Here is a 57,671-nt window from a genome sequence, read left to right as displayed (position 1 = left end):
ACCACCAGCCACCGATGGCCAGTCCCGCGAAAAATGAGCTGATGCCGGTGGTGATCGCGTAGACCTCGACGCCGACCACCAGCGACAGTTGCTTGATCCACAGCACTTGATACACCAGCGCGGCGGCGCCGGAGACGCACAGCAGCAGAGCAGGAATCAACAGCGTGGGCGAAGCGGTATGCGAAGCGGGTATGGCCGACGGCTTGCTGGCGATACGTGCAGACATGCGGATTGCCTTATTTCAATTCGATAAAGACGGCGACCCTGGCAGCCTCTTCGTGGACAAGCCCGCTCCCACAGTGGCTCTCGAGTGTTGCAAGAGTCCCTGTGGGAGCGGGCTTGCTCGCGAAAGGGCCAACCCGGTCGCAAGCCGAAAACAGGGCCGCTCGCCGGCAAGGCGAGCGGCGGTCAAGCGGTCTTACTTAGCGGTTTTCATTTTTTCTGCAATTTTCTTGTCAACTTCCTCACGTACCTGGTCGATGCTGAAGCTAGCAGGACGCTGACTAGGCGGATAATCGACGAAGGTTTGCAGGAATTTGGCGGATTTACTTATACCCATGAATAACAGGTAGTCGTTTTTCGCCAACCAGTCGAAGTATTGGTCGGAGACCACGTCGGCGCGTTCATACGGGTCCATGCGCAGGTTGAAAATCTTCGGTACACGCAGGCAGGTGAACGGTTCGCTCCAGACCTTGAAGCCGCCCGGTGCACGCTGCTCGCAGTAGACGAACTTCCAGTCCTTGTAACGCATGCTCACCAGTTCACCGTCATCGTTGAAATAGTAGAACTCGTCACGCGCGCTCTTGTCGGTCTTGCCGGTCAGGTAGTCCAGCTGGTTGAAACCGTCCAGGTGCACCTTGAAGTTCTTCCCACCGACGTCAGCGCCTTTGAGCAGGCGATCCTTGATGTCGAGATCGCCTACGGCCGCAAGCAAGGTCGGGAACCAGTCCAGACCGGAGAACATTTGCGTCGACACTTCACCGGGCTTGATATGCCCTGGCCAACGAACCATGGCCGGAACCCGATAAGCACCTTCCCAGTTCGAGTTCTTCTCATTACGGAACGGGGTAGTTGCTGCGTCAGGCCATGACCATTGGTTCGGGCCGTTGTCGGTGGTGTAGACGACAATGGTGTTGTCGGTAATTTTCAGGTCATCGAGGGTTTTCAGCAATTTGCCGACGTCGCCGTCATGTTCGAGCATGCCGTCTGCATACTCGTTGCCGGGCATGCCGCTCTGGCCCTGCATGGATTCACGCACATGCGTGAAGGCATGCATGCGGGTGGTGTTCATCCAGACGAAGAACGGTTTGTCCGCCTTGGCCTGTTTCTCGATGAACGCCTGTGCAGCAGCGGTAGTTTCGTCATCGATGGTTTCCATGCGTTTTTTGTTCAACGCACCGGTGTCTTCGATCTTGCCATCGGCAAAGCTGTGGATCACGCCACGGGGAGAGGCTGCTTTGACGAACTCGGCATCATCCTTGGGCCAGTAAGGGCGTTCCGGCTCTTCTTCGGCATTCAGGTGATAAAGGTTGCCGAAAAACTCATCGAAACCATGGTTGGTGGGAAGGTATTCGTCTTTGTCGCCGAGGTGGTTCTTGCCGAACTGGCCCGTTGCATAGCCATGGGCCTTCAGCGCCTGGGCAATGGTGACGTCACGCGCCTGCAACCCGACAGGTACGCCTGGCATCCCGACCTTGGACAGGCCGGTGCGCAGCGCGGTCTGGCCGGTAATGAAGGTGGATCGTCCTGCGGTGCAGCTGTTCTCCGCATAGTAATCGGTGAATATCATGCCTTCCTTGGCAATCCGGTCGATGTTCGGCGTTTTATAGCCGACTACGCCCATTGAATAAGCACTGATGTTGGTCTGGCCGATATCGTCGCCGAAGATCACCAGAATGTTGGGTTTATCAGCCGCTGTGGCAGTTGCCGACAGCGCCATCACCGAGGTTGCCACCAGGGCGAGTTTCGGTAGCCACTTGCGTATGCGAGTCATCTGACTTGCTCCTTTTGCGCGGGGGTCGTGTGGTGCGACAAACGTTTGTTGCGGTCCTGCATAACGCTTTTCTACTTATTGCACTTGCTCGGGGAGCGGTGGATCGAACGGGTAGATCCGGCGCCATTCGGCCGCCATGTCCACCACGGTCCAGCCGCGGGTTTTCGCTTCATCGAGGGCCTTGTCGAGACGGCCGATGTCAGATTTCCGGTCGTAGGCCCACTCACGTTTCGCGTCGGTGTGATGCACCAGGCCCATAAAGCGTTTGCCGGAGCCTGCGGCGGTCCACTGCAGCATCTGCAGGTCTCCGTCGGAATTGCCGAACGCCAGAATCGGCCGCTTGCCGATCACCGCGTCGATGCTTTCGGGTTTGCCCGGGCCGTCGTCGTTGTGCGCCAGTTTCGGCGTGCGCACGATCGAGGCTTTGCCGTCCTTGAACTGGAACGCGGTCACGAACGTGGTGCCGATCACCTGTTCAGGCGGGATGCCATAGACCTTCTCGGCAAAGGCACGCATGAACCCGGTGTCGCCACCGGAGACGATGTAGGTCTTGAAGTTCTGGCTGCGTAGGTAGTCGAGCATTTCCAGCATCGGCTGGAAGATCATCTCGGTGTAAGGCTTACCGGTTTTCGGATGACGGGCCTGGCTCAGCCAGGTCTTGGCGTAATCGTCGAAGGCTTCGGTGGTCATGCCGGTGTGGGTGGCGCCGACAATCTTCAGCAGGCCGTCCATGCCGCTGGCCGCCAGCGCCTTGTGGTCGTTTTCCAGCACCGCTTTGAACGGTTGCGTGGTTTTCCATTCCGGGTGCTGCGCCGCGTTGCGCTTGACTTCGTCGAGGGCGAACAGCAGCTCGAAATACATCGGCTGTTCGCTCCACAGCGTACCGTCGTTGTCGAACACGGCAATGCGTTCGGCGGGTTTGACGAAGTCCTTGCTGCTCTGATCGGTCACTGTCTGGACGAATTCGATAATGCTTTTTTTCGCCGGCCCGTCGTTCCATGACGGCAGCGGTTCGCTGGCCTGAGCCAGCAGTGGCACTGCCATAGCGAACAACAGGGCCAGACCGAAGCGTTGGCGATGCAGCAGCGGATGGGTCATGGGAAATCCTTCTCGTGAACAGGGTTGATCGGGCGTAGGGCCGGGGTCTCATCGAGCCGTTGTTGTCTGACCTGACTGTGTAGCGTAGACAATGATTCTCGCAGTTGGCCCAAAGATTGATCGGTGGTGGGTTGACGCCCGTAAAGGCCACGTAACAGTCCTTGCAGGCGCGGGCCGGCACCGGTCAGCTTCAAGCCCAGGCGACTGCGGCGCAGCCACAAATACAAGGCACTCAACTGCGCAGGTTTCTCTGTCAGTTGCGGGTCGATTTGCTGCCAGGCGAAGTCCGCCGATTGCAGCCACGCATCCCGTCGTGCCTGCTGGCGTGCCTGCCATTTCTGCCGGGCGCGGGTAAACGCGGGGCGCAGCAGATAACCGCCGCCGATGACTGCACCGAGCGCAGTCAGCCACAGCAGCCAGCGCGTGGAGAGATGCAGGTGACTGCCGCCCAGTTGCTTGAGGTCTTCACTGATCGAGAACACCGGTTTGTAGGCGCTGTTGGCGGCGGCGTCGAAGGTCACGGCCGGGACGTTCGCCGTGCGCAATTGCTGCGTGCTGGCGTCCCACCACTTCACGTCGATGGCCGGAAGGGTGTGCGAGCCGGCCTTGTCGATGCGGTAAGTGACACTGTCGATACGCTGGCCGCCGAGGATGTCGCCGCGCCCGTCATCCAGATTGGTGATCTGCGGCGTTTTCGCATAACGGCTCAGCCCCGCGACATCACCGATTGCCGGGATCGGCAGAGCCATGGCCAGCGCGCCGTCGGCTTGCAGGGTCAGTTGGCGGGTGATGCTGTCGCCGACTTTCAACGGTGTGGCCGAATTCACGACGCTCTGGCTGAAGCGCACGGCGTTGGCCACCAACGGCGTTTCGCCGGGCTGGAAGCCGGGCGGCTGGGCGGCGCTGAATTGCATGGGTTCGCTGTGTGCGCTGATTTCTGTGCTGGCCTGGCCGGGCGCAGCGCGCACGGTCAGCGCCGGGATGTCGTAGCGTTGCGCGACATTCGGGGTGATCAGGTAGCTGTAGCGCAGGCCGCTGAAGGATTGTCCGTTGATGGTCTGGTTGAGGTGTTGAGCCTGGCCATCCGGCGGCCTCACCAGCGCACCGTCGAGTTTCAGTTCGGGCAGGGTGGCGGCGCTGGTGAACCAGGTGTCGGTGAGGACATCGAGTTGCAGTTCGATCAGTCCGCCGACCATGGCGCCTTCGGCGGGTTGCAGATGGGCCTGGACTTTGAGCTGCGGTTCGGCGGCAAAGGCACTGAAGCTCAACAGGCTGCTGATGAGCAGGGTACAGAGTTTTCTCCTGACTGAGCGGACCCCTTCGGGAACAAGCCCCCTCCCACAGGGATTTCCTGGACTTGGACAAATGGTGTTCACAACCCAAAACCCTGTGGGAGGGAACTGGCTCCCGAAGGCCGTGACTCGGTTCATGGCCTGGCCCCCGCCTGATCCTGCAAGCTGAATTTCTGCTTGAGAAATTTCGCCGGCGACGTGCTGAGGTTCTGCAGCCACAACGCATCCGATGTCGCCTGCTCGGTCTTGACCGCTTTGCTCTGGCCCTTGCCCGGCGACTTATCGAATTTCACTTCGTCGGGTTTGGTTTCGGGGGCGTTTTTCTCGGCGCTTTCCGTGTCTTTGAGCAAGGCCTGCGCCAGCGCCAGATTGGCCGTGGCTTCGGGGAACTGCGCTTGCAGCTTCAGCGCCTGCGTGTAGGCAGCAATCGCCTGATCGAACTTGAAGCGCCGCACGTAAATATTGCCCAGATAGAAATACGCCTGTGGCGTGTCCAGCCGCGCGAACGTTGCGAGTGCGAGGTCATAATCCGCCGCCTGATACGCCGCGACGCCTTTCCAGTACGGATCGACAAATAGCGCGGCGGCCTGCGGCAAATGTCCGTGCTCGAACGCCCAGCGACCCTGCTGATCCCGGGTGAAAAACGCATCGGTCAGCCCATTGGCCTGCGCCGGTGCCGCCGGCCAGCCGATGCCCACGGCGAGCGCCAGCGCCGGCATCCAGTTGACGCTCCAGCCCTTGCGCACGCTGAACAACGCCAGCAACAACAGCGGCCAGCACAGCCAGTAACCGGCGTCTTTCCAGTGCAGTTCGCGCTGCTCGGCGCTGGCGCTCTGGAAGTGTTGTTGCGCGTGCAGGTCGATCCAGTCCAGATCGTCGTCGTTGAGGGTCAGGCTGCCCAGCGGCGCATCCAGAGCCGACGCCAGGTCTTTCAGCGCAGCGGGGTCGAAACTGCCCAGCGCCGGGCGTCCGTTGGCGTCGGTACGTGGCTGGCCATTGGCGTCGCGAAGGATGCCGCCATCCTCGCTGCCCACCGCGAGCACCAGAACCTGCAGGTCGCTGCCGTCGAGACGCTTGGCGAGGCCATCCAGTTGCGAGGTGTCGGCGCCGTCAGTGAGCAGCAGCAAACTGCCTGGAGTCTTCTCGGCGTCGAGCAGACGTCCGGCCTGATCGATCACCGCGCCGACGTCCTTGCCGGTTTTGCCGATCAGCCCGGTACCGAGGGCTTGAATGAAGGTGTCGAGCAGCGCCGGGTCGTCGGTCGGCGGCAATACCAGATGCGCGCTGCCGGCGTAGGCAATCAGCGCGGTGCGGGCGCCGGCGCGGCGCTGGATCAAGTCGTGGAGTTTGTGTTTGGCCGCTTCCAGCCGCGACGGTTGCACATCGCTGGCGTCCATCGACGGCGACAGATCAACGGCGACAATCAATGGCGCGCGGTTCTCGAGAAAGTCCGGGCGATCCTGCTCCCAGGTTGGCCCGGCGGCGGCAATCGCACCAAGGATCAACACCGCGCAGAGCAGGTGCACCGGGCGCAGACGCTGATGATCCTGCGGCGTAATCAACAGGTGCGGCAACAGATGCTCGGCAATATTGCCGCGCAAGCGCCGCTGCAAGTCTCGACTGCGCCGCCAGATCAATGGGAGCAATGCGCCAAACAATGCCAGCAGCAGCCACAGCGGGCGGAGGAAGTGGAAGTCGCCAAGATCGATCTCCATCTCAGGCCTCCTGCCGTTGGCGGCTCAACGCCAGACGTGGCCGCAACAGGGCGCCGAGGTGATACGCCGCGAGCAACAACAAGGCGGCGCCCAGCGGCCAATAAAACAACTCGCGTTGCGGCTGATGACTGAGGGTTTGCACCTGATGCGGGGTGAGGCGGTCGAGGGTGCTGTAGACCTGATCCAGTGCCGAGCGGTCTTCGGCGCGGAAGAACTGGCCGCCGGTGTTTTTGGCAATCTGTTCGAGCCCCGGCAGATTGACCTTGGCTTCTCCGGAGGCGGCAGGATCGCCGATGCCGATGGTGTGGATGATCACCCCTTTTGCGGCGGCCATTTCGGCGGCGTGATCCGGAGTGATCGCGCTGCTGGTGTCGTTGCCGTCGGTGAGCAAAATCAGCACTTTTTCCTGCTCGTGGGCCTTGTCGAGCAATTTGAGGCTGAGGCCGATGGCATCGCCAATCGCCGTGTTCGGCCCGGCCATGCCGATCCCTGTGTCGGCCAGCAACAGCGACAAGCTGGCGTGATCGAGGGTCAGCGGTGCCTGCGGATAGGCACCGCTGCCGAACACGATCAGGCCGAGACGGTCATCCTTACGTTTATCGATGAAGCCTTGCACGACCTCTTTGACGGCAGCCAGACGATTGATCTTCTCGCCGTTGGCGTTGGTGAAATCTTCGGTTTCCATCGATTGTGAAATGTCGATGGCGAGCATCAGGTCGCGTACCGGTTGCTGGCGTTCGATGGGTTTCTCGACAAACACCGGGCGGGCCGCCGCCAACACCATCAATGCCCAGATCAGCAGATTGAGCAGCAACTGCCAGACATTGCGACGAGTGCCGGCGTTGCTTGGCGCCTCGCCAACGGCGCGGCTCATGGCGCCAAAAAATGGTACGCGCACGGCACTGCGCGCCTCGTTGTAGACCGGCAAGTAGCGGTAAGTCAGCCAGGCGAGTGGCAGCACAAGCAACAGCCAGGGGTAATCAAGCTGCCACATGATGATGCTCCACCCAGTATTGGCAGGTGTCGAACAGCGCCTGGCGCTGGTCGCCGGGGAGGGCGCGCAAGGTGTCCTCGGGGGCGTAGGCGAGTTGGGCGAGTTGCTCGCTGAAGTCGGCGGGTAGCGTTTTTTTGCTGTGCCGCTGCAAGTAACGTTGCCAATCTTCCTTTCCCAACGCCGCTGGCCCCCGTGGGAGCGGGCTTGCTCGCGAAGAGGCCGTTACATTCAAAGTAGATGCTGACTGACCCGACGCATTCGCGGGCAAGCCCGCTCCCACAGGGAATGCATACCAGTGCCGGGATCGGGTGGGTATCGAGATTGCCACGCGTTTCAGCAACTCCGGCAGTTCGCGCAACGCATTGAGGTCATCACTGCGCTCGCGCAATTGCGCCAGCCGCACCAGCGCTTCGCGGCGATACTGATCGCGACGCCAGTGCAAATAACGCCGCACGCCCACGACAATCGCCAGCACGATCAAAAGCCCCAGCAACACCCACCAGCCCCACGTCTGCGGCGCGTAACTGACCGGCGCGGGCAGGCCCAACTCCTTGAGTTGTTCGATGCTCGGGACGTTCGGGTTCAACGTCGCGCTCCGCTTTTACCGAGTTCGGCACGCAATTGTGTGTGCGCTTCTTCGGCGGTGCTGAACATCATCAGCGGCACACGACTGCGGCGAAGCAGGGTGGCGACGTCCTTGAGGCGGCCGCTGAGAAAATCCCCCAGAGGCTGATGCACACTGCGCTTGTCGACCGCTAGTTCTACCTGCAACTGCCCCTGAGTGATCAACAAACGGCCATTGCTCGGCAGCTTCAGCGCCAGCGGGTCGTAGACTTGCAGGGCAATGACGTCGTTGTGCGCCGACAGTTGCCGCATCAGTTGCAAGGTGCGTTCGCCGGCCCCGGCGAAGTCGCTGACGATGCAGATCAGATGATCATGCCCGGCCAGCGCCAGGCAACGCTGCAAGACTTTGTCGAGTTGATCTTCCCCTTCGGCATCCGGGTTGGCGGCACTCAACGCCTGATTCTGTTCGGCGATGCGACTGAGCAACGCTTCCACGCGTTTGCGGCTGCGCAGGGGCGCGATGTTTTCGATTCTCGAGTCATTGAAAACCAGTCCGCCCACACGGTCGCCAGCGTTGAACACCATCCACGCCGCCAGCGCGGCGAGTTCGGCGGCCACGGCGGATTTGAAGCTGCGCTGCGAGCCGAAGAACATCGACATGCGCTGGTCAGCGACGATCAGCGCCGGACGGTCGCGCTCTTCGGTGAAGGTGCGCACCACCGGTTTACCGGTGCGCAGCGAGGCGCGCCAGTCGAGGTGGCGCAAGTCGTCGCCGGGCTGATAGCGGCGCAGTTCATCGAAGTTCAAACCCCGTCCACGCAGGCGCGAGGCATGGTTGCCAGCGAGGATACTGCCTTGCGGCTGACGAGCGAGAAAACTCAGGTCGCGGGCCTTGAACTCCAGCGCCATCAGATGCGCGAGAGAGACGTAAACCAGGCCGTCAGCGTTCACGCGGGGATCGCCACTTTGTCGAGAATCCGGTCGAGCACCTGATCGGCGCTGACGCCATCGGCCACCGCGTCGTAGCTCAGTTGCAGGCGATGGCGCAGCACCGGATGCACCACGGCGCGGACGTTGTCCGGCGACACAAAATCCTGGCCCTGCAACCACGCATCGGCACGCGCGCAGCGATCCAGGCCGATGCCGCCACGCGGGCTGGCGCCAATGCTGATCCAGCGCCCGAGGTCTTCGTCGTAGTCGGCGGGATGGCGCGTGGCGTTGATCAGGTCGATCAGATAACGGTCGATGGCGGGGGAGACGTGCACCGCGCTGACCTCTTTACGTGCGGCGAAAATCACTGCCTGCGACAGGTTGAAACCCTTGGTCGGCGCCGTGCTGGCGCCTTGGGCAAACTCTTCGGCGCGCAGCAGGCGCAAGACCTGACTTTCATTGTCGGCACTCGGGTAGTCGAGCAGGACTTTCATCAGAAAGCGGTCCATCTGCGCTTCGGGCAGGGGGTAGGTGCCTTCCTGTTCGATCGGGTTTTGCGTCGCCACCACGATGAACAGTTCCGGCAGCGCATGACTGTTGCCGGCCACAGTGATCTGGCGTTCTTCCATGGCTTCGAGAAGCGCTGCCTGGACTTTGGCGGGGGCGCGGTTGATCTCGTCGGCGAGGATCAGGTTGCCGAACAGCGGCCCGGGCTGAAAGCGGATCTCGTTCTTGCCCTCGACCTGATGCAGCACCTCGGCGCCGGTGATGTCCGAGGGCAGCAAGTCCGGGGTGAACTGAATCCGGCTCATCTTCGCGTCCAGGTGTCTGGCCAACGCCTTGACCGTGCGCGTCTTGGCCAGACCGGGCAGACTTTCCAGCAGCAAATGCCCGTTGGCGAGCAGGCCGAGGAGAATCTGCCGGATCACCTGATCCTGACCGAGCACCGATTCGGCAATGCTCGCTTGCAGGGCGTTGAGGTCGCTGAGTGTTGTCATGACGTGTGCTTCCTTCTCAAAACATGAACGTCGCAATGACCGGAATGAACGATAGACGGAAATTCCAGCGTCTACTAATCAGGTCGTCCCACTGAAAAACAGACCGCATCCCTGGCTCCTTCTAGAAAAACGCCAGGGTCATGTTGGCGCTGATGCCGTCGCCTTCGGGGCGATTCTTGGTGTCGAACTCCGGCACCCAGCGCGCGCTGAAACTGGCCTGCGTGTCGGCGAACTTACCGCTCCAGCCGACGGTAGGGCCGGCACCGACCGAGCGTCCGCGAAAGCCGTTGAGCGAGTCGGCGGTATCACCTTTGTCGTCGCTGATCTGCTGCACATAACCGGCGGCCAGGCCGGCGCTCCAGCCATTGCCCAAACCGTGGGTCCACAGTGCGTCGAGGGTAAAAATGTCGCCGTTGCGGTAATCGGTGGCGTCGTTTTCGGTGTAGAACTCGAGCCCGCTCGACAGCGTGAATTCGCCGCCCTTGCCGTCCAGATGAGTGAAGGCAACGGTGGGCATAAACGTGTAATTGTTCTGCCCGGGGTTGGCCAGACGGTTTTCGTTGTAAGCGCCGGTCGGCACGTAGATCGGCAGGGAAAACGCGATGTGATTGAGTTCGTCGAAGTGATAACCGGCGGCAATCGGCGTCACCAGCGCATCGGCGAACTGGGTGCCGGAATCACTGTCGCCGAGGGTGCGTCCACGCGAACCGGTGACACTGGCGTTGATGTCGGTGTACTGCACCGGCACGCCGATGGCCGAAGCGTAATTCCATTTGCCCGGGCCGGTGTCCCAGACGTGGGTGAAGTTGGCCATGGTGTAAGACACTTTCATGTCGATCCCGGCGCTGACTTCACCGGAAATCGGCGCACCGCCGCTGCCCTTGATCGAACCGTCGTACCAGATGCTGGTCAGCGACACGACCCAGCCCGGAGCCGGTGGCACCACCCCGGCATTGGAGAACACTTGCTGGCCAGTGATCGGCCGACCGACCCCGCCCTCTGCTGCGAACAACGCAGGGCTACCGAATATGCACAGCGCCAGTAACGGGCGCACAACGTAAGGCTTGACCATCACTGTCTCCGCTTATTGTTTTGAGTCGACCGGGGTCAACAACGGCATCTTCCACTCGCCGCTGGCAACCTGCGGCTGCGGCAGATACAGACGCAGCACCCCATAGAACGGCCCGTTCGGCGCCGGCAGCCAATTTGCCTGTTTATCCTTGCCGGGATTTTTCTGCTGCACGTAAAGCGTCAGTCCACCGTCGGCATCGAGTTTCAGATCCGCGAGCATTCGCGAGTTGATCAGGTAACGATTGAGCGGGTTGGCGACCAGCAATTTGTTCTTCGCGTCGTACATTGTCAGCGACCAGAACGCATCGGCCGGGGGCAGGGCGCCCTTGTCGAAATGCAGGGTGTAATCGTGTTTCGAGGCGTCGACTGGCTGGCCATCCTTGTCGACGAAATAGCCGATGTAATTCGCCTCTTCGGCGGAGTTGCCGAAAATCCCCATGTTGGCGCCGGCATAGCGGTATAGGTAATTGCCCTTGAGGTGATCGCGGGTGCCGAAAAAATCGCCGCTGGTAACCTGGTGGGTATCGACCTTGTCCTTCTTGAAAGCGGCGAACTCGGCCCTGGCGTCGCTGATACCGTCCTCCAGCGCCTGGCGCTGTTCGGCGCTGAGGGACTTCAGATCGAACGGCTCGCCGGCGCCAATGCCGATTTTCGCGAACCGCGCGAGCAGGTCTTTCTCGACGTCCTGCGGCGGGGTGAAGGCGAGCATGAAATTCAGGTAGCGGAACAGGTCCGGGGTTTCGCTCATGGTCGGCGTCGGTTTCGGCCAGCTGACCTTTGGCGCCGGCGCCGGGGCTTTCTCTTTGACGTAGTGACTCAGGGTTTCGACCTTGTAGCCTTTCTGGATCTGCTTGACCTTGGCCAGATCCTTTTCATCGAAAAGCTGCGTGCGGTACAGGGCGTAGGCGATGTTGCTTTCACTGCGCAGCAGCCGGTCAATGTTGAGCGGTTGCTGGCCCTCCCATTCGGGGCCGGCAATCATGAAATGGCCGCCGTTGTTGCCGGTGCTGCGCGTGCCCAGATAGGCGAAGTTCTGCGTGTAAGCGTCGATCAATTGCACCGAGTAATAACGATGCTCCTCAATGGGCGGCAGGGTGAGGATCAACGGTTCGGCGCGCAAATCCATCCAGACGAAGGAGTAGGGCGTGTCGGCGTTTGGCGTGACGAACGCGGTGTCCTTCGCAGTGAAAGCCTTGGCGGTATTGCCGATCTGGTTGAACGGCGCCTTGTAGTTCGGGCTTTTGCTGTCGACGGCCTGGGTGTAGAGGGTTTTGTACATCTCTACCACGGGGAAACCGTACAGATAGGCTTCCTTGGCGATGGCGCGGGCCTCGTCGGGAGTGGCGCTGAAACCCTGTGCGCCGACGCCGCAACTGACGAACATGGTCATCAGGCTGTAACCGGCGGCTTTAATGGCGGTCCTCATGGCGGATTCCCTATTTGCCAAATGTCACGTTGATCCCGGTGTAGAGGGTGAACTGCGGCAGGCCATCACCCTTGCGGTCGGCCGTCCACTGCGGCTCGATGAAGGCGTTGAGGATATTGCCGCCGGACTTCCAGGCTTTGCCCACGCCCAGGCCTATCGGGATGAAATGGGTGTCATTTTTCAGGTCGAAGGTCCAGGTGCCGGTGGAGCGCAGGTACCAGCCTTTTTCCAGGTTATGGATGATGAACGGCTGCAGCGTTGCGCTTTCGACGTGAGGGCGGTCGTTGTCGCCGGCGAACGAGCTTTGGTATTGCACCAGGGCGCCAAGCAGCCCGCGGGGCGACGAGTCGATGGCCACTGCGGCCAGTCCGCCTTGCCACTTGCCGGTGCCGAGTTCGTCCTGTTCAGCGGTGGGGGCGGTGATCAGCGGGCCGATCCCGAGCTGCACGCCATCGGTTTTCAGAATGAAAATATCGAACAGATTGAGATCGCCGATGCCGGTGCTGTAGCCGTTGTGCGGGTCGGGACGGGTGCTGATCGGCAAAGTGGCGCGAACCAGCTGCGGCACGCCGATAAAGTCATTGGGCGCAATCGGCAAGGTGCCGCGCAGCAGGACGTCATTGGTGTGGGCGTTGGAGTCGTAGAGCCTGGGGGTGTAGTAATCCTGCAGGTTGGCGCCCGGTGCGACGCTCAGCGGGTTGTTGCTTTTATTGGAGTCCTCGGCATTATCCGCCTGCGCGCAGCATGCGGCGGCAAGCGAACTCGCCAGACACAGAGTCTTCCCCAATCGATTGAACTTCATCCCCGATTCCCTAGTGTCTTATGGACAACGCAGCACTTCTTGGCCGCTACGGTGTAATCCCTTTCTTATCAAGCCTGTAGGACACGTCTGATTGAAGCTAGCAGCTAATCGGGGGTTAGCCAGTCGAATGGATTAATTCTTTGGTTTTGTGTGCAGGATCACGGAAAAAATGTGTATTAAAGAGTTAGCACGCAACTTGTGGGGTTTCTTGTCGAAATTATCGCTGACAACTTCAACCCTTTTGGGAGCGAGCAAGCCCGCTCCCACAGGTTGATCGCATTGCATTTGCAAGTCGGGTCAGGGCTTCTTTGCCTGATCGCGGATGCGCTCTTCCTGCTCGCGCAACTCCGGGGTGAACTGTTCACCGAAATCCTCGGCGGAGAAGATCTGGCGGATTTCGATGTCCGAATCGGTGCCCGGCATCGGGTTCGGGCAGCGTTTGACCCATTCGATGGCTTCTTCTTTCGATTTCACGTCCCAGATCCAGTAACCGGCGACCAGCTCCTTGGTTTCGATGAACGGCCCGTCGATCACCGTGCGGTTGGCGCCCGAGAACCGCACGCGCGCGCCTTTGCTGCTGGGATGCAGGCCATCGGCGGCAACGAGGATGCCGGCCTTGGCCAGTTCTTCGTTGAAATTGCCCATGGCGGTCAGCAACTCTTCGCTGGGCATGACGCCGGCTTCGGAATCGGCACTGGCTTTGACAAGGATCATGAATCGCATGGCAGTTACTCCGTGGAAGGTGGGGATTCACTGATTAGTCGAACGACCGCAGCGTGAATCGACAGGCGTACTAAATAAAAGATGCGGATCTGCGTTTTAACAAGCATCGACGCCTTTCGGAATGTGTCCGCCATGCCCGGCCTGCAACGGCTGAAGTGACTTTTCTGTTGCTGTAATCAAGCGGTTGTATACAATTTTTCGCGCAGTCGCCCAACAATTTCAGCGAGGGCATAGGTCGTCGGACAATTTCGTGGTTAACTTCGGCCTCTTGCATGCTTTCCAATCAAAACATCAGAAGGACTCAAGTCATGGCTCAAGTCACCCTTAAAGGCAATCCGGTTCAAGTCAACGGCCAGTTGCCACAAGCCGGTTCCAAGGCGCCAGCCTTTTCTCTGGTTGCCGGCAATCTGTCCGACGTTACCCTCAAAGACTTTGCCGGCAAGCGCAAAGTGCTGAACATCTTCCCAAGCGTCGACACCCCGACCTGCGCTACTTCTGTACGCAAGTTCAACGCTCAGGCCAGCGACGTCGCCAACACCGTGGTGCTGTGCATCTCCGCTGACCTGCCATTCGCTCAGGCCCGTTTCTGCGGCGCCGAAGGTCTGGAAAACGTGCAGAACCTGTCGACCCTGCGCGGTGCCGAGTTCATCGAAAACTACGGCGTGGCCATCGCTGACGGCCCGCTGAAAGGCCTGACTGCCCGTGCCGTCGTGGTTCTGGACGAAAACGACAACGTCCTGCACAGCGAACTGGTCAAGGAAATCGCTGAAGAACCAAACTACGACGCAGCACTGGCCGTATTGAAATAAGTGTTCTGAAACAAGCGCTTTACAATTGTTAACGGCCTGGCCCTGTCCAGGCCGTTTTCATTTGTGTATCAGTGTTTTGCCTCACACCTTGAAACGTAAGTTGAAGGTAAATTGCCGGTAAAGCTGCTTTGCTTTACCCCCACCAGTGCTTATCGTTCAGCCTCCTGTAAAAGAAGCCCACGCGCCCAATGGTTAATCACTCCATGCAATCGTCCCCACGCAACTCCCGTCGCTGGCTGATCAGCCTGCTTGTCTTGTTGGTTATCGCCGTACTGTGCTGGAAATTCTGGCCGGCCGGTTCAGCCCACAAGGAGGGTGGCGACAAGGCTGCGGCCGGGCATACCGGGCGTTCGGGGATGATGCGACCGGGCTTCGGCGGTGGCAGCGGGCCGATTCCGGTGCGCGTGGCACCGGCGGTGACGGGTGATTTCCCTCTCTATTACAAGGCACTGGGCACGGTGACGGCGCTGAACACCATCAACGTGCGCAGCCGGGTCGGCGGCGAACTGGTGAAGATCAACTTCGAAGAAGGCCAGATGGTCAAGGCCGGCGACTTGCTGGCGGAGATCGATCCGCGTCCTTACCAGAACGCCTTGCTCCAGGCCGAAGGCACCTTGCTGCAGAATCAGGCGCAACTGAAAAACGCCCAGGTCGATGTCGAGCGTTATCGCGGCCTGTTCAAAGAGGACAGCATCGCCAAACAGACGCTGGACACCGCCGAAGCCCTGGTCGGCCAGTACCTCGGCACGGTCAAGACCAATCAGGCGGCGGTCAACGACGCCAAGCTCAATCTTGAATTCACCAAAATCCGCGCGCCGATTGCCGGTCGTGTCGGCCTGCGTCAGGTCGATGTCGGCAACCTCGTGGCCGCCAACGACACCACGTTCCTCGCGGTGATCACCCAGACTCAACCCATCAGCGTCGCGTTCACGCTGCCGGAAAACAGCCTTGAAACCGTGCTCGCCCGCTACCGCAGTGGTGCGAAACTGCCGGCCGAAGCGTGGGATCGCGGTGACACCAAACTGCAAGCCACCGGCGTGCTGCAAAGCCTCGACAACCAGATCGACGTCGCCACCGGTACGCTGAAATTCAAGGCCCGTTACGAAAACCGTGATCAGTCGTTGTTCCCCAATCAGTTCGTTAACGTGCACCTGCTGGCCGACACCCTCAAGGGTGTGGTGTTGGCGCCGTCGGCAGCGATTCAGTTCGGCACCAACGGCACCTTCGTCTATGCGCTGGACGGTGACAAGAAAGTCACCATTCGCCAACTGAAGATCGGCGCCAGCGACGGAGAGAACACTGTGGTCACGGAAGGCCTCGCGGCCGGTGATCGTGTGGTGCTGGAAGGCACCGATCGCCTCAAGGAAGGCAGCGAAGTGGAAGTGGTCAACGACAGCAATCAAGTACCGACCACCCCGACCGAGCACCTGCAAGGCAAATCCGCCGCCAACGCGCCGGACGCCGCTGTGACTGACAAGGCCAAGAAGGGCGCATGAACATTTCGCGGCTGTTCATCCTCCGTCCGGTAGCCACCACCCTGAGTATGCTGGCCATTGTTCTGGCCGGCCTGATTGCTTATCGCTTGTTGCCAGTGTCGGCATTACCGCAGGTCGATTACCCGACCATCCGTGTCATGACGTTGTATCCGGGCGCGAGTCCGGATGTGATGACCAGCGCCGTCACCGCGCCGCTTGAACGCCAGTTCGGCCAGATGCCGGGCCTCACCCAAATGGCTTCGACCAGTTCCGGCGGCGCCTCGGTGCTGACCCTGCGTTTCAGCCTCGACATCAACATGGACGTCGCCGAGCAGCAGGTACAGGCCGCGATCAACGCCGCGACCAATCTGCTGCCGACCGATCTGCCGGCACCACCGGTGTACAACAAGGTCAACCCGGCGGACACCCCGGTGCTGACTCTGGCCATCACTTCGAAAACCATGCTGCTGCCCAAGCTCAATGACCTGGTCGACACGCGCATGGCGCAGAAAATCGCCCAGATCAGCGGCGTCGGTATGGTCAGCATCGCCGGCGGCCAGCGTCAGGCGGTGCGGATCAAGGTCAATCCGGAGGCGCTGGCCGCCAACAGCCTGAACCTGTCGGACGTGCGCACGTTGATCGGCGCCTCCAACGTCAATCAGCCGAAAGGTAACTTTGACGGCCCGACCCGGGTCTCGATGCTCGATGCCAACGATCAGCTGACGTCGCCCAAGGACTACTCCAACCTGATCCTCGCCTACAAGAACGGCGCGCCGTTGCGGCTTAAGGATGTCGCGGAAATCGTCGATGGCGCCGAGAACGAGCGTCTGGCCGCGTGGGCCAACCAGAATCAGGCGGTGCTGCTGAACATTCAGCGTCAACCCGGCGCCAACGTGATCGAGGTAGTCGACCGCATCAAGGCACTTCTGCCGAGCATCACCGACAACCTGCCGGCCGGCCTTGATGTCACCGTACTCACCGACCGTACCCAGACCATTCGCGCCTCGGTCACTGACGTACAGCACGAACTGCTGATCGCCATTGCACTGGTGGTAATGGTGACGTTCCTGTTCCTGCGGCGCGCCAGTGCGACGATCATTCCTTCGGTGGCCGTGCCGCTGTCGCTGATCGGCACCTTCGGCGTGATGTACCTCGCCGGTTTCTCGGTCAACAACCTGACCTTGATGGCCCTGACCATCGCCACCGGTTTTGTCGTAGATGACGCCATCGTGATGCTGGAAAACATCGCGCGGTTTATCGAGGAGGGTGACAGCCCGATGCAGGCCGCGCTCAAGGGCGCGAAGCAGATCGGTTTCACCCTGATTTCCCTGACCCTGTCGCTGATTGCGGTGTTGATCCCGTTGCTGTTCATGGCCGACGTTGTCGGGCGGTTGTTCCGTGAATTCGCTATCACCTTGGCCGTGGCGATCCTGATTTCCCTCGTGGTTTCACTGACGCTGACGCCGATGATGTGCGCGCGCCTGCTCAAGCGTGAGCCGGAAGAACACGAGCAGGGCCGTTTCTACCGGGCCAGCGGCGCCTGCATTGACTGGATGATCGCCGCGTACGGGCGCAAGTTGCAGTGGGTACTCAAGCATCAACCACTGACGCTGCTGGTGGCTATCGGCACGTTGGCGCTGACCGTATTCCTGTATATGGTCGTGCCCAAAGGCTTCTTCCCGGTGCAGGACACCGGGGTGATTCAGGGCATTTCCGAGGCGCCACAGTCGATTTCCTTCGCCGCCATGGGCGAGCGGCAACAGGCATTGGCCAAAATCATTCTTGAAGATCCGGCGGTGCAAAGCCTGTCGTCCTACATCGGTGTCGATGGCGATAACGCCACGCTCAACAGTGGTCGCTTGCTGATCAACCTCAAGCCCCATGGCGAGCGTGACCTCAGCGCCAGCGAAGTGATTACTCGGCTGCAACCGCAACTGGACAAACTGGTCGGCATTCGCCTGTTCATGCAACCGGTGCAGGACCTGACCATCGAAGACCGGGTCAGCCGCACGCAGTATCAGTTCAGCATGTCCTCGCCGGACTCCGAATTGCTCAGTCAGTGGAGCGGCCGGCTGGTCGAAGCACTGGCGCAACGGCCAGAGCTGACCGACGTTGCCAGTGACTTGCAGGACAAAGGCTTGCAGGTCTATCTGGTCATCGACCGCGATGCCGCTTCGCGCCTCGGCGTTTCGGTGGCCAACATCACCGACGCGCTGTACGACGCCTTCGGCCAGCGGCAGATTTCGACCATTTACACGCAGGCCAGCCAGTACCGCGTAGTCCTGCAGGCGCAGGCCGGGGAGAAAATCGGCCCGCAGGCGCTGGATCAGATTCACGTGAAAACCACGGACGGCGCGCAAGTGCGCCTGTCGAGTCTGGCCCACGTCGAGGAGCGTCAGGCACAACTGGCGATTACCCACATCGGCCAGTTCCCGGCGGTGATGATGTCGTTCAACCTCGCCCCCGGTGTCGCGCTGGGTCATGCAGTCGACATCATCGAGCAAGTGCAGAAAGACATTGGCATGCCGGTTGGCGTGCAGACGCAATTCCAGGGCGCGGCGGAAGCGTTCCAGGCTTCGCTGTCGAGCACCCTGCTGCTGATTCTGGCGGCGGTGGTGACCATGTACATCGTGCTCGGCGTGCTCTACGAGAGTTACATCCACCCGATCACCATTCTTTCGACCCTGCCGTCGGCGGCGGTCGGTGCCTTGTTGGCGCTGCTGCTCAGCGGCAATGACCTGGGCATGATCGCGATCATCGGCATCATTCTGCTGATCGGCATCGTCAAGAAGAACGCGATCATGATGATCGACTTCGCCCTGGACGCTGAACGTAACCAGGGCATGGCGCCCGAGGAGGCGATTTATCAGGCGGCGCTGCTGCGCTTTCGGCCGATTCTGATGACCACACTGGCGGCGTTGTTTGGCGCGGTGCCACTGATGCTGGCGACCGGTTCCGGTGCTGAATTGCGCCAGCCGCTGGGTCTGGTGATGGTCGGTGGATTGCTGGTGAGCCAGGTGTTGACGCTGTTCACCACGCCAGTGATCTACCTGTATTTCGACCGTCTCGGCCGTCGTTTCGGTAAAACCAATACCGATTCCGAAGAGGTGTCGGCATGACTGCCCGGATCCACAAACCCTGTGGGAGCGAGCTTGCTCGCGAAGGCGTTGTATCAGTCACTATCAATGTTGAATGTCGAATTGCATTCGCGAGCAAGCCCGCTCCCACATTGGAGCAGTGTGATGCTGAGGACTGCGTTCGATGAATCTGTCCGGTCCTTTCATCAAGCGCCCGGTCGCGACCATGCTCCTAAGTCTGGCGATCATGTTGCTGGGCGGTGTGAGCTTTGGTCTGCTGCCGGTGGCGCCGTTGCCGCAGATGGATTTCCCGGTGATCGTCGTGCAGGCAAGCCTGCCCGGTGCCAGCCCGGAGGTCATGGCGTCCACCGTGGCGACACCGCTGGAGCGTTCGTTCGGCGCGATTGCCGGCATCAACACCATGAGCAGCCGTTCCAGCCAGGGCTCGACGCGGGTCATTCTGCAGTTTGACCTCAACCGCGACATCAATGGCGCGGCGCGGGAAGTGCAGGCAGCGATCAACGCGTCGCGCAATCTGTTGCCGAGCGGGATGCGCAGCATGCCGACCTACAAGAAGGTCAACCCTTCTCAGGCACCGATCATGGTGTTGTCGCTGACCTCGGACGTGCTGGAAAAAGGTCAGCTCTATGATCTGGCCTCGACCATTCTGTCGCAGAGCCTCTCCCAGGTTCAGGGTGTCGGCGAAGTGCAGATCGGCGGCAGCTCCCTGCCGGCGGTGCGCATCGAGCTTGAACCGCAGGCATTGAACCAGTACGGCGTGGCCCTCGACGATGTGCGCAAAACCATTGCCGACGCCAACGTGCGCCGGCCCAAGGGTTCGGTCGAAGACGGTCAGCGCTTGTGGCAGATTCAGGCCAACGACCAACTGGAGAAAGCCAAGGATTACGAATCGCTGATCATCCATTACGCCGACGGTGCCGCGCTGCGGCTCAAGGACGTGGCCAAGGTCAGCGATGGCGTCGAAGACCGTTACAACAGCGGTTTCTTCAACGATGACGCGGCGGTGCTGCTGGTGATCAACCGCCAGGCCGGGGCCAACATCATCGAGACGGTCAACGAGATCAAGGCACAATTGCCGGCGCTGCAAGCGGTGTTGCCGGCCAGCGTCAAACTGAATCTGGCGATGGATCGTTCGCCCGTGATCAAGGCGACCTTGCACGAAGCCGAGATGACCCTGCTGATCGCCGTGGCGCTGGTGATTCTGGTGGTGTTCCTGTTCCTCGGTAACTTCCGCGCTTCGCTGATTCCGACGTTGGCGGTGCCGGTGTCGCTGGTCGGCACGTTCGCGGTCATGTACCTCTACGGCTTTTCGTTGAACAACCTTTCGCTGATGGCGCTGATTCTCGCCACGGGCCTGGTGGTGGACGACGCCATCGTCGTGCTGGAAAACATTTCCCGGCACATCGACGACGGCGTCAAGCCGATGCAGGCCGCGTACCTGGGGGCCAAGGAAGTCGGCTTCACCCTGTTGTCGATGAACGTCTCGCTGGTCGCGGTGTTTCTCTCGATTCTGTTCATGGGCGGGATTGTCGAGAGCCTGTTCCGCGAGTTCTCCATCACCCTGGCTGCGGCCATCGTGGTTTCGCTGGTGGTGTCCCTGACATTGACCCCGATGCTCTGCGCGCGCTGGTTGAAGCCACACCCCCCGGGGCAGGAAAACCGTTTGCAACGCTGGAGCCGCAAGACCAACGACTGGATGGTCGGCAAATACGCCACCAGCCTCGACTGGGTGCTGCGTCATCGGCGCCTGACCTTGCTCAGCCTGCTCATCACCGTGGGCGTCAACGTTGCGCTGTATGTGGTGGTGCCGAAAACCTTCATGCCGCAGCAGGACACCGGGCAACTGATCGGTTTCGTGCGAGGTGACGACGGTCTGTCGTTCAGCGTGATGCAGCCGAAGATGGAAATCTTCCGCCGCGCCGTGCTCAAGGACGAAGCGGTGAAAAGCGTTGCCGGGTTCATCGGCGGCACCAACGGCACCAACAACGCGTTCATGCTGGTGCGCCTGAAGCCGATCAAAGAGCGCCAGGTCTCGGCGCAGAAAGTCATCGAACGCCTGCGCAAGGAAATGCCCAAGGTGCCGGGCGCGCAATTGATGCTGATGGCCGATCAGGATCTGCAGTTTGGCGGTGGTCGTGAACAGACCACCTCGCAATACAGCTACATCCTGCAGAGCGGTGATCTGGGTGAATTACGCAAGTGGTACCCAAAGGTCGTTGCAGCCTTGCGGGCACTGCCGGAACTGACCGCGATCGATGCCCGTGAAGGCGCGGGCGCGCAGCAGGTGACGCTGATTGTCGACCGCGATCAGGCCAAACGCCTGGGCGTCGACATGGACATGGTCACGTCGGTGCTGAACAACGCTTATAGCCAACGGCAGATTTCGACGATTTACGACAGCCTCAACCAGTATCAGGTGGTCATGGAGGTCAATCCGAAATACGCCCAGGACCCGGTGACGCTCAAGCAAGTGCAGGTGATCACTGCTGACGGCGCACGGATTCCGCTGTCGACGTTCGCTCATTATGAAAACAGTCTGGAAGACGACCGTGTCAGCCACGAAGGCCAGTTCGCTTCCGAAGACATCTCCTTCGACATGGCCGAAGGCGTGACGGTGGAGCAGGGCAGTGCCGCCATCGAACGGGCTATCGCCAAGCTTGGCTTGCCGGAAGATGTGATCGCGAAAATGGCCGGCACCGCCGACGCCTTTGCCGCGACCCAGAAGAGCCAGCCGTTCATGATTCTCGGCGCGTTGCTCGCGGTGTATCTGGTGCTGGGTGTGCTGTATGAAAGCTACATCCATCCACTGACAATTCTCTCGACCTTGCCCTCGGCCGGGGTCGGCGCCTTGTTGTCGATCTATGCGCTGGGCGGCGAGTTCAGCCTGATTTCGTTGCTCGGTCTGTTCCTGTTGATCGGCGTGGTGAAAAAGAACGCGATCCTGATGATCGACCTTGCGCTGCAACTGGAGCGACATCAGGGCATGTCGCCGCTGGAGTCGATCCGCAGCGCTTGCCTGCAACGTCTGCGACCGATTCTGATGACCACGCTGGCAGCGATTCTCGGTGCCTTGCCGCTGCTGCTCAGCCGTGCCGAAGGTGCGGAAATGCGCCAGCCGCTGGGCCTGACCATCATCGGTGGGCTGATTTTCAGCCAGGTGCTGACCCTTTACACCACGCCAGTGGTTTACCTCTATCTCGACAAGCTGCGCCATCGTTTCAACAAATGGCGTGGCGTGCGTACTGACGCCGCTCTGGAAACTCCGCTATGACTGACCGTTCGCTTATCAATCTGGCCACCGTGCGCGGCTCGCGTCTGTTGAGCCTGTCGCTGTGCGTGGCGATGCTCAGTGCCTGTGCTGTCGGCCCGGACTACCAGCGCCCGCAGACCGCTGAAATTGCCCAGTACAAGGAAGCCGAAGGCTGGCGTCAGGCCAGCCCCAGCGATTCGCTGGCCCGTGGCGCCTGGTGGGAGTTGTACGGCGATCAGCAGCTCAACGGGCTGATCGAAAAACTCAACGGCTCCAACCAGACCGTCGCGCAATCGGAAGCCCAGTTTCGTCAGGCGCAAGCCCTGGTGCGCAGTGCACGCGGGGCGTTTTACCCGAGTGTCGACCTGAGCCTTGGCAAGACCCGCTCCAGTCAGGGCACCGGCAGCAGCAGTTCGAGCCTGAGCAGTTCCTCCAGCGGGATTCGCGACACCTACAACGCGCAGTTGGGTGTCAGTTGGGAAGCGGATGTCTGGGGAAAATTGCGTCGTGGTCTCGAGGCTAATGAAGCCAGCGCCCAGGCGAGTTTTGCCGATCTGGCGGCGATGCGCCTGAGTCAGCAGTCGGAACTGGTACAGAACTACCTGCAACTACGAGTGATCGATCAGCAGAAACGTTTGCTCGAGTCGACGGTGGCGGCGTACGAGCGCTCGCTGAAAATGACGCAGAACCAGTACAACGCCGGGGTTTCCGGGCGTGACGCGGTGGCCCAGGCGCAGACTCAACTGAAAACCACCCAGGGCGATCTGGTCGATCTGATCTGGCAGCGGGCGCAATTTGAAAACGCCATCGCCGTGCTGACGGGGCAAGCGCCCGCCGAGTTCAGCATCGCCGAAACCCGGACCATTCCCAAATTGCCGCAGATTCCACTGAGCCTGCCGTCGCAATTGCTGGAGCGCCGTCCCGACATTGCTTCGGCCGAACGTTCGGTGATCGCGGCCAACGCCAACATTGGCGTGGCGAAAGCGGCGTACTACCCCGATCTGAGCTTGAGCCTGAGCGGCGGTTACAGCAGCAGTACCTCGAAAGACCTGATCAGTTTGCCGAACCGTTTCTGGTCGGTAGGGCCGAAACTCGATTTGCCGCTGTTCGACGGCGGGATCCGCTCGGCGGAAGTCGATCGCACTGAAGCGGTGTACGACCAGACAGTGGCCAAGTACCGTCAGACCGTGCTCGATGGTTTCCGCGAGGTGGAAAACTACCTGGTGCAGTTGAAGGTGTACGAGGACGAAGCGGCGGTGCGACAGGAAGCGCTGGACGCCGCCCGTGACTCCCTGCGCCTGACCGAAAACCAGTACAAGGCCGGCCTGATTGCCTACATCGACGTGGTTGTGGTGCAAGCCACTGCACTGAGTAATGAACGCAGTGTGCTGGGCGTCTTGCAGAGCCGCTTGATTGCCAGCGTGCAGTTGATCGCCGCGCTGGGGGGTGGTTGGGATGGCGAGCTGGATGTAAGCGACAACCGCTGATCCAGGCAACAAATTTGCCACTCCAGCGGGAGAAAGCGCCCTCGCCACAGGATCAAGTGTTTCAGCATGTGAGGGCCGGGCCAGAGCCTTGTCGGGCAATCGAACAAGCGTTTCATCGGGTTGATGGCAAAATGGTTACTTTGTCAGTGCGTTCTTCTGTGCAATCAGTACAATCGCCGCATTTGCCCGACCGAGAATGGACGCAGTCCGGTGCGGGTGGCCACGAGAATTCCCATGCTCATCGGTAGTTATTCCTTCACGCTGGTTTTCATTTCGTTGTGTGTGGCGATCCTCGCGTCATACACCGCGCTCGACCTCACCGGGCGGATCGCCACGGCCAAGGGCCGCGCCGTGCACTTCTGGACGGCGGGGGGCGCGCTGGCGATGGGCGTTGGCGTCTGGTCGATGCACTTCATCGGCATGCTCGCCTTCAAATTGCCGATCGACCTGGGTTACGACATTGTCATCACCGCACTGTCGCTGCTGATTGCAGTGCTGTCCTGCGGCTTTGCCTTGTGGCTGGTGAGCCAGCCGAAGCTACCGGTTCTGCAACTGGCGTTCGGCGCGCTGATCATGGGCGCCGGCATCAGCGCCATGCATTACACCGGCATGGCCGCCATGCGCATGACCCCGGGAATCGACTACGACCCGACGCTGTTCGGCGCGTCCTTGCTGATCGCCGTCGGTGCGTCCGCGGCTGCGTTGTGGATTGCCTTCCGCCTGCGCCAGCATTCGCCTTACGTGCGACTGATTCGCGGTGGTGCTGCGGTGATCATGGGCATCGCGATTGTCGGCATGCATTACACCGGCATGGCCGCTGCGCAGTTTCCTGACGGCAGTTTCTGCGGCGCGACGCTCAATGGCTTGAAGGGCAACGGTCTCGACAGTCTGGTGCTGATCACCACGCTGGCGGTGTTGTCGATTGCCTTGCTGACTTCGATTCTCGACGCCCGCCTCGAAGCGCGCACCGCAGACCTGGCGCACTCGCTGACGGTGGCCAACCGCGAACTGACGCAACTGGCCCTGCACGACACCCTGACCGGTTTGCCCAACCGCATGCTGCTCGACGACCGGATCAATCAGGCCATGAAAAAGGTTCATGAGCAGGGCGGTTGTTTCGCGCTGATGTTCATCGATCTGGACGGCTTCAAACCGGTCAACGATGCGTTCGGTCATCACATGGGCGATCAGTTGCTGCGCGAAGTCGGGGTCCGTCTGCGCGAGGACCTGCGCAGCCTGGACACGTTGGCGCGGATCGGCGGTGATGAGTTTGTCTTGCTGGTGCGTCTGACCGAACCCAACGATGCGTTGGGCCTGGCGGCGCGTCAGGTCGGCCTGATCGCGCAATCGTTCCGCGTTGCTGAACATGATTTGCAGATCTCCGCCAGCGTCGGCATCGCCCTGTACCCGGGCAACGGCCAGACCGCTCAGGAACTGCTGATGAACGCTGACGCGGCGATGTATCACGCCAAGGGCGGCGGCAAAAACGGTTACAGTTTTTTCGACGCGTCCATGAACAACAACGCCCGCAAGCAACTGCAGTTGTTGCAAGACCTGCGCGCGGCGCTGGAGCACAGTCAGTTCAGCCTGCACTATCAGCCCAAGTTCGATGCCGCGAACGGCCGTCCGGTTGGTGCCGAAGCGTTGCTGCGCTGGCAACACCCGGTTCACGGCATGTTGATGCCGGACAAGTTCATCGATCTGGCGGAGAAAACCGGCGTGATCATTGCCATCGGCGACTGGGTGCTCAACGAGGCGTGCCGGCAGATGCGCGAGTGGTACGTGCTCGGTTACACCGACTGGCGCATTGCCGTGAACCTCTCGGCGTTGCAGTTCTGCCACTCAGGGCTGGTGCAAAGCGTGGCCAAGGCGCTGGCCACGCATCACTTGCCGGCCAACAGCCTGACCCTGGAAATCACCGAGACCACCGCCATGAGCGACGCCGATGCGAGCATGACGGTGTTGCAGGAGTTGTCGGACATGGGCGTGGACCTGTCGATCGATGACTTCGGCACCGGTTATTCGAGCCTGATGTACCTCAAACGTCTGCCGGCCAATGAGCTGAAGATCGATCGCGGTTTCGTCCGGGATCTGGAACACGACAGTGACGACGCCGCGATTGTTTCGGCAATTGTCGCGCTGGGTCAGGCGCTGGGCTTGCGCATTGTCGCCGAAGGTGTCGAGACCGGTGTGCAGCAGGACTTCCTGACGCAGCTGGGCTGTGATTCGCTGCAGGGTTATCTGCTGGGGCATCCGATGCCGGCGGATAAATTCATGCAGAGCATCGTGAACTCGGAGCAGTTGCCAGCCTGAGATCGATGTGGCGAGGGGCAGTGATCAGAGCCCATGCAAATCCCGTCAATGGCGGTTATTCTTCCCCCCGACTGTTACGTGTGCATCGTGGGGGAAGGCCAGCATGGATAAAGTCATTGTCATCACCGGTGGCGGGCGCGGGATTGGCGCGGCGACGGCGCTGTTGGCTGCTGCACAGGGCTATCGGATCTGCATCAACTACCAGTCAGACGAACAGGCCGCGCACAGCGTGCTGGAGCAAGTCCGCGCGTTGGGGGCACAAGCCATTGCCGTACGCGCCGACGTCAGCATCGAAGATGAAGTGGTCGCGCTGTTTCAGCGGGTCGACACCGAGCTGGGTCGCGTCACCGCACTGGTGAACAACGCCGGCACTGTCGGACACAAGTCGCGGGTCGATGAAATGTCCGAATTCCGCATTCTCAAGATCATGAAAACCAACGTATTGGCGCCGATCCTCTGTGCCAAGCACGCGATCCTGCGCATGTCGCCCAAACACGGCGGGCAGGGTGGCAGCATTGTTAACGTGTCGTCGGTGGCTGCCCGTCTCGGTTCGCCAAACGAATACGTCGATTACGCCGCATCCAAAGGCGCGCTCGACACCTTCACCATCGGCTTGTCCAAGGAAGTGGCGGGCGAGGGGATTCGGGTGAACGCGGTGCGACCTGGCTATATCTACACCGATTTCCACGCCTTGAGCGGCGATCCGGATCGGGTCAGCAAGCTGGAATCGGCGATTCCGATGGCCCGGGGCGGCCGGCCGGATGAGGTGGCGGAAGCGATTGTCTGGTTGCTTTCGGACAAGGCCTCGTATGCCACGGGGACTTTCGTCGATCTGGGTGGTGGGCGCTGATCTGCGGTATTTTTGTTACCTGACAGAGCCTCTTCGCGAGCAAGCCCGCTCCCACAGTTGACCGCATTCCATTTGAAGAAACTCGGTTTACTGTGGGAGCGGGCTTGCTCGCGAAGGCGTCAATATCGACACCGGTCATTTATCAGAACGACCGCACAATCCGCCCCAACGTCTCCATGGCTTTCTCCGAATCCTCAGTCCAGGGACTGCCGTAATTCAGCCGAATACAATTCCTGAACCGCTGCGTCGGTGAAAAGATCGGCCCCGGCGCGATGCTGATGCCTTGCGCCAGCGCCATCTGAAACAACTTCAACGAATCCATCTGCGGTGGCAGCTCCAGCCACAAAAAGTAGCCCCCCGCCGGTTGGCTGACCCGCGTTTGCGCAGGGAAATAACGGGCGATGGCCGCCAGCATGGCGCTTTGCTGTTCTTCCAGCGCGTAACGCAATTTGCGCAGATGACGGTCGTAACCGCCGTGTTGCAGATAGTCGGCAATCGCCGCTTGCGCCGGCATCGAAGCGCACAACGAGGTCATCAGTTTCAGCCGTTCGATCTTCTGCGCGTAACGCCCGGCGGCGACCCAGCCGATGCGATAGCCGGGGGCCAGGCTTTTGGCGAACGAGCCGCAATGCATCACCAGCCCTTCGGTGTCGAACGCCTTGGCCGGTTTCGGTGCCTGTTGGCCGTAATAGAGTTCGGCGTAGACGTCGTCTTCGATCAGCGGCACCTGATGGCGGCGCAGCAGCTCGACCAGTTCCTGCTTCTTGGCCTCGGGCATGGTCGCGCCCATCGGGTTCTGGAAACTGGTCATGCACCAGCAGGCTTTGATCGGGTGGCGCTCCAGCGTCTGCGCGAGGACGCCGAGGTCAATGCCGTCGCGCGGGTGCACGGGGATTTCCACGGCTTTGAGCTTGAGGCGTTCCAGCACTTGCAGGCTGGCATAGAACGCCGGAGCCTCGATGGCCACCAGATCGCCGGGTTCGGTCACCGCTTGCAGGCACAGGTTCAGCGCTTCGAGGGCGCCGTTGGTGATCAGCAGCTCCTCCATCGGCAGCATCAGTCCGCCGACCATGTAACGCAGGGCGATCTGCCGACGCAGTTGCGGGTTGCCCGGCGACATGTCGGTGACGACCATGCGCGGATCCATTTCCCGGGCGGCGCTGGCCAGCGAGCGGGACAGGCGTTGCAACGGGAACAGGGTCGGGCTGGGAAACGCCGAGCCGAACGGCACGGTGCTCGGGTCCTTGATCGACTCAAGCACCGAGAACACCAGTTCGCTGACGTCGACTTCGGTGGAGTCGTTGACGTGGCTGCTGATCACCGGCTCCGAAAACGGGCTCGGCGCGTGGGTGTTGACGAAGTAGCCGGAGCGCGGCCGCGCACGGATCAGGCCACGGCGTTCGAGCAGATAATAGGCCTGGAACACCGTCGACGGGCTCACGCCGTAAGTCTGACTGGCGTAGCGCACCGACGGCACGCGCTGGCCGGGGCCGAGGACGCCGGAGCGGATCAGTTCAGCGATGTCGTCGGCGAATTTTTCGTAGCGTTTCATCTTGGGTCCGGATTGATTTAGTTCTGGAAGACCACGTCGCCTTCGTTCGCGAGCAAGCTCGCTCCCACATTTGACCGAATTTCTCTGTGGGAGCGAGCTTGCTCGCGAATGGCCGCGTCGCAGTCTAAGGGATCAACGATTCATCGGCGCCACAAACCTGCTTTTCGCCACGCTGTAAATCTCTGGCTCATCGCTGTCGGCAATCTTGAAGCTCAGCGTTTGCGAGCTGCTGCTCGGGCGTTCCGTGGTCATCGCCACCGACACCGGCACATCGACGATTTCGCCCGGCGCCAGGCTCAGTGCGGTCTTGCCTTGCAGCTGGAAGCCGTCGCCGTCCACCAGGCTCAGGTTGTAGTCCTGGCGCTGCTGGGTCTTGTTGATCACCTTGAGCGTGTAGATGTTTTCGATCTGGCCCTGACCGTTTTCGCGGAACAGCCCGCGATCCTTGGTGACATCCAGCGACACCATCGGCCGCTCGACCAGCGCCAGGGCCAGTGCGCCGATCATCACCAGCAGCACCGCGACATAACCGATCAGCCGTGGCCGCAGCAAATGAGTCTTGCCGCCCTGCAATTCGCGTTCGGAACTGTAGCGGATCAAACCGCGCGGGTAGTTCATTTTGTCCATGATCGAATCGCAGGCGTCGATGCACGCCGCGCAGCCGATGCATTCCATCTGCAAGCCATCGCGGATGTCGATGCCGGTCGGGCAGACCTGCACGCACAACTGACAATCGATGCAATCGCCGAGGCCGGCTTCGGCCGGTTTCATGTCGCGTTTGCGCGGGCCACGGTTTTCGCCACGGGCCACGTCGTAGGCAATTGCCAGCGTGTCCTTGTCGAACATCACACTCTGGAATCGCGCATACGGGCACATGTGCATGCACACGGCTTCACGCAGCCAGCCGGCGTTTATGTAAGTGGCAGCGGTGAAGAACAACACCCAGAACAGGCTGACGCCGCCGATCTGCAGGGTCAGCAGTTCTTCAGCGAGCGGGCGGATCGGTGTGAAGTAGCCGACAAAGGTCAGGCCGGTCATCACGCTGATGGCCAGCCACAGCGTGTGCTTGGCCGCACGCCGGGCCAGTTTGTTCAAGCTCCACGGCGCTACTTGCAGTTTGATCCGCTGGTTGCGTTCGCCCTCGGTGATTTTCTCGCACCACATGAAAATCCACGTCCACGAACTTTGCGGGCAGGTGTAACCGCACCAGACACGCCCGGCGAACACGGTGATGGCGAACAGGCCGAACGCAGCAATGATCAACAACGCCGAGAGCAGGATGAAATCCTGTGGCCAGAAGGTCGCGCCAAAGATGTGGAATTTGCTTTCGGAAAGATCCCAGAGCACCGCCTGACGTCCGCCCCAGTTCAGCCACACGGTGCCGAAAAACAGCACAAACAAAAACCCCGCGCCGCTCAGGCGCAGGGTGCGGAACAGGCCGGTGAAGCTGCGGGTGAAAATCTGGTTGTCGCTGGTGGCGTGTTTCGCCTTCATTGGGCGCGCCGGTACTTTTTTTATCTGGGGAGATGCTTCTACGGTTCGGACGGGGATTTGTTCGCTCATGGTCGTTCGCTCATCAGCCTCCATCAGGCCGAGGCACTATGAGCGCCGATCTGTTTGCATAACAGACTCAGCTATTTCAATAAAAAGCGTATCAGATGAGCTTTTACGCCAGAGCTGCGACAACTTGAAGCAGCCCGGACGGCGGGGCGCAAACGCCTATAGCAGGCGTTTGCGGCGGGCATTGACCGAGGTCAGTCAAATCACCGAATCACTCTCGTCGGCCTTCAAGTGCTTGCGGCCGTCCTTTGCCCCGGCAACGGTCAGTGCGTCAGCCTCGGCTTCGGTGATGTAGACGCGGCGGCCCTCGATCTCCACAAAGGACATGGCTTTGTCGCTATCGGTTTTGACTTCGAGGGTGTCGCAGATACGAATTTCTTCGCCATGTTCGACGGTGAAAAAACAGACTTTTTGCTCGGGATTGGATTCGTCGACTCGCAGAGGCATGGTGGCTGTCCTTTTTTCCAGGGGTGTCTGAAGGGTTAGGGCACAGGCGCTGCCGATCGTTCTACGCAACCGATTAATGGTCGGCGCTGTCCATCGTTCAACGAGCCAATAACAAGGAAAACCCGATGAACGCCTGGTGGCATGAAGTGCTGGAAACGCTGCAAGCGGAATTCGCCGACATAGGCGATGCGTCGCAACTGACGCGGATCACCGTGCGCTTGCTGATGGCGGCGGTGCTGGGCGGGATTCTCGGCTTCGAGCGCGAGCACAAGGGCAAAGCTGCCGGCGTGCGCACGCACATGCTGGTGGCGCTGGGCGCGGCGCTGTTTGTGCTGGTGCCGCAGACGTCTGGCGCAGAGTCCGACGCGATGAGCCGGGTGCTGCAGGGGGTGATTGCCGGGATCGGTTTTCTCGGCGCCGGGACCATTCTGAAAAATCGCGAAGGCGATGAAGGCCACGTCAAAGGCCTGACCACGGCGGCGGGATTGTGGATGACGGCGGCCATCGGTGTGGCGGCGGGACTGGGCAAGGAAGCGACGGCGTTGCTCAGCACTTTTCTGGCACTGGCCATCTTCAGCGTGATGCCGCACATCGTCCGGTTGTTCGAGAAAGACGAGCAAGACAACGATCACCTGTAACTGATCGTTCCCATGATTGATCGTTCCCATGCTCTGCGTGGGAATGCCTCAATGGACGCTCCGCGTCCGCTTTGGGACGCAGAGCGTCCCGGGCTGCGTTCCCACGCAGAGCGTGGGAACGATCAACAGGGTGAGTTAGACGATCACGGGTGGCATGGTCGTCGGCGGTTCTTGTTTCGGTGGCGGCGTGGTTCCCGGTGGTTCCTGCTCGGGCACCGGCTGCGGCTCGGTCTCGGGAATTGTCGGGTTGTCGATGTTCGGATCGGGCGTTTCAGCCGGGATCGGGATATTCATCTGTAAACCTCCGTGTGGCACATGGCGTGAGAAGTGCTTAAGTGGATTGACCACCTCGTGGCGAATTCGATCCGCTTTTCGTGCCGGGTAATTTGCGCTGAACTTTTCCCCTTGCCGGTGGCTCGGAACCAGAGAGAGTTCATTACGGGGCCGGTGCTTCGTTGTGAACACTGATCCGGCACAAGAGCGTCCTTGGGGCGTTAAGGAGAGATGCTCAATGACTGCTGAAAAACCTTCGGAACAGAGCTACAACCCGCACATGCCGCTGTCGCAGGCACTGCTGCTGCCGCGCATCGTCATCGAAAACACCATGCCGACCCTCGACGGCGGGCAGTTCGCCGTGAAGTCGATTGCCGGCCGCGACGTGGTGGTCACCAGCAAAGTGTTTGCCGACGGTCACGAAAAACTCGCGGTGCGCATCCGTTGGCGCGAGGAAGGCGAAGAGACCTGGCAAAGCGAGGTCATGTCCGATCAGGGCAACAATGGCTGGAAAGGCCAGTTTCGTCCCGAGCACCAAGGCCGTTTTTTGTATTGCATCGAGGCGTGGATCGACCACTTCGCCAGTTTCCAGTACGAACTGGAGAAGAAGCACAACGCTGCCGTTCCGGTGTCCCTTGAGTTGCAGGAAGGCCGGACGATGGTGCAACAGGCTGCTGAGCGCAGCGAGGGGCAACTGAGCGAACAGCTTGCGGCGTTACATCACGAACTGTCCGGGCTGCTCGAAACCGAGCAGGTCGCGTTGTTCCTGCACTCGCACAGTGCGCAGCTGATGGCTGAGGCCGATCATCGCGCCTATTTGAGCGTCAGCGCCGAATTCCCCATGGACGTCGAGCGCGAACTCGCCGAGTTCGCCAGTTGGTACGAACTGTTTCCCCGCTCGATCACCGACGATCCCAGCCGTCATGGCACCTTTAACGACGTGCACTCGCGGCTGCCGATGATTCAGGACATGGGTTTCGACGTGCTGTACTTCACGCCGATCCACCCGATTGGTCGTGCTCACCGCAAGGGTCGCAACAATTCGCTGACCGCCGGCCCGGATGATCCCGGCAGTCCGTATGCAATCGGCAGCGAGGAGGGCGGCCACGAAGCGATCCATTCGCAACTCGGCACCCGCGAAGACTTCCGCCGGCTGGTGGCCGCTGCGGCGGAGCATGGCCTGGAGATCGCCCTCGATTTCGCCATCCAGTGTTCCCAGGATCACCCGTGGCTCAAGCAGCATCCGGGCTGGTTCAACTGGCGCCCGGACGGCACGATCAAATACGCGGAGAACCCACCGAAGAAATATCAGGACATCGTCAACGTCGATTTCTATGCGCCGGAAGCGATCCCGAGTCTGTGGGTCGAGCTGCGCGACATCGTCGTCGGCTGGGTCGAGGAGGGCGTGAAGATCTTTCGCGTCGACAATCCGCATACCAAACCGCTGCCGTTCTGGCAATGGCTGATTGCCGATGTGCGGGCGTTGCACCCCGAGGTGATCTTCCTTGCCGAAGCCTTTACTACGCCGGCGATGATGGCGCGGCTGGGCAAGGTCGGTTACACCCAGAGCTACACCTATTTCACCTGGCGCAACACCAAGGCTGAACTGGCCACTTACTTCACCGAACTGAATGAATCGCCGTGGCGCGAGTGCTACCGGCCGAATTTCTTCGTCAATACGCCGGACATCAACCCGGCCTTTCTGCATGAATCCGGGCGCGCGGGTTTTCTCATCCGTGCGGCGCTGGCGACCATGGGTTCGGGCCTGTGGGGCATGTATTCGGGTTATGAACTGTGCGAAGCGGCGCCGGTGCCGGGCAAGGAGGAATACCTCGATTCGGAGAAGTACGAAATCCGCGTACGCGACTTTACTGCGCCCGGCAACATCATTGCCGAGATCGCCCAGCTCAACCGCATCCGCCGGCAGAACCCGGCGTTGCACACGCATTTGGGTCTGAAGATCTACAACGCCTGGAACGACAACATTCTGTACTTCGGCAAGCGCAGTTTTGACGGCAGCAACTTCATTCTGGTGGCGGTCAGCCTTGATCCGCACAACGTGCAGGAAGCGAATTTCGAACTGCCGCTGTGGGAGATGGGCCTGCCGGACGATGCCACGACCCACGGTGAGGATTTGATGAGCGGGCATCGCTGGGACTGGCACGGCAAGTACCAGTTCATGCGCATCGACCCGGCGTACCAACCGTTCGGGATCTGGCGGATTACTACCACCTAAGCCGATTCACAGTCCCCTGTGGCGAGGGGATTTATCCCCGTTGGGCCGCGAAGCGGCCCCGCTTTTACCAAGACATATCGCGCTGCATGAACTTACGACTGCTGCGCAGCCGAACGGGGACGATTCCCCCGCCACAGGAGTCCTCAGTTCAGAGGCATTTGTGTGGTCTCAGAGTATTCAACAGGAGTTTCACATGGCGAAGAAACCCAAGTCAGCCACCTTCATCAAAGACCCGCTCTGGTACAAGGACGCGGTGATTTATCAGGTTCACGTCAAATCGTTTTTCGACTCCAACAATGACGGGATCGGCGACTTTCCCGGCCTGATCGCCAAACTCGATTACATCGCCGAACTCGGCGTCAACACTATCTGGCTGTTGCCGTTCTACCCCTCGCCCCGTCGCGACGACGGCTACGACATCGCCGAATACCGGGGCGTGCACAGCGATTACGGGACCATGGCCGACGCCAAGCGCTTTATCGCCGAGGCACACAAACGCGGTTTGCGAGTGATCACCGAACTGGTCATCAACCACACCTCCGACCAGCACCCGTGGTTCCAGCGCGCACGCAAAGCCAAACCCGGCTCGGCGGCGCGCGACTTTTACGTGTGGTCGGATGACGACCAGAAATACGACGGCACGCGGATCATTTTTCTCGACACCGAAAAGTCCAACTGGACCTGGGACCCGGTCGCCGGCCAATACTTCTGGCACCGCTTCTATTCGCACCAGCCGGATCTGAACTTCGACAACCCGCAAGTGATGAAAGCGGTGCTTTCGGTCATGCGTTACTGGCTGGACATGGGCATCGACGGCTTGCGTCTGGACGCGATTCCTTACCTGATCGAACGCGACGGCACCAACAACGAAAACCTGCCGGAGACCCACGACGTCCTCAAGCAGATTCGTGCCGAGATCGACGCCAATTACCCCGACCGCATGTTGCTGGCCGAGGCCAACCAATGGCCGGAAGACACGCAGCTGTATTTCGGCGACACCGACGCGGCGGGCTTGAATGGCGACGAGTGCCACATGGCGTTCCACTTCCCGTTGATGCCGCGCATGTACATGGCGCTGGCCCAGGAAGATCGCTTCCCGATCACCGATATTTTGCGTCAGACCCCGGAAATTCCCGCCAATTGCCAGTGGGCAATCTTCCTGCGCAACCACGATGAACTGACGCTGGAAATGGTCACCGACAAGGAGCGCGATTACCTGTGGAATTACTACGCCGCTGACCGCCGTGCGCGGATCAACCTCGGCATTCGTCGGCGTCTGGCGCCGTTGATGGAACGCGACCGTCGTCGCGTCGAACTGCTCAACAGCCTGTTGCTGTCGATGCCGGGCACGCCGACGTTGTATTACGGCGACGAAATCGGCATGGGCGACAACATCTACCTGGGCGACCGCGACGGCGTGCGTACGCCGATGCAGTGGTCGATTGACCGTAACGGCGGCTTCTCCCGCGCCGATCCGGCCAGTCTGGTGCTGCCGCCGATCATGGACCCGCAATACGGTTATCTGTCGGTCAACGTCGAAACCCAGGCCGGCGACCCGCATTCGCTGCTTAACTGGACCCGGCGCATGCTCGCCGTGCGTAAACAATCCAAGGCGTTTGGTCGCGGCACGCTGAAAATGCTCTCGCCGAGCAACCGGCGGATACTGGCCTACACCCGCGAATTCACCGATGCCGATGGCAAGCACGAAATCATTCTGTGCGTGGCCAACGTCTCACGCAGTGCGCAAGCGGCGGAGCTGGATCTGTCGGCCTACGTCGGCATGGTGCCGGTGGAGATGCTCGGTGGTAACGCGTTCCCGCCGATTGGCCAGTTGAATTTTCTCCTGACTCTGGCACCGTACGGCTTCTATTGGTTTGCCCTCGCCAGCGAAAACCAGATGCCGAGCTGGCACGTGGAACCGGCGCAGAGCCTGCCGGACTTCACCACGCTGGTGCTGAAAAAACGCATGGAAGAACTGCTCGAAGCGCCGTCCCGCGCCACGCTGGAGCAGAGCATTCTGCCGAGCTGGCTGCAAAACCGTCGCTGGTTCGCCGGCAAGGATGCGGCCATCGATAAGGTCAATCTGGCGTACGGCGTGCGCTTCGGCGACGCCCAGCACCCAGTGCTGCTCAGTGAAATCGAAGTCACCAGCGGCGGCCAGACCAGCCGTTATCAGTTGCCGTTCGGCTTTATTTCCGAAGATCAGGTCGGCCCGGCATTACCGCAGCAACTGGCGCTGGCCCGCGTGCGGCGGGTGCGTCAGGTCGGTTTGATCACCGATGCGTTCAGCCTCGAAGCGTTTATTCGTGCCGTTCTGCAAGGCATGCAGAACCACACGGTGCTGGAATCGGCCGAGGGCGAGATTCGTTTTGCACCGACCGCGCAACTGGACAAACTCGGCCTGGGCGCCGACTCGGAAGTGCGTTACCTGTCCGCCGAGCAATCGAACAGTTCGGTGGTGATCGGCAACAGTCTGGTGCTCAAGCTGATCCGCAAAGTCGCCTCTGGTGTCCACCCGGAACTGGAAATGAGCGCCTACCTGACCGAAGCCGGATACGCCAACATTTCGCCGTTGCTAGGGTCGGTCATTCGCCGCGACGCCAAGGGCGAAGACAATCTCTTGATGATCGCCCAAGGCTATCTGAGCAATCAGGGCGACGCCTGGGAGTGGACGCAGAACAACCTCGAACGGGCGTTGCGCGACGAACTGGCGGACGCCATGTCCGAACAGGAACAGCATTACAACGCACTGGGTGAGTTGAAGGATTTTGCCGGCATGCTCGGCCAACGTCTGGGCGAAATGCACCAAGTGCTCGCAGCGCCGACCGAGAATGCCGACTTCGCACCGCAAGTCAGTACGGCCAAGGATGCACAGGTCACCGGCAAGGACGTTTCCGCTCAGGTCGAACACGCGCTGAAACTGCTCAAGCAGCATCAGGGCGAACTCAACGCGGCGGATCAGAAACTGGTCAAACGCCTGCTCGACGAGAAGAAAACCATCCTCGCCCATGTGCAGGATCTGGCGAAGAAATCCGTTGGTGGCTTGCAAATCCGCGTACACGGTGACTTACACCTAGGCCAGGTACTGGTGATCAAGGGAGACGCTTATCTGATCGATTTTGAGGGAGAACCGGCGCGGCCATTGAGCGAACGGCGCGGCAAACACAGCCCGTACAAAGATGTCAGCGGCGTGCTGCGTTCTTTCGATTACGCAGCGGCGATGACGATCAACGTGCACAACGTCGATCACAGTGCCGAGTCCGAAGGGGCACGCCAACGTGTCGCCGAACGTTATCTGCGTGAGGCACGCGAGGTATTTGTTCAGGCATATCGCCGAGCGGCAGCTAGTCTTGATCATGCTTGGCAAGATCCTGAAGGTGCCGACGCCGCGCTGGCGTTGTTCGGCCTGGAGAAGGCGGCCTATGAAGTGGCCTATGAAGCCGAAAATCGCCCGACGTGGCTGCCCGTGCCGTTGCACGGTTTGTATGGGTTATTGACAGGGCTTAAACCCTTTTCCGATCTTGGTGGAGAGTAGTCATGAGTTTCTCGAACAAGGAACAGGGTCAGGTCAAAGAGGCATTGTTGCCGGCGGCGAAGGACATCGACGCGCTGGTACGTGCTGAACATCACGATCCGTTTTCCATTCTTGGCCCGCACGGCGATGGCGCTGGCGGGCAGTTTATCCGTGCCTATTTGCCCGGTGCCTTGAGCGTTGTCGTGCTGGACAAAGACAGTGGTGAAGAGCGCGGCCCGCTCGAACAGACCGAAACCCCGGGGCTGTTTGTCGGCCATTTCGATCATGCGCGGCCGTATCTGTTGCGCACGCGCTGGGCCGGCGGCGAGCAGGTCGCGGAGGATCCTTATAGCTTCGGTCAGTTGCTCGGTGAAATGGATTTGTACCTGTTCGCCGAGGGTAATCACCGTGATCTGAGCGCGTGCCTTGGCGCGCAGCTGATGACCGTCGAGGGCGTTGATGGCGTACGGTTTGCGGTGTGGGCGCCGAATGCCCGGCGTGTCTCCGTGGTCGGAGATTTCAACGTCTGGGACGGTCGTCGCCATCCGATGCGCCTGCGTCATCCTTCCGGGGTCTGGGAATTGTTTATCCCGCGCCTGCAAGCGGGGGAGTTGTACAAATACGAAATTCTTGGCGCCCACGGGATTCTGCCGCTCAAGGCTGACCCGATGGCGCTGGCCACCAGCCTGCCGCCGGACACCGCGTCGAAAGTCGCCGCGCCGCTGCAGGTTGACTGGCAGGATCAGGACTGGATGAGCGGCCGCCGCGAACGGCAGAAGCATTCGGCGCCGCTGTCGATCTACGAGCTGCACGCCGGTTCCTGGCAGTGCGAGCTGGATGATCTCGGCGAAGTGGCCCGTCAGTACACCTGGCCGGAACTGGCCGAACGCCTGATTCCGTACGTGAAGGAACTGGGCTTCACCCACATCGAACTGATGCCGATCATGGAGCACCCGTTCGGTGGTTCCTGGGGTTATCAGTTGCTCTCGCAATTCGCCCCGAGTGCGCGTTACGGTACGCCGGAACAGTTCGGTGACTTCGTCAACGCCTGCCACAAAGCCGATATCGGCGTGATCCTCGACTGGGTGCCGGCGCATTTTCCGACCGACACCCACGGTCTGGCGCAATTCGACGGCACCGCGCTGTACGAATACGGCAACCCGCTGGAAGGCTTTCATCAGGATTGGGACACGCTGATCTACAACCTCGGTCGCACCGAAGTGCACGGTTACATGCTGGCGTCGGCGTTGCACTGGTTGAAGCATTTCCACATTGACGGTTTGCGCGTCGATGCGGTGGCTTCGATGCTTTATCGCGACTATTCGCGCAAGGCCGGCGAGTGGGTGCCGAACCGCCATGGTGGTCGCGAGAATCTGGAAGCCATCGACTTCCTCCGCCACTTGAACGATGTGGTCGAGCTGGAGGCGCCCGGTGCGCTGGTAATCGCCGAGGAGTCCACTGCGTGGCCCGGCGTCAGCCAGAGCACGCAGCAGGGCGGTCTCGGTTTCGCCTACAAGTGGAACATGGGCTGGATGCACGATTCGCTGCACTACATTCAGCAGGATCCGGTGTACCGCGCACATCACCATAGCGAGTTGAGTTTTGGCCTGGTCTACGCCTGGTCAGAGCGATTCATCCTGCCGATCTCCCATGACGAAGTGGTGCACGGCAAGCACTCGCTGATCGACAAGATGCCCGGCGACCGCTGGCAGAAATTCGCCAACCTGCGCGCCTACCTGAGTTTCATGTGGACGCATCCGGGCAAGAAGCTGTTGTTCATGGGCTGCGAGTTTGGCCAGTGGCGCGAGTGGAATCACGATCAGCAGCTCGATTGGTATCTGCTGCAGTATTCGGAACACAAAGGCGTGCAGAAACTGGTCGGCGACCTGAATCGGCTGTACCGGGAATTGCCGGCCCTGCACGATCAGGACGATGCACCGCAAGGCTTCCAGTGGCTGATCGGCGACGATGCGATCAACAGCGTTTACGCGTGGCTGCGCTGGAGCAAGGACGGTGAACCGGTGCTGGTGGTGGCCAACTTCACGCCGGTGCCGCGTCAGTCGTATCGGGTCGGCGTGCCGTTCGCCGGGCGCTGGAGCGAGTTGCTCAACAGCGACGCCGACACCTATGCCGGCTCCAACTATGGCAACGGTGGCGGGGCGTTTACCGAGGAAGTACCGAGCCATGGCCAGGCGTTGTCGCTGGAACTGAATCTGCCGCCGCTGGCGGTGTTGATCCTTAAGCCCGGGGGCTGATCCGAGACCGCGTCGCTGCCTTCGCGAGCAAGCCCGCTCCCACAATGGATCGCATTCATCCAGTGAGAACTTGAGTGCGATTCCCTGTGGGAGCGGGCTTGCTCGCGAAGGCGCCGGTTCAGGCGCCGCAAGACATTGCCCTCACCACCTCATTCGCACACCCAGGCTACCGATCAGCCCGTTCAAATCATTGTCATCGACATCGCTGCTGTAATCGGCGCTGACATACAGGCTCACCGCCGGCGTCACCCGCGCCACCAGTCCCAGGCCCAACTCCACCGTTGATGATTTGCGGCTGCTGCTGATCTTGTCGACTTGATCCAGCGTCACCGTATTGCCGGTATACACCGTGTGCCAAAGGTTGGTGCGCACGTAGGGTTCGACCGGCAGACCATTCAAGTCATAACTGCCTTTCAACCGAGCCCCGACCCGACCGCTCCACGCAGTCAGATCGGTCGAGGATGCGTTGCCCGAACCGGCGTAAGGCGTATCCAGGGTGATGCGCTGATTGATCAATTGCGCCTGCGGTTCGACCACCCAGTTTTCGCCCAGACCAATCGGGTAACCGCCCTCGACCGAGAAGGTCATCGCGCTGCCTTCGGTGGCTTGCCGCGCGCCTTGTTCGTTACGACTGAAGCCGCTGACCCGGCCGCCACTGGCCGACAAATCGACGTGCCAGCCCTGCGCACCGGACAGACTGTAATAGGCACCGAGGCTCTGGCCTTGCAGGTTGAGGGTGTCGGTGGTCGGGTCTTCGATGGCGCGGCTCGTGATCAGGCCGTTGCCGTTGGCTTGAATCTGGTTGAGGCCGCCGATCAGGCCGAAGGTCTGGACATGACCGCTGCCGCTTTGCAGGGTGAGCACCGCCGGGCCTTTGAATTCGCCGCTGCCGGGGGGCATCAGTCCTGAGGACTGCACATCGGTTTGTGCCTGGCGGGCACTGCGGCCGTAAAGCTGATCCCACGCGGCAGGAGCGAGGTCTTCGGTGATCAACCGGGTGCCTTGCAGATCCGCTCTCGGGCTGAAGCGTTGCGATTCGGGGGTGACGACCGTGGCCGGCAGCGTCAGCACCGGCACGTCGTCGCGATACCACGAAGTCGTTTCATCCGCCGCAGGACCGGCCTGTGCCTCCATGGACGAGCAGAGCAAGATAGAGCTCGAAACCGTGCAGAACGTAACTTTGATCTCTTGTGAGGTGAGTGAAGTTTTCATGGAGGTCTACCTTGCAATCGCATGCGCTATCTCGATTTGGCGTCTCTCCTACCCCGAACGAGGGGCGACCGAATGGAGCGGGGCGAACCGTGGCCGCCCGATGTCGCCGGGGGTCTTGAGGCTCGCCCCGAATAGATATTTCCGGGGGTAGTAAGGTAGAGATAAGAAGACCAGCGGCCCTGCGTCAAGAAATTGGACGATGAGTGGTAAGGTCAAAACAGCTGCTGCAAGCGTTTGTTTTTCTGCACATATCTAAGTTCTTGTTTGTAGGCGTAATCGCGACCAAAGCAGCGGCGCAGAGGCATCAGGCAGGCGACAACCGGTGTGCTGCCTGACAGGGGCCACTCAATCGTCAAGCCTGCCGCCGCGTGGTTGGCTGTCATTAGTGCGCCTTAGTCCTGGCTATAAATGCACTTCGACAGCCAGCGGCAGGTGATCCGAAAGATGCGTCCATGGCTTGTTGCCGAGAATCTGAGGGTCGTGGCTGCTGGCGTTGCGCAGGTAGATACGGTCCAGACGCAACAACGGAAAACGCGCGGGATAGGTCTTGGCCGGCCGGCCGTGGTGGCGTTCGAAGGCTTCGTGCAAATAGTCGCGGCGGGCGAGGGCAGCATTGCCTTGCAACTGCCAGTCGTTGAAATCCCCGGCGATGATGACCGGCGCATCCTCGGGCAGCGACTCAAGTAATTGACAGAGCAATTGCAGCTGCAACTGGCGATGACTTTCCAGCAGGCTCAAGTGAACACAGATCGCGTGCACCTCGGCGTGCCCCGGCACGTCCAGCACGCAGTGCAGCAGGCCGCGACGTTCGGGGCCGGTGATCGAGACGTCGAGGTTGCGGTATTCGCGGATCGGGTATTTCGACAGCAGTGCGTTGCCGTGATGGCCGTCGGGGTACACCGCATTGCGCCCGTAGGCGAAGTCGCTCCACATGCTGTCGGCGAGAAATTCGTATTGTGAGGTTTGCGGCCATTCGTTGTAGCGGCTGGAATGGCGTTCGTGTTCACCCACCACTTCCTGCAAAAACACCAGGTCGGCCGAGGTACTGCGCACCGCTTCCCGCAGCTCCGGCAGGATGAAGCGCCGATTGAGCGCGGTGAAACCCTTGTGTGTGTTGACCGTCAGCACCCGCAGGCGATGAATCACTGGCGCGTCGACGACATGACGCTTGGGATCGCTGGACACATTCACTCCTCTGAATCCGGTCTGCCTGTTCATGCGACTGATTCAGAGGGCTGGCAGTTCCTTCCGGATTACTGACTGCAACCTGTGGCAAGGGGGCTTGGATAATTTGTTCCGGTTCAGTAAGTGCACCTGTGGCGAGGTGATGAATCCCCTCGCCACAGGGGTCAGACGAAGACTATTTCGTAGGGCAGCCGCATGCGCTCCAGCAGCACCCGCGGCAGCATCGGCGCGATGCCGAGGGCCGGTTCGCCCTTGAGCTGGCTGGCGTAGGCGTGGGTTGCATGGCTTTTGCGGGCGACGGTCCAGGTGTCGAGGCGCAACTTGCGCGCCCGTTCCCAGGGGATCTGTTGTTGCTCGCGCTCCGGCCAGTGCCAGGCCCAGACCGGCACGTCGTGGAAGGTGGCACCGGCCAGGTCGGCGGCTCTGGCGCCGGCACGGCCGACGGTTTCATGGTCATCGTTGCCGTCGCCGCGCCAAGTGCTGAACACCACATCACCGGGCCGCAGGTAGCGGCTGATGAACTGGGTCAGCTGCGCTTCTTGATCGAGCAGCGCGTTATCGGTGAAGCCGCCTCGCACCCATTTCAGACTGTGCATCGGCAGGCCGAGGCGGCGCAGGGCTTCGACGCTTTCCTGCGGGCGGAACACGCTCAGGCGTTTTTCCGACCACTGCTGCGAGCCGGGATGGCTCGCGCTGCCGTCGGTAATCGAGAGTAATTGCAGGGGATGGCCGAGGCTGGCCAGTAACTGCAGCAGTCCCCCGCAAGTGACGACTTCATCGCCCGGATGTGGCGCGATCACCACGGCGCGGGCGCCGGGGGGCACGAGGCTGCGGGTGTTGATGACGGGAATATTGTCGAGTTGCGCAGCGCTGTTCCAGATCTGCGCCGGCAAGCTGCTTTCGCTCAGGGATAACGGTTTCATCAGTGCGACGTCCTTGTTATGTATCGCCCTCAATCGTGCAGGGAACCGTCAAATGGCGGCCTGCTTGATCCGTGAAGGCTGGTGGGAGAGTCATGCAGCGCTCCGAACCCTGGATTGCCGCGTTGCAGAGTATTGCTCATGTGAGGCCATTCGTCGCGTCGCACAACAAACTGATACGGTTTTTTTTACTCCAACTGTGCTGTTTTTCGCAAATAGTCAGCGAAACCGCCGCGTGCGCGACCGTCCAGACGCGCGCTGGTGTGCACCTGTGGACGGTGGCTCCAGGCAATATTGGCGCCGGACAATTCCAGTTGCCGCACCAGTTGCACGTCTTCATTACAGGCCAAAGGCTTGAAACCGCCAGCCCAGCGGTAGGCGTCGGCGCTGACACCGAGGTTGGCGCCGTGGATGTGTCGATGGCCGTCGCAGGCGCGGTAATGGCTGTGGTAGCGAATCTGCGCCGCTTCATCGAACGACTCGTGCCAGTGCTCGACGGTCACCGTGCCGCACACTGCATCGGCGCCCAGCCCCAGTTGCGCCACCAGCCAGTCATCGGCCACGCGGCTGTCGGCGTCCGAGCAGGAGATCCAGCGCGCACCACGCTCCAGCAGAATCCGCGCCCCGGCCGCGCGCGCCTCACCGACATTGCGCGCATTGATGTTCAGACTTAACACTGGATATCCGCCGACGATCTGCGCCGAACGGTCGGTGCAGCTGTCGAGCACCACCAGCACTTCGACCCGTTCACCGGCGAGCAAACCGTGTTTGCTGGCGCGCATTGCTGCGCTGAGGCACTCGTCGAGCAAGTCCTCCTCGTTGTGCGCGGGGATCAGGATGCCGATCATCGCAAACCCTCCAGTGCCGCCACGGAGCGCGGTTCGCGGCTCCATACTTCCAGCAGAAAGTCTGATTCCTGATGCAGGGCGACACGCGGCAGGTGCAACTGCTCGTGGATCAAGTCATGCACCTGACGTGCGTTCAATGGGCATTCGTCGATGGGCGGGCGCCAGTGGCAGGCAAGCAACTGGCCATCGGCGGTGAGTGAGTCGGCGATGCGGGCGATCACTTCCGTCAGATCCTGGCTATCGAGGTAGTAGCCGATTTCGCTAAATACAATCAGGTCGAATTTTTCCTCCGGCCAGTCATCGGGCAAGCGACTTTGGCGGACTTCGGCGTGATCAAACAGGCTCAACCGGGTACGCGCCAAAGCCACCGCGGCGCTGGAGGTGTCGCAGCACAGCAAGCGGTCGCAGCGCAGCGCCAGCTCGGCGCTCAGTTCGGCGTTGGCGCAGCCCGGTTCAAAGATTGCCCGGTAATGCGGGCGCGGCAGAGCGGCGAGGGTGATCGCGCGTTTGCGCTGTTCGTACCAGCGCTCACGGAACGCCCAAGGGTCGTCGTTGCCGGCGTACAAGCCGTCGAAATAGCGATCATCCACGCTCATAAAAACACCACTTCAAAGGTCTGCAGCAAACGGTCCAACACATACGGCGCAAGCACCGGGCCGAGCCCGGCCTCGGGGTCGCCCTCCAGTTGACTGGCAAACGCGTACACGGCGTGGCGTTTGCGCGCGACCTGTTGCGGCGACAGAAGAATCTTGCGCGCGCGCTGCCACGGCACGAAGGCGTCTTCCGGCGTCGCCCAGTGCCACGTCCAGACCGGAACTTCGTGACAGGTCGCCCCGACCCGCCGCGCCGCTTCGGTACTGGCGCGGCCGACGGCTTCGTGGTCGCAATGACCGTCCTCGGCCCACGTGGTGAAGACCACGTCGGTGGGACGCAAGTGGCGTTGAATGAATTGGCACAGTGCCGCTTCCCGGGCGGCAACCTGAGAGTCGTCGAAACCACCGCGCAGCCATTTCAGTCGATGCATCGGCAGACCGAGCCGGCGCAACGCTTCGGCGGATTCCTGCGGGCGAATCACACTCAGGCGTTCTACTGGCCAGCGTGCGGAACCGGGATGGCTGGCGCTGCCGTCGGTGACCGAAATCAGTTGCAACGGTCGGCCCGCCGCCGCAAGCAATTGCAGGAGGCCGCCGCACCCGAGCACTTCATCGTCGGGGTGCGGCGCGACAATGACTGCACGGGCGCCGGGTGGCACCAGGCTGAGAATGTCGATGCTCGCGAGTTCAGCCAGATGCTGCGAACTCTGCCACTGATGCAGCGATGTGCCCTGGCCGACAATCGGGTTGGTTTTCATAGGTTCCAGACCTTTTCGGATTGGCCGGCAATCAATTGGCCGAGGGCCGCGAGGTCACGCTCGGCGTGGCTTTGGCGCAGAAACACGGGCAAATCGGCGATCAGTCGGGCGAAGTGGCGATCCTTGCAGAACGGCCCGGCGCCAAGGGCTCGGCCGACTTCACGCATGACCTGTTCGGCAGTCTGTTCGACCACGGCGCGGGCGCGACGGGCGAGCAGTTCGGCGTTGGCCGCGGGGTGCGCGTCGATGTGCAGCGCGCTGAAACGCAGGACATCGGCTGCGCTTTGCAATGCGCTGTCCACCGCGCCGAGGTGGGCGAGAGCGTGAGGTTCCTCGCGTTGCGCGCAGTGCAGGCGCAGCGCTTGGCCAATCTGCCGGGCAGCGCCGTACCAGCAGGCGGCGATGCCGATTCCGCCTTGCCAGAAGCCCGGGCGTTGCAGGTAATCGCCGGGGTTGCCGATGGCCTGCGCTTCGGCGCCTTCAAACAGCACTTCGACGCTGCCGGTGGCGGCCATGCCCACGGCTTGCCAGCCTTGCCCGGTAATGTTCACCCCGGGCTGATCGAGTGCGACGGCGACCAGTTGTTGCTGATCGTCGGCGTCCCACGCGGTCAGTAGTGCGTGGCTGAGCACGCTGGCGCCGGAACACCAGGCCTTGCGCCCGTTCAATTGCACCAGATGCCCCGCCGGACTCACCTGCACTCGCGCTTGCGGCGGCTCGGCGGCCCACATGCCCCACGTGCTGCCGGGTGTCGGCGAGCCACCCAATTGCTCGATAATCGCCAAGGCGTCGGTGTGACCCTCGTAGAGTTTGCACAAGCCCAGATCGTGCGCGCCGACAGTGGCCAGTGACTGAAAACGTGCCAGCGTGTCGCCGCTGCCCGGCATCGGCAACCGATCGAGTCCGGCCTCGACCAGTGCCCGCAGGCAGTGGCCAAGGGCGGTGGTATCGGCATAGTCGGGAGGTCGACGCGCCAGATAGTTTTGCAGGTCCATATCAGTCTTCTTCTTCACGTTGCAGCTCGAACAGCAGCAACGAGCGTCCGGTCACCGAATATTCATGGCCGAAGTCGAAGCGTTCCTGGCCGCGAATCGACGGCTGATTGGTGTCGACCATGCACGTCCAGAAACTGCCTTCGGGCACTTCCGGCAAAGTGAAGTTGACGATGTCGTGGTGGGCGTTGACCACCAGCAGCAGCGTCGCGTCTGCACCTTTGCGGCGAATCCCGGTTTCCTGCGCGCGACCATCGAGCAGCATGCCCAGGCAACGGTTGTGCGCGTCATGCCAATGCTCGGTGGTCATCTCGGTGGCGTCGGGTGCAAGCCAGGTCACGTCCTTGACGCCGATGTCCTCGTTGTACTCGCCGACCAGAAAACGCCCGCGACGCAGGATCGGGTAGGCCAGACGCAACTTGATCAGACGTTTGACGAATTTCAGCAGCGCTTTGCCGTCCTCGCTCAGGTCCCAGTTGACCCAGCCGATTTCGCTGTCCTGGCAATACGCGTTGTTGTTGCCGTCCTGCGTACGGGCGAATTCGTCGCCAGCGACGATCATCGGCGTGCCTTGCGCGAGCAGCAGAGTGGCGAAGAAGTTGCGCATCTGCCGGTGACGCAGGGCGTTGATTTCAGGATCGTCGGTCGGTCCTTCGACGCCGTGGTTCCACGACAGGTTGTTGTTGCTGCCGTCCTGATTGTTCTCGTCGTTGGCCTCGTTGTGCTTGTCGTTGTAGGACACCAGATCGTTGAGGGTGAAACCGTCGTGGGCGGTGATGAAGTTCACCGACGAATACGGCCGCCGCCCGCGCTGGTTGAACATCTCGCCAGACGCGGTCATGCGGCTGGCGAAGTCGGCGACCTGTCCGTCATCGCCTTTCCAGAAGGCGCGCACGGTGTCGCGGAACTTGTCGTTCCACTCGACCCAGCCCGGTGGAAAATTGCCCACCTGATAGCCACCGGGGCCGCAGTCCCACGGCTCGGCGATCATTTTTACCTGGCGCAGCACCGGGTCCTGACGGCAGGCGACGAGGAAGCTGTGACGCTCGTCGAAGCCGTCGTGATAACGGCCAAGAATGGTCGCCAGATCGAAGCGGAAACCGTCGACATGCATTTCACTGGCCCAGTAACGCAGGGAATCAGTGACCATTTGCAGCACGCACGGGTGGCTCAGGTCGAGGGTGTTGCCGGTGCCGGAATCGTTGATGTAGAAGCGCTTGTCGTCCGGCATCAACCGGTAGTACGAGGCGTTGTCGATGCCGCGCATCGACAGGGTCGGGCCTTGTTCGTTGCCCTCGGCGGTGTGGTTGTAGACCACGTCGAGGATCACTTCCAGATTGGCTTCGTGCAGGTGCGCAACCATCTCCTTGAACTCGGCGATCTTGCCGCTGGCGAGGTAACGCGGATCCGGGGCGAAGAACGCGATGCTGTTGTAGCCCCAGTAGTTGGTCATGCCTTTGTGCAGCAAATGCTGGTCATTGACGAAAGCATGGATCGGCAGCAACTCGACCGTGGACACGCCAAGCTTGCGGATGTGTTCGAGCACATCATCGACCATCAGCCCGGCAAAGGTCCCGCGTACGTTCTCCGGCACCGATGGGTGACGCATGCTGATGCCGCGTACGTGGGTTTCATAAATGATTGTCTTGTCCCACGGCACGCTGACGCGGTGGTCGTTGCCCCAGGTGTGCGCCGGGTCGATGACTTTGCACTTGGGCACAAAAGGCGCGCTGTCGCGTTCGTCGAAACTGAGGTCGGCGTCGGGATGGCCGATGGTGTAGCCGAACAGCGCTTCCGACCATTTCAGTTCACCCACGAGTTGTTTGGCGTACGGGTCGATGAGCAATTTGTTGTGGTTGAAGCGATGACCGTTGGCCGGGTCGTACGCGCCATAAACCCGATAGCCGTAGATCAGCCCCGGGTGCGCGTCGGGCAAGTAGCCGTGGTAGATCTCGTCGGTGTATTCCGGCAGTTCGATGCGTTCCAGCTCGACTTCGCCGGCATCGTCGAAGATGCACAGTTCGACTTTAGTGGCGTTGGCGGAAAACAACGCAAAATTCACCCCCAGACCATCCCAGGTCGCACCGAGCGGGAAGGGCAGGCCTTCACGGATTCTCGAAGGTTCGGCATGCGAGGCGGGCTCGGCTTTTTTTGGACTGGTCATGATTGCTCCTGCAAATACGGGGGTAGTTCAATCGGCACCTGACCCAGTGGGAGGGGCTTTTGTGGTGAGGGGATTTATCCCCGTTGGGTTGCGAAGCAGCCCCAAATGCTGCATTTGCGGAGTGACAGGCACACCGCGTGCAGTGGTTTTGCGACTGCTTCGCAGCCGAACGGGGCGGTGCGACGTTTCGCTAAATCCCCTCGCCACAGAAATTCCATCACCACAGAAGCCAGTTTCCACAAGGATTTGTGTTTTTGAGGGCGAACGCGCCCTCGGTGGCGAGCAAACCCGCCACACGGTTGTTCAGTTCAATAAAACGGTTAGCGTCAGATCGCCGAAGGCTTGCGCGGCGCTCGAGGCTTTTTCTCGGTCGGTTTTTCACCCGGCGGGATCACTTTGGCGGCGCTGGCAGGTTTGGCTTTGGCCGCTGGTTTGGGCTTTGCCGCAGCACCTTTGCCATCGAGCGCTTTGTCAGTGGCGGTCTTGCCCGCGGTTTTGCTGCCCGCTGCTTTCGGCGATTTCTTCGGTGCCAAAGCTTCGGCGTCGGCCAGTTTGCGCGCCATCTCCCAGTGGCGTGATTCCTGTCCCTCGGGTTTGCCTTCCGATTCCCAGATTTGATAGGCGAATTCGCGGATGCGTTTATCGTCGGTGCTCATCGCAATGCTCCTGAACTGAACTGATGCTTACGTTAAGTGTTGGATAAAGAGATTGACCGGGACATCCCCCAGCGCGTCGCTGATATTCAGCTCCCTGTTTTTTGTGACTGCGCTGCTTGAAAAAAGTCCCTTCAGGTTTGTGTCAGAGGCGGCGAACGGTAAAACCACTCGCGTATCGCCCCAACGCAGCGCATCCACCTGAGGCCTGGCACTGTTTTCCAGCAGGGTGGCGCAACGGATCGGCACGATCACGATGGCCTGCTTGCCCTCGTGCTCACGGGCAAACGCGAGCACGTTGTGCGCCTGACTGCCGAGCACTTCGAGGGCCTGATACGCGCCACGCCGAAACAGCTCGGCATGCTCGGCGCGCAGGTTCAGCACCTGAGCGATCAACGCTTGCTTGATGCGCCCGTCACGCCAGTTCGCCAGCAGTTCCTGCGCCGGCACGGATGCTTGCAAGGCCTGCTCGCGAGCGGCGTAATCCACCGGCCGGCGGTTGTCCGGATCGACCAGACTGAAATCCCAGTACTCATTGCCCTGATACAGATCCGGCACCCCCGGCACGGTCATGCGCAGCAAGGTTTGCGCCAAGCCATTCAGGGCGCCGCCGGCGGCAATGCTGTTGACGGTCTTGCTCAGCGCGGCGCGCAGCAGTTCGCCTTCCTCGCCGGTCAGCAGTTTTTGCGTGAACGCCTGCGTGGCATTTTCGTAAGCCTCGTTCGGTGCACTCCAACTGCTTTGCAGCTTGGCTTCGCGCAGGGCTTTCTGCTGCCACTGCCAGATGCGCCCGGCGTAATCGCTGAAACCGGCGTGATCGTCGTCGCGCAAGTCCAGCGGCCAACTGCCAAGCAGAGCCTGATACAGAATCAGCTCGTCGCCGGTCGACGGCATCTGCTCGTCACTGCGCACAGGTCGGGCGAGGGCACGCCACAACTCGATCTGCTCGGCGTACCAGTGGCTGCGTTCGCTGAGGACGGCCAGGCGTGCACGGGTGTCTTCGCCACGTTTGTGGTCGTGGGTGGCGGTGGCCAGCAAGTTGTCGGGAAACGCCTCGAGGCGTTGCTGATTGATCGCGTGGAAATCGCTCACCGGCGCGCTGAATTGCTCAGTGTTGTAGCCCACGTCATTGCGCGAGAGCAGCACGGCCGAGCGATACAGCGCGGTGTCTTCCACGGCTTTGGCGGCCGCCGGGGAGGTCAGTTGCTGGAAGCGCACGCACGCATGTTTGAGGATTTTTCGCGAGCGGCCACGGGGCTTGTGTCGCCACGGCGTGCCACCCAGCCAGGCCGCCAGACAGTCGAGCACCGGCCAGTCGCCTTCGCCCAGCGTCTGTCGCGCACCGTCCATGGCCTGCTGGAAAAACGCTTCGTCCTGCGCCGAGCGGCCCATGGCGCTGATGTAAGTGCGGTACACCGGGAAATGCACGATCAACGCCTGCAACGCCCGGCGGATTGCGCCGAGGGTCAGGTCACGGGTCATCAGGTCATCGCGCGCCACTTGCAGCAACGCCTGCGCGACGCTTTCGCAGTCGCTGGCCAGCGAGCCGTTGAGGATCTGCTGACGCGCCAGTTGCGCTTCTTCAATGAATGCAGCGGGGCGTTCGGTGCGCCGTTGCCACAGGTCACCGAGGACGTATTCGCCGTCCGGATCGTGTTGCAGCAGCGACAGTTGATTCATGAACTCGTAACCGGTGGTGCCGTCCACGGCCCAGTCGCGGCGCGGGGTTTCACCGGCGCCGAGAATCTTCTCGATGTAGATCGGCAGGTGCCGCCCTGGCGCCAGCAGGTCAACACGCCGACGCAATTTGCGGCAATACCCGCGCGGATCGGCGAGGCCGTCGATGTGGTCGATGCGCAAGCCGTCGACCAGGCCTTCGGCAATCAACTGGAAGATTTTGCCGTGGGTCGCTTCGAACACCGCCGGGCGCTCAACGCGCAGACCGCCCAGTTCATTGATGTCGAAGAAGCGCCGCCAATTGATGTCATCGGCAGCGGTGCGCCAACTGGCGAGGCGATAGCTTTGCCGCTCCAGCAACTGATGCAGATTTTGCAAGCCTTGCTCGGTCGTCGAGTCGTAGGCTGCGAGGTTGCGCTGGATGGCATCGAGCAGTGGCGCCTCGCTTGCCAGTTGCCGAAGTTCCTCTTTCAACGGAGCGGCCAGCGAATACGCGTCGCTCTGGTAGCTGAGGGCCGCGAAGCGATCGGCCAGTGGCTTCAGCGCATCGACGCCTTTGAGCAATTCGCCGTAATCGTTCGGGCAGATCGGAAAGTGATGGTCGTAGTGCTCGACATAAAAGCTGCCGCGCTGCGCATTGAACAGCAGTTTCAGCGTGCCTTCCTGCAACGCCACGCCATAATCACTGCCGAGGAACGGCAGCAACAACTGGCCTTCCATCAACGGATCCGGTGAATGCCACTGAATGTCAAAGAACTCACCGTAGGGACTCAAACGACCCCATTCCAGCAGGTCGAGCCACCACGGATTGTCGCTGCCACCGACCGCCATGTGGTTGGAGACGATGTCGAGAATCAGGCCCATGTCGTGGTCGCGCAAGGTGCTGACCAGGCGTCGCAGTGCCGGTTCGCCGCCCAGTTCCGGGTTGACTTGCGTCGGGTCGACCACGTCGTAGCCGTGCATCGAGCCGGCGCGCGCCGCGAGCAGCGGCGAAGCGTAAATATGGCTGATGCCGAGGCGGGCAAAGTAGGGCACCAGCGGCACCGCTTGTTCGAGGGTGAAACCCTTGTGAAATTGCAGGCGCAGGGTGGCGCGCAGTGGCCGGATCAACGATTGATTCATTGGTCACGCTCGGCAGCCTGCAGGCGCGCGCACGCCAGTAATTCGAGACGACGCGCGGCATCGGCGCCGTCGAGCAGCGCTTCACTGCTGCCGGGTAAACGCCGCGACCAGTTCGGGTGCGTGTCGATGGTGCCCGGCAGATTAGCCTGCTCGTCGATGCCCAGCGCATCCTCCAGCGGCAACAACACCAATGGCGCGCGGGTGTGGCCGAGGAATCGCACACTGGCGTCCACTACTTGATCGGCCTCGTGGGACTCTTCGCGAAAGTTCTGTGGATCCTGACTCAAGGCGCCGCGCAGGCCTTCGCGTTCACGCTGGCGGTAGCGCCGCCATTCGATTTCGCCGTTGGCATCGACAAAGCCCAGCCGCGAATTCCAGTCGATGTCGCGGCCATGCCACCAGCCGTTGAGCGTCGGCAGGTCGTGGGTGCTGGTGGTGGCGAGCGCGTTGTCCGGCCAGTCGAGAATCGGTTTGAAATGGGTGTTGTTTTGCTCGAACAGGAGCACACGCATGCCGAGGATCGAGCGGGCAATGAGTTTTTCCTGTAAGCCGTCGGGCACGGTGCCGAGGTCTTCGCCGAGGACAATGGCCTGATGACGGTGGGATTCCAGGGTCAGCAAACGCAACAGGTCATCGACCGGGTAATACAGATACGCGCCATCGGCCGGCACCGCGCCGTTGGGTATCACCCACAAGCGCTGCAGGCCCATGACGTGATCGATGCGCAGCCCGCCAGCATGAGCGAAGTTAGCGCGCAGCATGTCGATGAACGCACGGAAGCCATTGCGGATCAGGCCTTCTGGGGAAAACGCCGAAATGCCCCAACCCTGACCGGAGCGGTTGAGGATGTCCGGCGGTGCGCCGACGGTGAGCGAAGCAAGCAATTCATCCTGAAAACTCCAGGCCTGACTGCCGGCACCGTCTGCGCCGACGGCCAGGTCGGCGATCAGGCCCACGCCCATGCCGGCACTGCGCGCCGCCGCTTGTGCGCGCTCCAGGCAACGGTGAATCAGCCACTGGCAGAAAGCGAAGTAACCGATGCGCTCGGCGTATTCTTCGGCGAACGCTTCGAGTGCCGCGCCGCGTGGATCGTGCCAGTGCTCGGGCCATTGCCGCCAGTCGAGGCTTTCGCCACGGGCGGCGCGCATCTCTTGAATGGCTTCGAAGCGGCAATGGTTTTCCAGCGCTTCGCCGCCACTATGACGATAACTGGCGAAGTCCGGGTGCAACGGGTGATCGCCAGCAATAAAGCCTTCATACAAGGCTTGCAGGAGTTTTTGCTTGGCGTCGGCGGCGCTCGGCCAGTCGATCAGTTTCAAGTCTTCCAGTTGCGCAAATTGCTCGGCCAGACCTGCTGCGTCGATGGCATCGCGCAAGGCCCGTTCGCCAAGAATCGCCCCCGGTGCGGCGTACAGTGAATTAAGGAACAAACGACTGGACGGCGAATAAGGGCTGTAGCGGCCAGTGTCGGCGCTGAACATCGCGTGCAGCGGACTGATCGCCAGGGCATCGGCGCCGCGCTCACCGGCCACGCGGGCCAGTTCTTCCAGCGCCTGGGTGTCGCCAAAGCCGCCGTCACCGGCGCGCCGCAACGAATACAGTTGCACGCTCAAACCCCAGGCGCGGGGGATCGGGTTGTCCACGGCATCGCCGACGCTGAAGCAGCGCTCTGGCGCCACGGCCAGGGTGAAATACTGATCGGCGATGTGCACTTGCTGATACCCGACCGGAATGACCCCCGGCAATACCGCCTCGGCATCCAGTTTCAGGTTCAGCCGCGAGCCGTCCTCGAGATGAATTTCACACGGGGTTTGCGGCTCGAAATAACGCGCCAGATCGACACCGACGCCGACGTCACTGGTCAGCAGCGGCGGCAGGTGGCGGTCTTGCTGGACTTGTTGCAGTTCAAGCAGGCTGGCGTCGATTTCCTGCGCCGTGCTGGCAGGATGGCCGAGGCCGATCAGGACATTGCGCAACACCGCCGGGGCGACTTTTTGCGGGCGGCCATTGGCGTCGATCCAGTCAACGGCGAGGCCGGCTCTGCTTGCGAGAATTTCCAGTTGCGCATCGCTCATAGGCGCTCTCCATCCAGAGGTTGCAAAGGGGTTGCGGCCGTGAGGCTGACAAGCGCGCAATACGCGGGCAGTTCGCCCGATTCCGACAGGTCGGCGGTAGGTGGATGCTGAAACAGCCACACGGCCTCGGTCTGTGGAGGGTTGACCACCGGCGTGTCGCTGAGGTTCAGGTCAATTCGCAGCTCACTGCCATTGCCCAAACGCCAGCGTGCGCTGACCGCGCCATGACCGAGCATATGCGCGCCGAGCGCTTGAGTGCCGGACAGGTGGGGGATGATGTATTGATGGCGAAATTGCAGCAGCTTTTGGTACAGCGCGAGGGTTTCCTCCTGTTTTGCGCTGCCATTACCGATCAGCCTTGGCTGTGAGGCGTGGAAGGTTTTTTCGGCATTCGGATCAGGAATCTGCTCGCGCTTTTGCGGATCGGTGAAAGCGCTGAATGCTGCGAATTCATTGCGTCGCCCCTCGCGCACCAATTCGGCCAGTTCACCGTGGTGATGGGTGAAAAACAGGAACGGCTGTTCGGCGGCGAATTCGTCGCCCATGAACATCAGCGGAATCATCGGTGACAGCAGTAACAACACGGTCGCTGCCTGCACGGCACGCGGATCGGCCAGATGATGCAGACGTTCGCCGAACGCGCGGTTGCCGATCTGATCGTGGTTTTGTAGAAACAGCACGAACGCCGTGGACGGCAAGTGTTCGCTGGGCTCGCCGCGTGGTTCACCGTGGCGGGTGATGTGGCCCTGAAACACAAACCCCTGACTCAGGCAGCGCACCAGTTGTTCGGTGGGTTGTGCGGCGTAGTCGGCGTAATAGGCATCGGTTTCGCCGGTGAGCAAGACGTGCAGGGCGTTATGGCCGTCGTCGTTCCACTGCGCGTCGTAGTCGTATTCCAGCAGGCTCGACTGGTTGAGTTCGTTTTCCACGGTCAGCCAGACATGCCGAGTCGGGTCAATCTGCGCGCGGATGCGTTGGGCCATCGCCGTGAGGAAATCCGGGTCTTCGATGGCATGCACCGCGTCGAGGCGCAGACCGTCGAAGCGGTATTCGAGCAACCACATCAGTGCGTTTTCAATAAAGAACTCGCGCACTTCATCCCGGCGAAAGTCGATCGCTGCCCCCCACGGCGTGTGTTTGTCTTCGCGGAAAAAGCCTTTGGCGTAGCAATGCAGGTAATTGCCATCGGGACCGAAGTGGTTGTAGACGACATCGAGAATCACCGCCAGGCCGTGGCCGTGGGCGCTGTCGATCAGATGTTTGAGTTGTTCGGGTGTGCCGTATGAAGCCTGCGGCGCGTACGGCAGAACACCGTCGTAACCCCAATTACGCTCGCCGGGAAACTGCGCCAGCGGCATCAATTCGATGGCGGTAATGCCCAAACCTGCGAGGCGCGCCAGGTGCTGTTCGACTTCAGCGAAGCCGCCCAGCGCACCGACGTGCAACTCGTAGATGACCGCTTCGCTCCACGGGCGACCTTGCCAGGCACTGTGTCGCCATTGATAGGCCAGCGGATCGACCACCACGCTGTGGCGGTCGAGGCCGCCATCCTGCGCGCGGGAGGCCGGGTCGGGCACCTCCAGTTCGCCGTCGATGTTGTAGCGGTATCGCGTGCCCGCGTTGCAGCGGGCCTTGATCACAAACCAGCCGTCTGCCTGCGGCAGCATCGGCAGCGACTGGCCGTCTTCCAGTTCTACGCTTACGTAAAACGCATCCGGTGCCCACAGCGCAAATTGTGTATGTTCGGCGTCCAGCATGATCGCGCCGTGGGGCCAGTTTTCGTGGGTCCGTAACGGCATCGTTGAAAACTCCCTGATTATTTGTGGTGGGCTTTTCCCAGTGCTTTGGCCACCAGTTGTTCGTACAGCTCCGCGTACGGTTCGACCGCTTTGCACCAGTTGAACGGCGCGGCCATTGCCCGGCACCGCATGGCGTTCAACAGTTCAGGGTAGGCGAAAACCTTGAACGCACGGCTCAAGGCTTCGCGGTAACTGTCGGCGGTGGACTCATTGAAGAGGAACCCGGTGACACCGTTTTCGATGGTGTCGGCCAGTCCGCCGGTATTGCGCGCCACCGGCAGCGAGCCGAAACGCTGGGCATACATCTGGCTCAAACCGCACGGTTCGTAACGCGAAGGCATCAGCAGGAAATCACTGCCGGCGAACATGCGTCGGGCGTCGGTTTCGTTGAAGCCGATACGCACGCCGATCTGCCCCGGGAAGCGCAGCGCCAGTTCCCGCATGGCTTGCTCTTCTTCCGGCTCGCCACGGCCGATGATTGCGATCTGGCCGCCGTTCTGCACGATGTACTCGGACACCGCTTCGGTCAGGTCGAGGCCTTTCTGATAAACCAGTCGCGAAACCACGGCAAACAGCGGGCCTTCAGAGTCGTTCAAGCCGAACAGCTCACGTACGTGGGCGGCATTGACGGCTTTGCCTTCCCAGTCACCGATATGGAACGGTGCGAACAGGTGCGGATCAGTCGCCGCGTCCCAGCTCTCGTCAATGCCATTGGGGATGCCGCTGAGCAAACCTTGCTGGGTCTTGGCGGCGAGAAAACCGTCGAGACCGCAGCCGAAATCCGGGGTGGTGATTTCCTGCGCATACGTCGCGCTGACTGTAGTGATGTGGCTCGAATAGGCCATGCCGGCCTTGAGGAACGACATCTTGCCGTAGAACTCCATGCCTTCCTGTTGCAGGGCATGGGTGGGGATGCCTAATTCCGGGCAGGAGCCGAGGCTGGTCACGCCCTGATAGGCGAGGTTGTGAATGGTGAACAGGGTCGGCGTACGCTGCCCGCGCCAGTGCATATAAGCAGGGGCCAGGCCGGCGGGCCAATCGTGGGCGTGCACCAGATCCGGGCACCAGTGAATTTGTGCGAGGTTGGCGGCGATGTCGGCAGCGGCCAGACCCAGGCGGGCGAAGCGAATATGGTTGTCCGGCCAGTCACGACCGTTGTTGGCGCCGTAGGGCGAGCCTTCGCGTTCGTAGAGTTCGGGGCAGATCAGCACGTAAATCACCAGCCCGTCGGGCATGTCCATGCGCCCGATCTTGCACGGCGGCAGCGCGGCATGGCCACCGAGTTCGCCGATGATGTGGATCGGATTTTCGCTGTGCATCACTTGCGGGTAACCGGGGATCAACACCCGTACATCGTGCAGATGCGCCATGGCCCGGGGCAGGGCGGCAGATACGTCGCCCAGACCGCCGGTCTTCACCAGATCGGCGATTTCCGAGGTTACGAACAACACTTTCTTCTTGTTCGGGTTCTGACTCACGACCGGAGTCATCGTCCGGGTGCCGGTGACGTTGATCGTTCGGCTGCCGGGAACGCTGACGGTGCTCGTTTCGCCGACCGACTGGTGAGCACGCTCTCCCTGAATATCCAATGCCGCACTGATCATATGAATCTCCCGTGTTGTTGATCTGATTCTTGTCTCAAAACAAGTGGCCAAGTCCTGTGGCCGGGCGCAAACGCGCCACGCACCGGAGAGCAAACGCTACCCGACACGCGCAAGCAGAATGGGTGGTGAGGCCATTGCAAGGATTGCACCAGTCGCTTTGGCCCTGCCTTTCAGATGACCCGCCACGCGAAGCAAAAGTTTCGAATCTTTTTCCGCAATGTGACTAGCCGGTTTCGCCCCGAAAAATCAGTCTAGGCCAGATCCTAGAGCGGGCCAGAGCAAATGGGTAAATTGTTCGACAATCGGTTTGCCGCTTACGGCAAGCGGGGTGCGCGAAGGGAATTGCACCGACGAAGTGCAGGTTTTTTTGCGGGTGAGGGCTAAAACGGTGACTGGGCGGTCACGATTTTGTGCTAGTGGGGGAGGGCGGGTGCACTGTTGTGGTGCGGGCAGTTTGTTGAATGATTGGCAGGAAGCGGCGCATTGCGGGGATTGTTTGCGTGGGGGCAGGTTTTGGGGCTGCTTCGCAGCCCAACGGGGATAAATCCCCTCGCCACAGGGGTATGCGTGGTGGGGGAGATTTGTGGGGGCATGTCTTTCAGTTCAGTAAGCGCATGGGTTTTCCCGCCGACCAGTGCTGGATGTCCTCGATCATTTGCGAGAAGAACTGCTCGTAGTTTTGTCGACTGACATACCCCACGCTCGG

General features: G+C 61.0%; 42 protein-coding genes and 1 pseudogene (1 of these 43 running past the window's edge). 11 read left to right on the top strand and 32 right to left on the bottom strand.

Going from position 1 to position 57,671, the window contains the following annotated elements; genetic code table 11:
* The 13 genes from F2P67_RS00215 to F2P67_RS00155 all read right to left on the bottom strand — a co-directional run.
* On the bottom strand, positions 1 to 226 hold the 5' end (the start) of the coding sequence (locus tag F2P67_RS00215) for a fused MFS/spermidine synthase (protein WP_166215794.1). The gene continues 2,279 nt to the left of window position 1, outside the view; the window shows 226 of its 2,505 coding nt (coding positions 1-226); the start codon lies at positions 224 to 226; its stop codon lies off the left edge, out of view.
* Between the two features lie 192 nt (positions 227 to 418).
* Positions 419 to 1,993: an arylsulfatase gene (locus F2P67_RS00210; RefSeq protein WP_166215791.1), complete on the bottom strand. Its 1,575-nt coding sequence runs from the start codon at positions 1,991 to 1,993 to the stop codon at positions 419 to 421.
* Positions 1,994 to 2,068: 75 nt separating this feature from the next.
* Positions 2,069 to 3,091: an HAD family hydrolase gene (locus tag F2P67_RS00205; protein ID WP_166215789.1), complete on the bottom strand. Its 1,023-nt coding sequence runs from the start codon at positions 3,089 to 3,091 to the stop codon at positions 2,069 to 2,071.
* The gene (locus F2P67_RS00200; protein ID WP_166215787.1) at positions 3,088 to 4,521 is read right to left on the bottom strand and encodes a BatD family protein; all 1,434 of its coding nucleotides are present in this window, start codon (positions 4,519 to 4,521) and stop codon (positions 3,088 to 3,090) included. The genes F2P67_RS00205 and F2P67_RS00200 overlap by 4 nt, the downstream gene beginning before the upstream one ends.
* Positions 4,518 to 6,098 (bottom strand): VWA domain-containing protein, encoded by a 1,581-nt coding sequence (locus F2P67_RS00195; RefSeq protein ID WP_166215785.1) that lies wholly within the window; start codon positions 6,096 to 6,098, stop codon positions 4,518 to 4,520. Before F2P67_RS00195 ends, F2P67_RS00200 begins: the two co-directional genes overlap by 4 nt.
* A gap of 1 nt (position 6,099) precedes the next feature.
* Positions 6,100 to 7,092: a vWA domain-containing protein gene (locus F2P67_RS00190; protein ID WP_166215783.1), complete on the bottom strand. Its 993-nt coding sequence runs from the start codon at positions 7,090 to 7,092 to the stop codon at positions 6,100 to 6,102.
* The gene (locus F2P67_RS00185) at positions 7,079 to 7,678 is read right to left on the bottom strand and encodes a DUF4381 domain-containing protein (RefSeq protein ID WP_166215781.1); all 600 of its coding nucleotides are present in this window, start codon (positions 7,676 to 7,678) and stop codon (positions 7,079 to 7,081) included. The genes F2P67_RS00190 and F2P67_RS00185 overlap by 14 nt, the downstream gene beginning before the upstream one ends.
* Entirely contained in the window at positions 7,675 to 8,607 is a 933-nt protein-coding gene (locus F2P67_RS00180; protein WP_166215779.1) for a DUF58 domain-containing protein, read from the bottom strand. The genes F2P67_RS00185 and F2P67_RS00180 overlap by 4 nt, the downstream gene beginning before the upstream one ends.
* Entirely contained in the window at positions 8,604 to 9,584 is a 981-nt protein-coding gene (locus tag F2P67_RS00175; RefSeq protein ID WP_166215777.1) for an AAA family ATPase, read from the bottom strand. The genes F2P67_RS00180 and F2P67_RS00175 overlap by 4 nt, the downstream gene beginning before the upstream one ends.
* A gap of 121 nt (positions 9,585 to 9,705) precedes the next feature.
* A complete protein-coding gene (locus F2P67_RS00170) occupies positions 9,706 to 10,656 on the bottom strand; it encodes a SphA family protein (protein WP_166215775.1) in 951 nt (316 codons plus the stop codon).
* Positions 10,657 to 10,668: 12 nt separating this feature from the next.
* Positions 10,669 to 12,081 carry a DUF1254 domain-containing protein gene (locus F2P67_RS00165; protein WP_166215773.1) on the bottom strand — a complete coding sequence of 471 codons (1,413 nt, stop codon included), beginning with the start codon at positions 12,079 to 12,081 and terminating at the stop codon, positions 10,669 to 10,671.
* A gap of 10 nt (positions 12,082 to 12,091) precedes the next feature.
* Positions 12,092 to 12,883, bottom strand: a complete 792-nt coding sequence (locus tag F2P67_RS00160; RefSeq protein WP_166215771.1) for a hypothetical protein — start codon at positions 12,881 to 12,883, stop codon at positions 12,092 to 12,094.
* A 297-nt stretch (positions 12,884 to 13,180) separates the two neighbouring features.
* Positions 13,181 to 13,606: a YciI family protein gene (locus tag F2P67_RS00155; RefSeq protein WP_166215769.1), complete on the bottom strand. Its 426-nt coding sequence runs from the start codon at positions 13,604 to 13,606 to the stop codon at positions 13,181 to 13,183.
* A 308-nt stretch (positions 13,607 to 13,914) separates the two neighbouring features.
* Between F2P67_RS00155 and tpx the strand changes: the two genes are divergently transcribed.
* The 7 genes from tpx to F2P67_RS00120 all read left to right on the top strand — a co-directional run bounded on the left by tpx (position 13,915) and on the right by F2P67_RS00120 (position 26,888).
* The gene (gene tpx, locus F2P67_RS00150) at positions 13,915 to 14,415 is read left to right on the top strand and encodes a thiol peroxidase (RefSeq protein WP_166215767.1); all 501 of its coding nucleotides are present in this window, start codon (positions 13,915 to 13,917) and stop codon (positions 14,413 to 14,415) included.
* A 188-nt stretch (positions 14,416 to 14,603) separates the two neighbouring features.
* Complete coding sequence (locus F2P67_RS00145) at positions 14,604 to 15,911, top strand: MdtA/MuxA family multidrug efflux RND transporter periplasmic adaptor subunit (protein ID WP_166215765.1); 1,308 nt, start codon at positions 14,604 to 14,606, stop codon at positions 15,909 to 15,911.
* A complete protein-coding gene (locus F2P67_RS00140; RefSeq protein WP_166215763.1) occupies positions 15,908 to 19,009 on the top strand; it encodes an MdtB/MuxB family multidrug efflux RND transporter permease subunit in 3,102 nt (1,033 codons plus the stop codon). Before F2P67_RS00145 ends, F2P67_RS00140 begins: the two co-directional genes overlap by 4 nt.
* A 142-nt stretch (positions 19,010 to 19,151) precedes the next feature.
* Positions 19,152 to 22,259, top strand: a complete 3,108-nt coding sequence (locus F2P67_RS00135) for an efflux RND transporter permease subunit (RefSeq protein WP_166215762.1) — start codon at positions 19,152 to 19,154, stop codon at positions 22,257 to 22,259.
* Positions 22,256 to 23,725 carry an efflux transporter outer membrane subunit gene (locus tag F2P67_RS00130; protein WP_166215760.1) on the top strand — a complete coding sequence of 490 codons (1,470 nt, stop codon included), beginning with the start codon at positions 22,256 to 22,258 and terminating at the stop codon, positions 23,723 to 23,725. The genes F2P67_RS00135 and F2P67_RS00130 overlap by 4 nt, the downstream gene beginning before the upstream one ends.
* Positions 23,726 to 23,959: 234 nt before the next feature.
* Entirely contained in the window at positions 23,960 to 26,038 is a 2,079-nt protein-coding gene (locus F2P67_RS00125; RefSeq protein WP_166215758.1) for a putative bifunctional diguanylate cyclase/phosphodiesterase, read from the top strand.
* Positions 26,039 to 26,141: 103 nt separating this feature from the next.
* Positions 26,142 to 26,888: an SDR family oxidoreductase gene (locus F2P67_RS00120; protein WP_166215756.1), complete on the top strand. Its 747-nt coding sequence runs from the start codon at positions 26,142 to 26,144 to the stop codon at positions 26,886 to 26,888.
* A gap of 142 nt (positions 26,889 to 27,030) precedes the next feature.
* Here F2P67_RS00120 and mapR read toward each other — a convergent pair whose 3' ends face one another.
* From mapR to F2P67_RS00105, 3 genes are all read right to left on the bottom strand, one after another.
* Complete coding sequence (mapR, locus tag F2P67_RS00115; protein WP_008087199.1) at positions 27,031 to 28,440, bottom strand: GntR family transcriptional regulator MpaR; 1,410 nt, start codon at positions 28,438 to 28,440, stop codon at positions 27,031 to 27,033.
* A gap of 132 nt (positions 28,441 to 28,572) precedes the next feature.
* Positions 28,573 to 30,003 carry a cytochrome c oxidase accessory protein CcoG gene (gene ccoG / locus F2P67_RS00110; protein ID WP_166215754.1) on the bottom strand — a complete coding sequence of 477 codons (1,431 nt, stop codon included), beginning with the start codon at positions 30,001 to 30,003 and terminating at the stop codon, positions 28,573 to 28,575.
* Positions 30,004 to 30,198: 195 nt separating this feature from the next.
* Entirely contained in the window at positions 30,199 to 30,447 is a 249-nt protein-coding gene (locus F2P67_RS00105) for a DUF3203 family protein (protein WP_166215752.1), read from the bottom strand.
* Between the two features lie 125 nt (positions 30,448 to 30,572).
* Here F2P67_RS00105 and F2P67_RS00100 point away from each other — a divergent pair, with 125 nt between their 5' ends.
* Positions 30,573 to 31,085: an MgtC/SapB family protein gene (locus F2P67_RS00100; protein ID WP_166215750.1), complete on the top strand. Its 513-nt coding sequence runs from the start codon at positions 30,573 to 30,575 to the stop codon at positions 31,083 to 31,085.
* Between the two features lie 135 nt (positions 31,086 to 31,220).
* Here the strand turns inward: F2P67_RS00100 and F2P67_RS00095 are convergent, their stop codons facing one another.
* The gene (locus F2P67_RS00095) at positions 31,221 to 31,379 is read right to left on the bottom strand and encodes a hypothetical protein (RefSeq protein ID WP_166215748.1); all 159 of its coding nucleotides are present in this window, start codon (positions 31,377 to 31,379) and stop codon (positions 31,221 to 31,223) included.
* Between the two features lie 217 nt (positions 31,380 to 31,596).
* On the opposite strand from F2P67_RS00095, the gene F2P67_RS00090 reads away from it, so the two are divergent.
* From F2P67_RS00090 to glgB, 3 genes are all read left to right on the top strand, one after another.
* Entirely contained in the window at positions 31,597 to 33,594 is a 1,998-nt protein-coding gene (locus F2P67_RS00090) for an alpha-1,4-glucan--maltose-1-phosphate maltosyltransferase (protein ID WP_166215746.1), read from the top strand.
* Positions 33,595 to 33,787: 193 nt separating this feature from the next.
* Positions 33,788 to 37,129 (top strand): maltose alpha-D-glucosyltransferase, encoded by a 3,342-nt coding sequence (gene treS, locus F2P67_RS00085; protein WP_166215744.1) that lies wholly within the window; start codon positions 33,788 to 33,790, stop codon positions 37,127 to 37,129.
* Between the two features lie 2 nt (positions 37,130 to 37,131).
* Positions 37,132 to 39,363, top strand: a complete 2,232-nt coding sequence (glgB, locus tag F2P67_RS00080; protein WP_166215742.1) for a 1,4-alpha-glucan branching protein GlgB — start codon at positions 37,132 to 37,134, stop codon at positions 39,361 to 39,363.
* Positions 39,364 to 39,504: 141 nt separating this feature from the next.
* Here glgB and F2P67_RS00075 read toward each other — a convergent pair whose 3' ends face one another.
* The 15 genes and pseudogenes from F2P67_RS00075 to F2P67_RS27680 all read right to left on the bottom strand — a co-directional run.
* Complete coding sequence (locus tag F2P67_RS00075; RefSeq protein WP_166215739.1) at positions 39,505 to 40,575, bottom strand: autotransporter domain-containing protein; 1,071 nt, start codon at positions 40,573 to 40,575, stop codon at positions 39,505 to 39,507.
* A gap of 212 nt (positions 40,576 to 40,787) precedes the next feature.
* On the bottom strand, positions 40,788 to 40,958 hold the full coding sequence (locus F2P67_RS00070) for a hypothetical protein (RefSeq protein WP_166215736.1): 171 nt from the start codon (positions 40,956 to 40,958) through the stop codon (positions 40,788 to 40,790).
* A gap of 19 nt (positions 40,959 to 40,977) precedes the next feature.
* Entirely contained in the window at positions 40,978 to 41,760 is a 783-nt protein-coding gene (locus F2P67_RS00065; protein ID WP_166215733.1) for an endonuclease/exonuclease/phosphatase family protein, read from the bottom strand.
* A 164-nt stretch (positions 41,761 to 41,924) separates the two neighbouring features.
* Positions 41,925 to 42,683 carry a PIG-L deacetylase family protein gene (locus F2P67_RS00060; RefSeq protein ID WP_166215730.1) on the bottom strand — a complete coding sequence of 253 codons (759 nt, stop codon included), beginning with the start codon at positions 42,681 to 42,683 and terminating at the stop codon, positions 41,925 to 41,927.
* 185 nt (positions 42,684 to 42,868) lie between these two features.
* A complete protein-coding gene (locus tag F2P67_RS00055; protein ID WP_166215727.1) occupies positions 42,869 to 43,528 on the bottom strand; it encodes a glycosyltransferase family 2 protein in 660 nt (219 codons plus the stop codon).
* The gene (locus tag F2P67_RS00050; protein ID WP_166215724.1) at positions 43,525 to 44,124 is read right to left on the bottom strand and encodes an SAM-dependent methyltransferase; all 600 of its coding nucleotides are present in this window, start codon (positions 44,122 to 44,124) and stop codon (positions 43,525 to 43,527) included. Before F2P67_RS00050 ends, F2P67_RS00055 begins: the two co-directional genes overlap by 4 nt.
* Positions 44,121 to 44,879 (bottom strand): PIG-L deacetylase family protein, encoded by a 759-nt coding sequence (locus tag F2P67_RS00045; RefSeq protein ID WP_166215721.1) that lies wholly within the window; start codon positions 44,877 to 44,879, stop codon positions 44,121 to 44,123. The genes F2P67_RS00050 and F2P67_RS00045 overlap by 4 nt, the downstream gene beginning before the upstream one ends.
* A complete protein-coding gene (locus tag F2P67_RS00040; RefSeq protein WP_166215718.1) occupies positions 44,876 to 45,874 on the bottom strand; it encodes an acyl-CoA dehydrogenase family protein in 999 nt (332 codons plus the stop codon). Before F2P67_RS00040 ends, F2P67_RS00045 begins: the two co-directional genes overlap by 4 nt.
* A 1-nt stretch (position 45,875) precedes the next feature.
* A complete protein-coding gene (gene glgX, locus F2P67_RS00035; protein ID WP_166215716.1) occupies positions 45,876 to 48,035 on the bottom strand; it encodes a glycogen debranching protein GlgX in 2,160 nt (719 codons plus the stop codon).
* Positions 48,036 to 48,361: 326 nt separating this feature from the next.
* A complete protein-coding gene (locus F2P67_RS00030) occupies positions 48,362 to 48,691 on the bottom strand; it encodes a DUF2934 domain-containing protein (protein WP_166215713.1) in 330 nt (109 codons plus the stop codon).
* 27 nt (positions 48,692 to 48,718) lie between these two features.
* Positions 48,719 to 51,487 carry a malto-oligosyltrehalose synthase gene (locus F2P67_RS00025; RefSeq protein ID WP_166215710.1) on the bottom strand — a complete coding sequence of 923 codons (2,769 nt, stop codon included), beginning with the start codon at positions 51,485 to 51,487 and terminating at the stop codon, positions 48,719 to 48,721.
* The gene (malQ, locus tag F2P67_RS00020) at positions 51,484 to 53,562 is read right to left on the bottom strand and encodes a 4-alpha-glucanotransferase (RefSeq protein ID WP_166215707.1); all 2,079 of its coding nucleotides are present in this window, start codon (positions 53,560 to 53,562) and stop codon (positions 51,484 to 51,486) included. Before malQ ends, F2P67_RS00025 begins: the two co-directional genes overlap by 4 nt.
* Positions 53,559 to 55,361 (bottom strand): malto-oligosyltrehalose trehalohydrolase, encoded by a 1,803-nt coding sequence (gene treZ, locus F2P67_RS00015; protein WP_166215704.1) that lies wholly within the window; start codon positions 55,359 to 55,361, stop codon positions 53,559 to 53,561. The genes malQ and treZ overlap by 4 nt, the downstream gene beginning before the upstream one ends.
* A 17-nt stretch (positions 55,362 to 55,378) precedes the next feature.
* The gene (gene glgA / locus F2P67_RS00010) at positions 55,379 to 56,965 is read right to left on the bottom strand and encodes a glycogen synthase GlgA (protein WP_166215701.1); all 1,587 of its coding nucleotides are present in this window, start codon (positions 56,963 to 56,965) and stop codon (positions 55,379 to 55,381) included.
* Between the two features lie 598 nt (positions 56,966 to 57,563).
* Positions 57,564 to 57,671 (bottom strand): annotated as a pseudogene (locus F2P67_RS27680) (D-2-hydroxyacid dehydrogenase family protein); the annotation flags it as partial.

This window comes from Pseudomonas atagonensis, from assembly GCF_011369485.1.
Lineage (GTDB): Bacteria > Pseudomonadota > Gammaproteobacteria > Pseudomonadales > Pseudomonadaceae > Aquipseudomonas > Aquipseudomonas atagonensis.
This window is presented reverse-complemented; position numbering and strand designations above follow the sequence as displayed.

Excerpts from the sequence above, each read along its gene's own strand:
- F2P67_RS00210 (WP_166215791.1), bottom strand. The coding sequence starts at position 1,993 with ATGACTCGCATACGCAAGTGGCTACCGAAACTCGCCCTGGTGGCAACC.
- F2P67_RS00205 (WP_166215789.1), bottom strand. The coding sequence starts at position 3,091 with ATGACCCATCCGCTGCTGCATCGCCAACGCTTCGGTCTGGCCCTGTTG.
- F2P67_RS00200 (WP_166215787.1), bottom strand. The coding sequence starts at position 4,521 with ATGAACCGAGTCACGGCCTTCGGGAGCCAGTTCCCTCCCACAGGGTTT.
- F2P67_RS00195 (WP_166215785.1), bottom strand. The coding sequence starts at position 6,098 with ATGGAGATCGATCTTGGCGACTTCCACTTCCTCCGCCCGCTGTGGCTG.
- F2P67_RS00190 (WP_166215783.1), bottom strand. The coding sequence starts at position 7,092 with ATGTGGCAGCTTGATTACCCCTGGCTGTTGCTTGTGCTGCCACTCGCC.
- F2P67_RS00175 (WP_166215777.1), bottom strand. The coding sequence starts at position 9,584 with ATGACAACACTCAGCGACCTCAACGCCCTGCAAGCGAGCATTGCCGAA.
- F2P67_RS00170 (WP_166215775.1), bottom strand. The coding sequence starts at position 10,656 with ATGGTCAAGCCTTACGTTGTGCGCCCGTTACTGGCGCTGTGCATATTC.
- F2P67_RS00165 (WP_166215773.1), bottom strand. The coding sequence starts at position 12,081 with ATGAGGACCGCCATTAAAGCCGCCGGTTACAGCCTGATGACCATGTTC.
- F2P67_RS00160 (WP_166215771.1), bottom strand. The coding sequence starts at position 12,883 with ATGAAGTTCAATCGATTGGGGAAGACTCTGTGTCTGGCGAGTTCGCTT.
- F2P67_RS00155 (WP_166215769.1), bottom strand. The coding sequence starts at position 13,606 with ATGCGATTCATGATCCTTGTCAAAGCCAGTGCCGATTCCGAAGCCGGC.
- tpx (WP_166215767.1), top strand. The coding sequence starts at position 13,915 with ATGGCTCAAGTCACCCTTAAAGGCAATCCGGTTCAAGTCAACGGCCAG.
- F2P67_RS00145 (WP_166215765.1), top strand. The coding sequence starts at position 14,604 with ATGGTTAATCACTCCATGCAATCGTCCCCACGCAACTCCCGTCGCTGG.
- F2P67_RS00140 (WP_166215763.1), top strand. The coding sequence starts at position 15,908 with ATGAACATTTCGCGGCTGTTCATCCTCCGTCCGGTAGCCACCACCCTG.
- F2P67_RS00135 (WP_166215762.1), top strand. The coding sequence starts at position 19,152 with ATGAATCTGTCCGGTCCTTTCATCAAGCGCCCGGTCGCGACCATGCTC.
- F2P67_RS00130 (WP_166215760.1), top strand. The coding sequence starts at position 22,256 with ATGACTGACCGTTCGCTTATCAATCTGGCCACCGTGCGCGGCTCGCGT.
- F2P67_RS00125 (WP_166215758.1), top strand. The coding sequence starts at position 23,960 with ATGCTCATCGGTAGTTATTCCTTCACGCTGGTTTTCATTTCGTTGTGT.
- F2P67_RS00120 (WP_166215756.1), top strand. The coding sequence starts at position 26,142 with ATGGATAAAGTCATTGTCATCACCGGTGGCGGGCGCGGGATTGGCGCG.
- mapR (WP_008087199.1), bottom strand. The coding sequence starts at position 28,440 with ATGAAACGCTACGAAAAATTCGCCGACGACATCGCTGAACTGATCCGC.
- ccoG (WP_166215754.1), bottom strand. The coding sequence starts at position 30,003 with ATGAGCGAACAAATCCCCGTCCGAACCGTAGAAGCATCTCCCCAGATA.
- F2P67_RS00105 (WP_166215752.1), bottom strand. The coding sequence starts at position 30,447 with ATGCCTCTGCGAGTCGACGAATCCAATCCCGAGCAAAAAGTCTGTTTT.
- F2P67_RS00100 (WP_166215750.1), top strand. The coding sequence starts at position 30,573 with ATGAACGCCTGGTGGCATGAAGTGCTGGAAACGCTGCAAGCGGAATTC.
- F2P67_RS00095 (WP_166215748.1), bottom strand. The coding sequence starts at position 31,379 with ATGAATATCCCGATCCCGGCTGAAACGCCCGATCCGAACATCGACAAC.
- F2P67_RS00090 (WP_166215746.1), top strand. The coding sequence starts at position 31,597 with ATGACTGCTGAAAAACCTTCGGAACAGAGCTACAACCCGCACATGCCG.
- treS (WP_166215744.1), top strand. The coding sequence starts at position 33,788 with ATGGCGAAGAAACCCAAGTCAGCCACCTTCATCAAAGACCCGCTCTGG.
- glgB (WP_166215742.1), top strand. The coding sequence starts at position 37,132 with ATGAGTTTCTCGAACAAGGAACAGGGTCAGGTCAAAGAGGCATTGTTG.
- F2P67_RS00075 (WP_166215739.1), bottom strand. The coding sequence starts at position 40,575 with ATGAAAACTTCACTCACCTCACAAGAGATCAAAGTTACGTTCTGCACG.
- F2P67_RS00070 (WP_166215736.1), bottom strand. The coding sequence starts at position 40,958 with ATGACAGCCAACCACGCGGCGGCAGGCTTGACGATTGAGTGGCCCCTG.
- F2P67_RS00060 (WP_166215730.1), bottom strand. The coding sequence starts at position 42,683 with ATGAAACCGTTATCCCTGAGCGAAAGCAGCTTGCCGGCGCAGATCTGG.
- F2P67_RS00055 (WP_166215727.1), bottom strand. The coding sequence starts at position 43,528 with ATGATCGGCATCCTGATCCCCGCGCACAACGAGGAGGACTTGCTCGAC.
- F2P67_RS00050 (WP_166215724.1), bottom strand. The coding sequence starts at position 44,124 with ATGAGCGTGGATGATCGCTATTTCGACGGCTTGTACGCCGGCAACGAC.
- F2P67_RS00045 (WP_166215721.1), bottom strand. The coding sequence starts at position 44,879 with ATGAAAACCAACCCGATTGTCGGCCAGGGCACATCGCTGCATCAGTGG.
- F2P67_RS00040 (WP_166215718.1), bottom strand. The coding sequence starts at position 45,874 with ATGGACCTGCAAAACTATCTGGCGCGTCGACCTCCCGACTATGCCGAT.
- glgX (WP_166215716.1), bottom strand. The coding sequence starts at position 48,035 with ATGACCAGTCCAAAAAAAGCCGAGCCCGCCTCGCATGCCGAACCTTCG.
- F2P67_RS00030 (WP_166215713.1), bottom strand. The coding sequence starts at position 48,691 with ATGAGCACCGACGATAAACGCATCCGCGAATTCGCCTATCAAATCTGG.
- F2P67_RS00025 (WP_166215710.1), bottom strand. The coding sequence starts at position 51,487 with ATGAATCAATCGTTGATCCGGCCACTGCGCGCCACCCTGCGCCTGCAA.
- malQ (WP_166215707.1), bottom strand. The coding sequence starts at position 53,562 with ATGAGCGATGCGCAACTGGAAATTCTCGCAAGCAGAGCCGGCCTCGCC.
- treZ (WP_166215704.1), bottom strand. The coding sequence starts at position 55,361 with ATGCCGTTACGGACCCACGAAAACTGGCCCCACGGCGCGATCATGCTG.
- glgA (WP_166215701.1), bottom strand. The coding sequence starts at position 56,965 with ATGATCAGTGCGGCATTGGATATTCAGGGAGAGCGTGCTCACCAGTCG.